This window comes from Aquihabitans sp. McL0605, assembly GCF_049993875.1.
Taxonomy (GTDB): domain Bacteria; phylum Actinomycetota; class Acidimicrobiia; order Acidimicrobiales; family Iamiaceae; genus Aquihabitans.
The window spans coordinates 3,692,192-3,749,036 of sequence record NZ_CP188252.1 but is presented as its reverse complement, the minus strand read 5'-3'; the positions used below and the strand labels follow the sequence as shown (position 1 = coordinate 3,749,036).

Below are 56,845 nucleotides of genomic sequence, written 5' to 3'. Positions count from 1 at the left end.
TGGTCTGCCACTCGGCGTCGTCGCCCTGGATCGACCACTCGTCGTCGATGAAGCGGCCGACCTCGTCGAGCAGGAGCCACCACGGCCCGGGCGGGGTGGTGGAGTCGAGGAACCGGGTGAGCACCCAGGCGAGCAGCGGGTACGCGCCCGGATCGCCGATGGCACCGAGGCGCATCGTCTCCAGGGCATCGATCTCCCGCACCTCGAGCCGGGCACCGAGCCAGCGCACCACCAGGCGGAGCACGCCGTAGGTCTCGGCCGCGTGGAACGAGTCGACGATGCGGTCCATCTCGGCGCGCTGGTCGGCGGTGTAGCTCTTGGTGGACACCAGCCGGGCGTGCTCGTCGACCACGATCTCCCACTCGGCCCGGTACGAGGGCTCGTTCATGGGGCTGTTGGGGAGCAGCTGCGTGGCGTGGATGTTGGCGTTGACCTCGTGCTCCATGATCCCCTGGAGGTCGGAGAGCGTGGTGTCGACGTTGGAGCCGGGCAGCCCGAGCATGACGTCGCTGAGCATGGGCATCTGGTTGGCCCGGAACTTCTTGGCCAGGCGCTCGAACTCGGAGCTCTTCAGGTTCTTCCGCTTGGTGATGGCCAGCACGTTGGTGTCGAACGACTGCACGGACATGATCCCGTTCACGTCGAGCTTGGCGTCGCTCAGGATCTGCACGATGGGCTCGAGGTGCTTCACCGTGTTCTTGGCGTAGTTGGTGAGCATCCGCTCGGGGAACCCGCACGACTCCTTGAGCTCGGCGATGCGCCGGACGATGTCGACGTCTCGTTCGAAGATGCCGAAGTTGGCATCGGCGATCATGACGATCGGGATCTTGGACGTCGCGGCCCACTCGATCTCGGCGAACACGCGGTCGAGGTCGAACTTGCGGATGCGGGAGTTGGTGGCCGAGCCCCAGTCGCAGAACGTGCACCCGTAGGGGCAGCCGCGGTTGGACTCGATGGTGACCATCACCGCGGCCTCCTTCCACGCATCGAACAGGCCGGTGAGGTACGGCGACGGCAGGTCATCGAGGACCTCGACGCGGGCCCGGTCTGCCGTGGTGACCGGCTCGGCGTCGGGGGTGGGCTTGAACGTGATCCCGGCGACGTCGTGGAGGGCCCGCAGGTCGCCGTCGAGCTTGCCGTCGACCGCGGCGAGCACCTCGGCGATGGTCACCTCGCCCTCGCCGTGCACGATGACGTCGACCGAGGGGTTGTCGGCGAAGTACTGCTCGCGATCGCCCGGGAACTTGGGCGTGTCGGGGCCGCCGTGGATGACCAGGCTGTGGGGGCTGAGCTCCTTCACCTTGGCCGAGATGGTGCGGTTGCCCGGGCTCGACCACGTGTAGTTGGAGAACAGGAACACGGCGGGGCCGTCGACGGTGGAGCGACGGATCGACGCGGGCCGCACCTGCCAGTCGGGCACGAAGTCGTAGACCTCGGTGAGGGCACCGCCGTCGTGGGCTTCGCAGGCCGCCATGAGCATGCCGAGCGCGAGGGGCGGGTGGTTCTTGGCGCTGCGCTCCACCGGGAACACCGGCACCCGGCCGTTGCGCGGCGGACGAGCCTCGAGCTGCTCGACCTGCTGGCGCACGAGCGTGCGGGTGCGGGGGTGGACGCGGCGGGTGGACGCCTTCCCCTGGTCCCAGCCGGTGCGGTACGGCACCACCACCTCCTCGTCGATGAGGCCGGCCTCGCACAGGTGGACCAGCGCGGCGTCGCGAGCGGCGGGATCGGCGGCGAGGGGGTTGCCGGGCTGGCGGTCGGGGCCGATCGTCTCGCCGCGCGTGGGCATGGCGAACAGCCCGAGCAGACCGACCTGCTGGGCATCGAGGACGACGCCGTCGGGCCGGCCGACGGGCCAGACCACGAAGCCGGCCGAGGTGGCGAAGACGGGCTGGGGCAGCTGGGCCTGGAGCAGGAGGTCGGGCGCGTAGGTGGCCGCCGGGTGGGGCTCGGCCGGGACCGGGTGGGGCTCGGGCAGCTCCGGGAGCGGGGCGATGGTGCCCAGGTGGCGGACCCGCTCGGCGAGGTCGTGCAGGTCCTGGGGGTCGGACCCGCACCGGGCCGCGATGGCGTCGACGTCGATCGGCGCGCCGGCGAGGAGCCCGGCGATGACCTCGAGGCCACCGATGTCGGTGACCACCTCGGCATCACCGAACTGGACGACCGGTCCCGCCGTGTCCAGGAAGATGAGGATCGCCATCGGGAAGCTCGCAACCTCGGTGGATGGGCGCAGGGCGCTCCGGCCGACTCCCGCCCGGAACGGTCAGGGTACCGCGCCCTGCGGCCCGGCCCGACCCTCCCAGGGGTGTTGATCAGGCAGGAGGACGGCGGTCGGCGAAGCGCTCGACGTCGACCGACGCGAACTGGGCGCTGGCCCGCATGGTGACCTTGCCGTCGGCGAGCAGGGTGCCGCGCAGCTCGAGCAGGCGGCCCTGCGGCGCATCGGCCTCGACCTCGTAGCGGAGGGGAGCCCCCCAGAACGTGGGCTTGAGGTAGCGGACGTGGAGCCGACGGGTGACCGAGTGGCCGAGCAGGCGGTGCGCCATCGTCGACAGGACCATGTCGAACCCTGCGGCGAGGTAGCCGCCGTGGACCATGTCGGGCGGCCCCTCCCAGGCCGGGCCGAAGCGCACGTGGCCGATCAGGCGCCCGTCGTGCTCCTCGAGCTCGAGCGGCGGGTACACGCCGCTGGTGGCCTCGGGGATCGGGTGGTGGGCGGCATCGACGAAGCCGCGGGCGAAGCGGGTGCGCTCGGTGGGCTCGGCCGGGAACGCGTCCTGCGCGGCCTGCAGCGAGCGGCTCACGTGGGCCCACCCCGCCTCGTCGAGATCGTCGGTGGCCAAGCGGTCGGCGAGCGCCCGGAGCTGGGACGCCACCTGCTGGCGCTCGGGCACGGTCACGGTCGGTCACGCTACCCGGGACCCTCTGGCGGCTCCGGTACCATGCCGCCGATGTCGACGGGGCCTGCTGCGATCGCGTTCCCCGGTCAGGGCGGTGATTGGCGTGCCACCACCGCGGTCCTGGGCGCTCAGGCCGGCCACCCGCTCGTCCGCGCCCTCGCCGATCGGCTCGGCACCGACCGCTGGGATGCGCTCGACGGCCTCGACACCGCCAACGCCCAGCCCGCCATCTACGTGGCCGGCCTGGTCGGGCCCGCCGCCACCGCGCCGGTCGACGAGATCAGCCTGGCGATGGGCCACTCGCTCGGCGAGATCACCGCGGCCGCCTGGGCCGGCGCGTTGAGCTTCGATGCCGGCCTCGACCTCATGGTGGCCCGGGGTGCGCTCGGGCGCGCCGCCCAGGACCACCGTCCGGGCGCCATGACCGCGATCAACCGCTGGGAGCGGCCGAAGGTCGCCGAGCTGGCCGCAGCCGTCGCGGGCCGGTCACCCGGCCGGGCGCTCGAGGTCGCCGTCGTCAACTCCCCCACCCAGATCGTGCTCTCGGGTGACGAGGCGCTGGTCGACCAGGCCACGGATCAGGCGAACGAGCAGGGCGCGGTGGCTCGCCGGCTGCCCATCGGCGGGGCCTACCACTCGAGCCTGATGGCGTCGGCGCTCGTGGCGTTCCGGGCGCAGGTGGGCGACGCCGTCACCGCGGCGCCCCGCGTGCCGGTCCTGTCGTCCACCCTCCAGCTACCCCTCCGCACCGTCGACGAGCTCGTCGACGGCCTCGCCCGGAGCCTGGTGCTGGCCGTCGACTGGCCGGCCACCATCGAAGCGGCGGCCGCGCTCGGCGTCGATCGGGCGTTCGAGGCCGGCCCCGGCGACACCCTGCGCCGCCTGGCCCGCTTCGCCCCAGAGCTGGCCATCGTCTCGCTGTGATCTTCACCTCGTTCGAGTACGCCGGGTTCCTGCTGGCGGTCGTCGCCGTCAACTGGCTCCTCCCCACCCGGTTCCGCCCCGCCTGGCTGCTCGCGGCCTCCCTGGCGTTCTACGCGTCGTGGAGCGTCCCGGCCCTGGCGATCCTGGTGGCGATCTGCCTGCTGGTGTACGTGACCGGTCGGGCCCTGCCCGGCCTGAACGACCGGGCGCGGGTGGTGCTCACCGCGGTCACGGTGATCATCGCGGCGGGCTCGCTCGCGGTGTTCAAGATCCTCGAAGCCGTGGGCATCGACAAGGCCGACACCGGTCTGGCGGCCAAGTTCATCGTCCCGGTGGGCCTGTCGTTCTTCTCGTTCCAGGCCATCAGCTACGTGCTCGACGTGCAGCGCGGCGAGATCGAGCCCTCGCGGTCGATCATCGACGTGTCGCTGTACCTGGCGTTCTTCCCCCACCTGCTCGCCGGCCCCATCGTCCGGGCCAAGGTGCTCATCCCGAAGTTCCACGGCACGCCCCGCACGCCCGACGCGGTGCAGTGGGCCGAGGCCGCCGAGCTGGTCCTGGTGGGCGTGTTCAAGAAGGTGGCGCTGGCCGACCCGATCCTGCTGCTGTGCGTCAGCCCGTTCCACGAGCCGGCGGCCATCGGCCCCGCGCACGCCCTGGTGTTCCTCGTCGCCGTCCTGGTCGGGGCCTACTTCGACGTGACCGGCTACATCGACATCGCCCGCGGCTCGGCCAAGTTCCTGGGCATCGACATGCAGCGCAACGCCCTGATGCCGCTCACCAAGAGCACCGGCTACGCCGACTTCTGGCGGCGCTGGCAGCTCACCGTGATGATGTGGTTCCGCGACTACGTGTACAAGCCGCTGCGCGGCCCGGAGCACCGGGCGTGGCGCGAGCACCTGGCCCTGTTCGGGACGTTCTTCGTGCTCGGGATCTGGCACGGGTTCACCCTGGGCTGGACCCTGTGGGGCATCGCCTCGGGCCTGATCATCATCGCCGAGCGCTCGCTCCAGACCCGGCGGTCGGTCAAGCGGCGGGCCCAGACCAAGCGGGCCCGCAAGGAGCGCGACAAGAGCCTCCTCCCCCGTCCCCCCAACCCCTACGTCTCGTTGACCATCGCCCTCGTGCTGGTCATGGCGACGTTCCCGCTCGTGGCCGCCGGCAACTGGGCCGACACCCTGGCGCTCTACCGCTCGATCTGGCGCTTCGGCGGCACGCAGCCGAGCGCCGACCTGCTCTGGATGACGATGCTCGGCATCATCGGCGTGGTGGTGCTCGACCGGCGCGAGGCCCGACGCGAGGCCAAGGCCGGGCACCGCGATCCGGTGACGATCGCCCGTGCCGTGGCGTTCGGCGTCATGGTGACGGGGATCATCGTGTACTCGGGGCCCGCCCCGCAGAGCTTCGTGTACTTCGCCTTCTGAGCCCGCCCACAGGGGTCGGGATCAGGCGCCGAGGCCCATGGTGAGGCCGCCGTCGACCGGCAGGACGAGCCCGGTCACGTAGCCGGCGTCGGCCGAGGCCAAGAACGCGACCGCGGCGGCCACGTCGGCGGGGCTGCCGGCGCGCTTGAGCGGGGTGCCGGCGACGACGGCGGGGTCGACCGCAGCCTCCCCGGTGTCGATCAGGCCGGAGCGCACGACGTTGACGGTGATCCCGGTGGCGGCGAGCTCTCGAGCAGCGGTGCGGGCGAGGCCGACCGTGCCCCACGCCCCGGCGCCCGATCCATCGGCCCAGGTCCCGCCCGGAAGCCCGGTGACGGGCACGACGAACACGATCCGCCCGTACCCCCGCGCCTGCATCGGCGCCACGACGAGCTCCATCGCCTCGGTGGCGGCGGCGAGCGAGGCGGCCGCGGCTCCCGACTTCGAGCCGGCCGGCGGGCCCACGACGACCAGCACGTCGATCTCGGTGCCCTCGCCCAGCAGGCTCGCCAACCCCGATGGTGAGATCACCACGGTGGCGGTGTGGCCGGCCGCGCCCAGCTGGTCGGCGCACGCGACGGCGACGGCCGGGTTGGCGCTGAGGACGGCGGCGGTCACGGGAGCAAGCTACCCGGCTCCTCGGCGGCACCGAGCGACCGCCGGCTCGCTCAGCCGGCGGTGACGGTGCGCGGCCCCGGGCCCCGATCGGACCGGGATGGCGGCGGGGTGCCCCGGCGCCGGAGGATCCCGTTGCGCTTGCGGTACTGCTCGTAGGGCCAGTCGGTGAGCGGCTGGGTGACCCAAGCGACGGCGATGGTGGCGCCGAGGGCCACGGCCACCATCACGAGGCAGGTGAGGAACCGCGGTCCCAGGTCGACCTTGTCGTTGCCGCCCACGATCTTGTTGAGCACGCCGAGCACCAGCTGCTGCCACAGGAAGATGTGCAGCGCGAGGGCCGACAGGACCTTGAAGCGCTGCTGCGACAGCCACGCGTTGGCCTTGGCTCGCGACGGCGCCAGGGCCGCCGCCGTCATCAGCAGCACCACGAGCATCAGGTAGGGGAAGAACCGGAGCCGGTCCTCCATGTTCCCGTCCTTCCACAGGCCCGACCCGTCGCCCCAGTGCTGGCCGATCCCCGCCAGCAGGAGCACGGGGACGAGGACGAGGGCGTAGGTGATCGACGAGTGGTCGCGCAGCCAGCGGATCAGCGAGGGCGGCTCGATCCCCATCCGGCTGCCCACCGCGTAGCCGGCGACCACGATGCCGAAGCCGAAGAACTCGAGGTGGCTGAACGGGAGCGACGACGGCGCCGGCACGTCGGCGGCGTAGAGCAGCGTGCGCAGCAGCGGACCGAAGAAGACCAGACCCCACCCGATGGCGATGTGGGCCCGCAGCCGATCGGCCGGCTTGCGGAGCCGCCGGTTGTTCGACCACCGGGCGGCACCGAGGGCGATGAACGGGATGAACAGGTAGAAGATCACCTCGTTGCAGAGGTACCAGGCGGCCGGGATGCCCTTGAAGGCGCTCAGCTCGTGGCCGAAGATCTGCAGGAAGCCGTAGAGCCGGACGTAGCCCCACAGGTTGTCGGGCCGCACCTCGGGCAGGACGATCAGGTACACGGTGAGCGCGAACGCAAACAGCGGGAAGATGCGCAGCATCCGGCGCGTCCAGAACTTGCGGGCGCCGGGGCGCGGCTGGCGCCTCACGTCGGCCTCGATGAACGGCTGGTAGAGCACGAACGCCGAGATGGCGAAGAACAGGGCCACCGAGGCGCCGATCACGTGGATGACGCCTGCGAACGGGATGATCGAGGTGGCCAGGAAGGTGTGGCCCGCCACGATCAGGCACGCGCAGATGGCCCGGAACCCGTCGATGGGCTCGCACCACTGCGCGGCTGCTCCCGGCACGTCGGTGGTGCCGGCGCGGTGCAGGTTCGCGTGCATCGCGTCGGCGTCGGCGCGCAGCTCCGCCAGCTCGCCCTCGATGCTGTCGTGCTCGGGCTGGGGCTCGTCGTCGAACGGCACCGCCGCATCGAGCTCGGCCTCGGTGGGCTCGGGCCGGGCCCGGCCCTCGCGGGCCTCTTCCGCCTCCTCGACCATCAGGTCGGCGGCGTACCCCGCCTCGCCGAACTCCACGTCGTCGTCGGATCCGGCGCCTGCACCAGCCCGCTGCTCCCGGCCCCGGCTCCACTGGTCGACGCGCTCGCGCAGCTTGGCCGCGGGGAGCTCGACCACCACGAAGGTGGTGATGGCCAGGACGATCGCGAGGAAGAGGGTGGGCAGACCGAACCCGGTGGTGCCGGGGATCGGGAAGCCCAGGAAGCCCGGACCGAACCAGTCGGCGGTGTGGCGGATCAGCGGGACGTGCCACAGGTAGATGCCGTAGGTGAGCGGCGCGAGCATCTGCAGGGGCGCCGCCGCCATGAACCGCACCATCAGCGACCGGCGCATTCCGAACGCCACCGGGATGAACAGCAGCAGCGCCATCGTGATCTGCAGCGGGAAGTAGATCGACCGGATGTGGGCGTAGGGGTCGGTCACCCCCGGCACGTCGTAGGCGTCGAGCGCCAGGCGGGCGGCGATGAACACCAGGCACACGTACCCGACGAGGCACACCCACCAGTTGTCGGCCAGGATCCGGATGAGCTTGTAGCGCCGCCGGATGAGCGCCTGGCGCGTCTCCAGCACGGCGAACAGCATCCCTACGGGGAGGCTCATCACGGGGAAGGCGAGCGCCCCGCCGAAGATCAGGCCGAGCGAGAAGATGATGACGATCAGCGAGCCGATGGTGATGACCTGCGACTCGAACACGCCGAGGTCGGGCGCGAACCGGGCCCGCCCCTTCTTGATCCCGGCGGCGAACAGCGGCACCACCACGTAGAACGGCAGCTCGATGGCGAGGGTCCACATGGCGATGCCGAGCGGGCCGGTCAGCAGCTTCATCGGGTGGGGCAGGGGCAGCAGGAAGATGGCCTGCACCCAGTCGGTGAGCGAGTGGAGGGTGCCGGGGCCGTTCCAGATCACGGCGACGGCCAGCACTGCCCAGTACAGCGGGAAGATCCGCAGCACCCGGCGCAGCAGGTAGATCCAGAAGTTGGTGCTGCGGTCGGCGGCGGTCTTGACCCGGGGGGCCAGCACCGCCCGGGCGAACGGCCGGTAGACCAGGAACCCGGAGATGGTGAAGAACACGATCAGCGCCGGGTAGGCGGCCGCGCCGTAGTACGCCACCAACGTGTGGGTCGGACCGAACTCCGACCCCACGTGCGCGGAGATCACCCCCCACGCCGCCAGCACCCGCAGGCCGTCGATGGCCGGCACGTAGCGACGGCCGTCGGCGTGCACCGGGCGCGCCATCTTGGCGGGGTTCAGCTGCACCGGTGCTCCGCAGGGGTCCGCGGACGAAGAGGGTCTGGAGCCGATGCGGCCAGGGCAGGAAGGACCATCGCCCGACCAGTCTGGCAGCCCCGGAGGGCCGGCGTCACCGGGGGCCGACGGCAGCGGCGATCTCGGCCGCGGCCGCCGCGACGGCCTCGCCGTGACGCGCACCGGGGTGGTCCCCCAGGCGGCCGAGCGGGCCGGAGATGCCCACGGCGGCGACCAGCTCGCCGGCCACCACCACGGGAGCGCTCACCGAGGCCACGCCCGGCGCCCGCTCCCCCACGCTGTCGGTCCAGCGGGCCGCGCCCGCCTCGCCGCTGAGGATCCGCCCCGCCGACCCGAGGCCCAGCGGGAGCCGGGCCCCCTGCGGGACGATGGTGCGCAACTCGTGGGGCGACTCCAGCGAGACGACGCACACCCGGTGCTCCCCGTCGCGCCGGTACAGCTGGACGCTCTCGCCGGTGAGGTCGCGCAGGGCCTCGAGGGCGGGGCGCGCCGCCTCCGCCAGGGGCCAGTCGTCGGCGGCGGCGCGCCCGAGGCCGATGAGCCGGACGCCGAGCAGGAAGCGGCCGTCCTGGTCGCGGCGCAGCAGGCCGTGGACCTCGAGGGCCACCGCCAGCCGGTGGGCGGTGGCCTTGGGCAGGCCGGTGGCGGCGACGAGATCGGCGAGGGTGCAGGGGCCGTCGGCGATGGCGACCGCGTCGAGCACGGCAACCGACTTGTCGAGGACGCCGACACCGCTTATCGTCTGTTCCATCAGTTGACATTCTTGTCTCACATGTTGAGACAAAGCAAGCAGCACCCCGGAACCGCAACGGAGCCCGTCATGTCCGCACCGAAGACACTCAGCCAGAAGGTCTGGGACGCCCACGTGGTGTCGCAGGCACCGGGAGAGCCCGACCTGCTCTTCATCGACCTGCACCTGGTCCACGAGGTCACCAGCCCCCAGGCCTTCGACGGCCTCCGGATGGCCGGGCGCGGCGTCCGCCACCCCGAGCTCACGATCGCCACCGAGGACCACAACGTCCCCACCGAGAACACCAACCTCGAGATCGCCGACCCGATCAGCCGCAAGCAGGTGCAGACGCTGCGCAACAACTGCGCCGAGTTCGGCATCACGCTGCACCCGATGAACACGCCCGGCCAGGGCATCGTGCACATCATCGGCCCGGAGCAGGGCCTCACCCTCCCCGGCATGACCATCGTGTGCGGCGACTCGCACACGTCCACGCACGGTGCGTTCGGGGCCCTGGCGTTCGGCATCGGCACGTCGGAGGTCGAGCACGTGCTCGCCACCCAGACGCTGCCGCAGCCCGCCGCCAAGACGCTGTCCATCACCGTCGACGGCGACCTGCCCGACGGCAGCACGGCCAAGGACGTCATCCTCGCCATCCTCGGGCGCATCGGCACCGGCGGCGGCATCGGCCACATCGCCGAGTACCGCGGCTCGGCCATCCGGGCCCTGTCGATGGAGGGCCGCATGACGGTCTGCAACATGTCCATCGAGGCCGGGGCCAAGGCCGGGCTCATCGCCCCCGACCAGACCACGTTCGACTACCTGCAGGGCCGGGCCCACGCCCCCACGGGCGCCGCCTGGGACGAGGCCGTGGCCTACTGGAGCACGCTGCCCACCGACGAAGGGGCCACCTTCGACAAGGAGGTCGTCCTCGACGCCGCCGAGATCTTCCCGCACGTCTCCTGGGGCACCAACCCCGGCCAGGTCGCTCCCATCACGTCCGCGGTCCCCGACCCGGCATCGATCGCCGACCCGGCCGAGCGCAACGCCGCCGAGCGGGCCCTCGAGTACATGGGCCTCACCGCCGGCACGCCCCTCAAGGAGGTCGCCGTCGACACCGTGTTCATCGGCTCGTGCACCAACGGCCGCATCGAGGACCTCCGGGCCGTCGCCGCCGTCGCCGAGGGCCGCAAGGTCCAGTCCGGCATGCGCACGCTCGTCGTCCCCGGCTCGTGGGCCGTCAAGCAGCAGGCCGAGGCCGAGGGCATCGACAAGGTGCTGACCGAAGCCGGCTTCGACTGGCGCGACCCGGGCTGCTCGATGTGCCTGGCCATGAACCCCGACAAGCTCGCTCCCGGTGAGCGGTCGGCATCCACCAGCAACCGCAACTTCGAAGGCCGGCAGGGCCGGGGCGGGCGCACCCACCTCGTCTCCCCCGCCGTCGCCGCCGCCACGGCCATCGCCGGCCACTTCGCCACCCCGGAGGATCTCTGATCATGGAAGCCGTACGCATCGTCACCGGGACCGCGGTCCCCCTCGATCGGTCCGACGTCGACACCGATCAGATCATCCCGTCCGACTGGCTCAAGCAGGTCGAGCGCACCGGCTTCGAGAAGGGCCTCTTCTCCGAGTGGCGCGACGACCGAGACTTCGTGCTCAACCAGGAGCAGTACGCCGGGGCCAACATCCTCATCGGCGGGCCCAACTTCGGCACCGGCTCGTCGCGCGAGCACGCCGTGTGGGCCATCCAGCAGTACGGGTTCCAGGCCGTGATCTCGCCCCGCTTCGGCGACATCTTCCGCAACAACTCCACCAAGAACGGGCTCGTCCCGGTGGTGGTGTCGGCGGAGGTCGGCGAGCAGCTGCTGCGCGCGGTCGAGGCCGATCCCACGCTCGAGATCACGATCGATGTGATGCTCCGCACGCTCGAGGTGCCCGCCATCGACCTCGTCGTCGACTTCCCCCTCGACGAGTCGACGCAGAACCGCTTCCTGCAGGGGCTCGACGACATCGGGCTCACCATGCGCCAGCTCGACGACATCTCCGCGTTCGAGACCCACCGTCCCGATTGGCTCCCGACCACGCGCTAGACCATCCCGATGGTCGAGCGCGCTCCCCGCACGGGGATGAGGGTCGGCGCGCTGAGCGGACCGACCCGGTGGCTGGTCCTCGGGGTCTTCGCGGCGTTCGCCGTCCTGCCCATCGCGGCCGCGGTCCTCGCCGTGCACCGGGGCTGGGAGGCCACGGGCGACTCCGCGCTGATCGGGCTCCGGTCCCGTGACGCGTGGACCAGCCACGCCCCGCTCGTCGGGCAGCCCACCACCGGCGACGGGCTCACGGGCAAGCCCTCCAACCACCCGGGACCGATCGAGTACTGGTGGCTCGGCATCACCGTGCGCGTCCTCGGCGCCCAGCTGGGCATGGCGGTGGGCGCCGCGCTGGTGAACGGGGCCGCGCTGGTCGGCATCGCCTGGCTCGCGTTCCGGCGCGGCGGCCCCGACCTCCTCGCGCTCACCGCCGCGGCCCTGGCCGGCATGGTGCTCACCCTCGGCGCCGTCTCGCTGTGGACGCCGTTCAACTCCGAGCTCGCCACCTACCCCATGCTCCTGGCCGTGTTCGCGGCCTGGTGCGTGACCATCGGCGACCTCCGGGTCCTGCCCGTCCTCGCCGCGTCCGCCACCGTCGCCGCCCAGGTGCACGTGGCCGGCGCCGTGTTCGTGGCTCCCCTCGTGCTGGTCACCGCCGTCTCCCTCGTGCTCGTCGGGCGCCGCCGGCCGAAGGCCCTCCGCCGCGACGCCGCCTACCTGCTGGGCGCGGCGGCCATCGTGCTGGTCACGTGGCTGCCGGTGCTGGCCAACGAGCTGGGCAGCGGGCCCAGCAACATCGGCGCGCTGTGGGCCACGGCCACGGTCGACCGGCCGCGCATCGGGCTGGTCTTCATGCTCGAGCGCCTCCTTGCCGCCGTCGCCCCCACCCCCGCCTTCCTCCACCGGGCGCCGTTCCTCGCCGATCCTTCGGCGCTCCAGGTGCTCGTCGCCGCCGCCATCATCGGCGGCGCGGGGTCGCTGGCCCTCCACCTGCGCCGGGCGTTCCCGCGCAGCAGCGCTCCCTGGCTCGTCGCCCTGGTCATGCTGCCGATGCTCACCTCAACGTGGATGGGGAGCCGCCAGCCGCCGCTGTCCGCGTTCCGGCCCGACGCCGCTCGCTGGCTGTGGGTGGTCAGCCTCGCGGTCTGGGTGGCCCTGGCCTGGTGCGCGTGGTGGACGGCACCCGACCGGATCTCCGCCCGCACCGGCAAGGCGCCGCTGTACGTGGCCGCGGTGATCGTCGCCCTGGCCGCGATCGGCTCGCTCGCCACGTTCCAGCTGACCGATGTGCGCGACGGTGGCCTGATGCCCTCGGTCGACGAGCTCGCCGATGCCACCACGGCCAAGCTGCCCAAGGGCACGTACCACCTGCAGCTGGAGGGCGACCAGGCCCTGCTGACCATCGGCCCCGCCCTCGCCTACCGGCTCGAGGCCGACGGGTTCCACGTGCGGGTCGACGACAACGCGTTCGGCCGCGGCTTCGGCAGCCAGCGCACCGAGCGGGCGCCCGGCGCCCCCACCATCCGCGTCTCCTCCCGCGACGACGCCACGGCGGCGGCCGACGAGAAGGTGGTCGCCACCGTCCCGCTCGACGCCGACGACGACGGCAGCGGCACGATCACGGTGTTCCTGCGCTCGTGAACCGCCGAAGGGACATCGTCGTCGTGCTCGCCCCGCTCGTCGTCGCGCTCCTCGTCGGCGGCTGGCTGCTGTGGGCCCGGCAGGAGCCGAGCCGCCAGGGCGGCTACTGCTCGAACGCCACCATCGAGATCGCCGGCTCGGTCGCCGACTCCGTCGACATGGGTGCGGGCGCGGCCCCGCCGGTCCAGCGGATCCTCGATCGGGTCGACCAGGTCGACGTCTCCCGCTTCCAGGTGGACACCCCGCGGGAGATCCAGGACCAGGTCGACGAGCTCGCCGCCACCAGGAGCAAGGCCGCGTTCGCCGAGATCATCGTCGACTACCTCAAGCGCTGCGGGAACATCTGACCGGCGCGAGGGCCGGTGCACCACCTCCCCAGATCGCTTGTAGGGTGCGCCCATGCGGGGTGGCAAGGTGCGCAAGCTGGCAGTGGTGGCCCTGGTCGTGGGCGCGGGAGCGGCGCTGTTCAAGTCGCTGCGGGGCCGGCCGGCGCCGCAGTTCTCCAACCACCCCACGGTGACCGGCGGTCCGTCGGCGGCCGGCGCCGGCACCACCGAGATCACCACGCTCGTCGTGACCGAGCCCGTCGAGCCCGAAGCCGAAGCGGTCCAGCCCGAAGCCGAAGCGGTCCAGCCCGAAGCGGCGGCCGAGCCCGAACCGGCTGCCGAGCCCACCGAGCCGGCGCCGGCCGCGGCCGCGTCCTCCGGTGAGGTGGCGTGGGTGCTGCCGATCGACGGCGAGTGCCCCGACAGCCACCCGATCAAGGCCAAGGTCAAGAGCGGGATCTACCACCTGCCGGGCACGCCCACGTACCCCCGCACCAAGCCCGACCGCTGCTACCCCACGGCGGAGGCCGCCGAGGCCGACGGCCTCCGGGCCCCCCGGCGCAAGGCCGACGGCACGGCGTGAAGGTCCCGGCCGTCCTCCAGCCGGACGCCTGAGCGTCAGGCGCCGGCGGCCACCGCCACCTCGGTGACGCCATCGCAGGCCCGCAGGGCGTCGACCACCTCGGCCGGGGCCGGCTGGGTGGTGGCGATCACCATGAGGGCGCTCGCGGCCTGCGACGAGCGGCCCACGTCCATGTCGGCGATGTTCACGCCGGCGTTGCCGAGGATCGTGCCGACCCGGCCGATCACGCCGGGACGATCGTCGTTGCGCACCACCAAGAGGTTGGCCGACGGCGGCACGTCGAGGGAGTGCCCGTCGATCTGCACGACCCGGGCGTCGGCCTTGAGGCCCACGAGCGTGCCGGCGATCTGGTGGCCGCCGCCCGAGATGCTGATGAGGTTGATCCAGTCGACGCTGCTCGAGGTGGACGAGTCCTTGACCTCGATGCCCCTCTCCGCGGCGAGCTGCGGGGCGTTCACGTAGGAGACCGGCTCGTCGGTCATGGTGCCGAACAGGCCCTTGAGGACCGACAGGGTGAGGATGCGGGTGTCGTAGCCGGCCAGCTCGCCCTGGTACTCGATCTCCACCGACGCCGGCGTGCCGGCACCGAGGCCGGCGAAGAGCCGGCCCAGCTGCTCGGCGACCCCGAGGTAGGGGCGGACCGTCTCGCTGGCCTCGGCCGCAGCGACGTTGACGGCGAACGGCACGAACTCGCCGGCGAGGGCCAGGCCGACCTGCTCGGCGATGGTGTCGCCGGCCTTGTCCTGGGCCTCGCGGGTGCTGGCGCCGAGGTGCGGGGCGACGACCACCGACGGGAGGCTGAACAGCGGCGACTCGGTGGTGGGCTCCTTCTCGAACACGTCGAGGGCGGCGCCGGCGATCTGCCCCGTGCTGATGGCGTGGGCGAGCGCGGCCTCGTCGACGATGCCGCCGCGCGACACGTTGATCACCCGCAGCTCGGGCTTGGCCTTGGCCAGGAACTCGGCGCCGATCAGGCCGATGGTCTCGGGCGTCTTGGCGACGTGGAGGGTGAGGAAGTCGGCCTGGAGGGCCACCTCGTCGAGGCTCACCAGCTCGATGTTCATCGCCCGGGCGCGGTCGGGGGCGATGAACGGGTCGTGGGCGATGATGCGCATGCCGAACGCCATGGCCCGCTGGGCCACCAGCTTGCCGATGCGGCCGAGGCCGATGACCGCGAGGGTCTTGTCGGCCAGCTCGACGCCCTCCCACTTGGAGCGCTCCCAGCGGCCCTGCACCAGGGCGTTGTGGGCCTGGGGGATGTTGCGGGCCTGGGCCAGCAGGAGGGCCATGGTCTGCTCGGCGGCGGAGAGGATGTTGCTCTGCGGCGCGTTGACCACCATGACGCCCCGCGTGGTGGCGTGGGCCACGTCGACGTTGTCGAGGCCGATGCCGGCGCGGCCGACCACGATCAGATCGGTGCCCGCGTCGAGCACCTCTGGGGTGACGGTGGTGGCCGAGCGGATGATCAGGGCGTGCGCGCCCTTGATCGCCTCGACCAGCTCCTCGGGGGCCAGCCCGAGCCGCACATCCACCTCGTGGCCCGCCGCACGCAGCGCGTCGAGGCCTCCATCAGCGATCTTCTCGGAAACCAGCACGCGAGCCATAGGTGCCCGAGTCTGCCGGGTGGCCCGCGCGACCCGCCAATGCCCGCGTACCGTGGACATCGTGTACGACGCCGACGAGCCGGAGGAGCCCCGCGGCAAGGTCGACTGGGATGCCTGGGAGAAGAACCGGCTGTCCGGTCGCGGCAAGTGGTGGCTGATCTGGGCCGTGCTCATGCTGGGTGCGCTGACCGCCCAGCAGCTGAGCCACCACGGCGCCTTCTGGCCCCGCTGAGGTCGCCCTGGGGCCGACCGGTCAGAGGCCGACGGCCCCGGCGACCGGCTCGATCGGGTCGGCGGGGTCGAACCCGAACACCCTCCCGTAGAACCACAGCTCGGCCTCGAGGGCGCGCACGATGTTCTCGGCCTTGCGGAAGCCGTGCTGCTCGCCCTCGAACAGCAGGTACGCGTGGGGGATGCCCTTGGCGGCCAGGGCCTCGACGATCATCTCCGACTGCGCCGGGGGGACCACCTCGTCCTCGCTCCCCTGGAACACGATGAGCGGCACCGAGAACCCATCGGTGTGGTGGATCGGCGACCGCTCGTCGTAGACGGGCTTGGCCTCCGGGTACGGGCCCACCAAGCCGTCGAGGTAGCGGCTCTCGAACTTGTGGGTCTCCTGCGCCAGGGCCGAGAGGTCGGCCACGCCGTAGTGGCTGGCGCCGGCCTTGAAGACGCGGTGGAAGCAGAGCGCGGCCAGGGTGGTGTAGCCGCCGGCCGAGCCGCCGCGGATGGCGAGCTGGTCGGGGTCGACGAACCCCTCGGTGGCCAGGTGGTGGGCCGCCGCCACCGCGTCCTCCACGTCGACGATGCCCCACTGCCCCTGCAGCAGGTCGCGGTACGGGCGGCCGTACCCGGTGGAGCCGCCGTAGTTCACGTCGACCACCGCGAACCCCCGGCTGGTCCAGAACTGCTTCGACAGCTCGAGGCGGTTGCGGGCCGCGGAGGTGGGCCCGCCGTGGATCATCAAGACGAGCGGCGGCTTCTGCTGGTCGTAGGGCGCCACGCCGGGGTTGACCGGCGGGTAGTGCAGCGCGTGGGCGTGGCGGCCGCCCGCCGACCGGAACGTGATGTGATCGGGTGCCGAGAACCACTCGGGCCCGAAGCCGAGGTCGCGGTGGGGCCGGAGGCGCTCGAGCCCGGCGGTGGGCCAGTCGCCGCTCGGCTCCATCACATCGACCAGGTACGGCGCGACCTCGGATGCAGGCGTGCCGGCCACCACCAGGGCGTCGTGGGTGTCACCGATGGTGACGACCTGTCCGACCTCGGAGAACGGGGTGTCGAGGACGCGCAGCAGGCCGTCGTCCTCGATGATCGCGAGCTGGTCGGCACCGTCGCTCGTGAGCGTGACCGCCAGCCGGCCCGGTGCGATCTCGGCCCACCACCGCAGGCCGCCGACCCACAGGGCGCCGCCGATCTCGCCCTCGACCCCGCCGCCGGCGATGACCGGCTCGATGGCGCCCCCGCCGAGCGGCAGGCGCCAGGGGTTCCACCAGCCCGTGCGATCGGTGCAGAACAGGAGCGTGCCATCAGCGAGGAACCCGGGCTGGATCACCGACTCGGCGAGGCCGCCGGCCACCACCGATTCGCCGGTGAGCCCGACCGGGGCGCCGGCGGCGTCGCGCTGGATGGTGGCGAGCAGCAGCTCGGTGCCGTCCCACGGCATGCGCGGGTGGTCCCATCGGATCCACGCGACCCGGTCGCCCTGCACCGCCGGCGAGTGGACGAAGTCGGCTCCTCCGGCCAGCACGCGCACGAGCGACGGGTCGGCGACGGCGCGGCCGTCGAGCGGGAGGGCGACCAGCTCGTTCACGGCCTCACCGTGGGCGGCCACCGCATCGGGCTCGTGGCTCTCGCGCACGACCACCAGCCAGTCGTCATCGAGCCACACCGGCTCGCTCCACCGGAAGCCCCGGGCGACCGTCGGTGCCGGCGAGATGGCGACGGGGTCGCACCGATCGCCGGGATCGACGCGGTACAGCACCTGATCGGCCCAGTTGGCGAACACCACGACACCGTCGCGGACGCCCCACGCCCCGCCGCCGTACTCCATCACCGCGGTGCGGGCGTTCCACTGCGCGCCCTCACCGGCCGGGTCCCACTGCGGGAACAGATCGTGGCGCTGGTTCCCGCTGGACCAGCGCACGAGCTGGTAGCGGCCGCCTTCGGCCGGCCGCTGCTCGTTCCACCACACATCGGCCCCATCGGCCCGGATCTCACCGACCCCCGCCGCCCCTTCGACGAGGCGGGCCGCGGTGATGGGCGACGGCCACGAACCGTACGGAAGGGTGGGCTTCGGGTGCGTCATGGCCGCCATGGTGCCACGACCACGACCCGATCCGGCGTGGTCAGCCGTCGCTGGAGCGGAGACCCACGGCGTCGTGTCGCCACCACACGTCGGGGTACACCAGCGCGCCGGTCACCCGGCCGGGACGCCCCGGCAGCGGGCGCACCTGGAACGCACGCGACGGGATGCGGACCGACGGCGACCGGAACCCCAGCGGCTCGGCCGGCACGAAGCCGAGCCGCGAGTAGAAGCCGGGGTCGCCCTCGAGGAAGAGGAGCGGCTCGTCGCGCCCGCCGAGCTGCTCGAGCGACTCCACCACGAGCGCGGTGCCGATGCCCCGGCTCTTGTGGTCGGGTCGGATCGACAGCGGGCTGAGCACCAGCACGTCGACCAGCTCGGTGGGATCGTCGACCCAGGCCCGGGAGTAGGCGACGTGGCCGATGACCTCGTCGTCGAGCACGGCCACGAACGAGAGGCCGAGCCAGGCGGCTGACCCACGGAGGTCGTCGAGGAGCGCAGGAAGGGCGTCGTCGCCGAAGGCAGCGGCCACGACGGACCGCACGGCGGGCTGGTCATCGGGCTCCTCGAGCCGGATGACCAGGCCGGAGCTCACTTGGCCAGCAGGTCGGCGATGCGCTGGATCCCCTCGCCGAGGTCGTCGTCGCCGAGGGCGAACGACAGCCGGGCGTAGCCGGGGGCGCTGAACGCCTCGCCGGGGACGATGGCCACCTTGGCCTCCTCGAGGATGAGGTCGGCGAGCTCGAGGGTGGTGCGGACCTCGCGGCCGAGCACCGGGCGCTGGAGGATCGCCTTGAAGCTCGGGAACGCGTAGAACGCGCCCTCGGGCTCGAGGACGGTGACGCCCGGGATGGCGCGCAGGGCCTTGTACATGTGGATGCGGCGGCGGTCGAACGACTCGCGGAAGCGGGCGACGTCGTCGAGGCCGCCCGTGAGGGCGGCGAGGGCGGCGCGCTGCGACACGTTGGCGACGTTGGACGTCTCGTGGCTCTGCAGGTTGGTGGCGGCCTTGACGATGTCGGTGGGACCGACCATCCAGCCGACGCGCCAGCCGGTCATGGCGTAGGTCTTGGCCACGCCGTTGAGCACGAGGCAGGTGTCGGCCAGCTCGGGCACCAGCACCGGCATGGAGTGGTGCTCGGCGTCGCCGTAGGTGAGGTGCTCGTAGATCTCGTCGGTGATGACCCAGATGCCGTGCTCGACGGCCCAGCGGCCGATGGCCTCGATCTCGTCGCGGGGGTACACGGCGCCCGTGGGGTTGCTGGGCGACACGAACACGAGCGCCTTGGTCTTGGCCGTGCGGGCCTGCTCGAGCTGGTCGACGGTGACCCGGAACCCGGTGCCCTCATCGGTGGCCAGCTCCACCACCTTGCCGCCGGCGCGCTGGATGGGCTCGGGGTAGGTGGTCCAGTACGGCGCCGGGAGGAGGACCTCGTCGCCCGGATCGATGAGCGTGGCGAAGGCGTTGGCCACCGCGTGCTTGCCGCCGTTGGTGATCAGCACCTGGCCGGCGTCGATGTCGTAGCCGCTGTCGCGGGCCGTCTTGGCGACGACGGCCTCCTTCAGCTCGGGTAGGCCGCCGGCCGGCGTGTAGCGGTGGTTCTTGGGGTCGCGGCAGGCCGCGATGGCCGCCTCGACGATGTGGTCGGGCGTGGGGAAGTCGGGCTCGCCGGCCCCGAACCCGATCACGGGCTCCCCCGCGGCCTTCAGCGCCTTGGCCTTGGCGTCGACGGCCAGGGTGGCCGAAGGAGCGATGGCGGCGATGCGGTCAGAGACTCGTGAACCCATGCCTGCCATGGTGCCACGCCCCCTCCTCCACCAAGAACCCGGTTCACCCCCTCCCGAACCCGGCACCGATCACAGGCACCGGTGTCCGTGATCGGTGCCGGGTTTCGGGGGTGGATTCGGCTTTCGACCAGGGTGAGCTGGGCTGCGACACTGGCGCCCATGGCTGCGACCCCCTCGATCACCATTCCCGCCGACCTCCTCCCCGCCGATGGGCGCTTCGGCTGCGGTCCCTCCAAGGTGCGGCCGGAGGCCCTCGCCGCCCTCATGGAGGACGCCCCCACCTACCTGGGCACCTCCCACCGCCAGGCCCCCGTGAAGTTCATGGTCAGCCGGCTGCGCAACGCTGTCGCCGAGCTGTTCGCACTGCCCGACGGCTACGAGGTGATCCTGGGCAACGGCGGCACCACCGTGTTCTGGGACGCCGCCATCTTCGGGCTGATCGAGCAGCGCAGCCAGCACCTCACCTTCGGCGAGTTCTCCAGCAAGTTCGCCGAGTGCGCCAGCCGGGCCCCGTTCCTGGGTGAGCCCACCGTCATCAGCGCCCCGCCCGGCGAGGCACCGCAGGCCGAGGGCGAGACGGGCATCGACCTCTACGCGCTCACCCACAACGAGACCTCCACCGGCGTGGCCATGCCCATCGTGCGTCCCGCGGGGACCGACGCCGGTGCCCTCGTCGCCGTCGACGCCACCTCGGCCGCCGGCGGCCTGAAGTTCGATGCGGCCGAGACCGACGTCTACTACTTCGCGCCCCAGAAGTGCCTCGCCTCCGACGGTGGCCTCTGGATCGCAGCGGTGTCGCCGGCCGCCCAGGAGCGCATCGACCGGATCGCCCAGAGCGACCGCTGGATCCCAGCGTCGATCGACCTGAAGATCGCCAAGGACAACTCCCTCAAGGACCAGACGTACAACACGCCGGCGCTGGCCACCATCCACCTCGCCGTCAGCCAGATGGAGTGGATCAACACCAACGGCGGGCTCGGCATGTCGTCGGCCCGCAGCGCCAAGAGCGCCGAGATCATGTACTCGTGGGCGGAAGCGTCCGACTACGCCACGCCGTTCGTGTCCGACCCGGCCCTGCGCTCCAACGTGGTCGCCACCATCGACATCGACGACGCCATCGACGCCACCACCATCTCGGCGGTCCTGCGGGCCAACGGCATCGTCGACACCGACAGCTACCGCAAGCTCGGCCGCAACCAGGTGCGCATCGCCATGTTCCCGGCGATCGACAGCGAAGACATCGCCCAGCTCACCAGGAGCATCGACCACGTCGTGAACGAGCTGCGCTCCGCCTGACGTCCTCCCCCGCCCGACCTCAGTGGTCGTGGTGGTGGTGGGCCGGGTGCACCCCGTCATCGCGTCCCCGCGACGGGTCGGCGGTGCACGCGGCGCACCGGCCGGGAAGCGTGATCGCCTCGGTCCGCAGCACGAACCCGTGCTCGGCCAGCACCTTGCGCGCCACCGACGACAGCAGCCTGGGGTCGGCTCCCGTCACCTCGCCGCACTGGTCGCAGACCAGGTGGTGGTGGGCTGCCTCCGGCAGGTGGTGGACCACCGCGCCACCTGCGCCCTCGATGCGGGTGACGACGCCCAGGTCGGCCAGCGTGTCCAGCGTGCGGTACACGGTGGACTCGTGGAAGTCGGGGTCGACGGCGCGCACCCGCTCGACGACCTCCGGGGCCGTCGGGTGGTGGCCCGGAACGCTGACGAGGGCGTCGACGACCGCCTTGCGGGCCAGCGTCACCCGTCCGCCTCGGGCGCGCAGCTGCTCCAGGATCTCGGCGGCACGGTCTCGGTCGGACACGGTCGGCACGCTACCGATCTCGTCGTGCGTGGTCGCGCCCCTGCTCTGGCGAGCTTGTCGCAGGTGCAAGTGACTTGCACCTAGGGTCGGTCGGTGCGCCTCACTCCGGCCCTGCCGCTCGTCATCGCCCTCGCGGCCCTGGCGGCGACGGTGGCGAGCTGCTCGAGCGACTCCAACGATGACGGGCAGCTGCGGGTCGTCACCACCGTGGCGCCGATCACCTCGATCGTCGCCAACATCGCCGGCCCCGCCGTCCACGTGACCGGCATCGTCCCCGAGGGCACCAACTCGCACACGTTCGAGCCCAAGCCGTCGGCCGCGAAGACGCTGGCCACCGCCGACGTCGTCTTCCTCAACGGCCTCGACCTCGAGGACCCCACCGAAGACCTGGCGAAGGCCAACGTGGGCGACGGCGTGCCCATCGTGAAGCTCGGCAACGACATCCTCCCGGAGAAGGACTGGATCTACGACTTCTCGTTCCCCAGGAGCGGCGGCAAGCCCAACCCCCACCTCTGGACCGACCCGCCGATGGCCAAGGCGTACGCCGAGGTCGTGCGGGACACCCTGGCGGAGGCCGACCCGCACCACGCCCGCACCTACCAGGACAACTACACGGCGTTCGCGGCCAGGATCGATGCGCTGGACCAGGCCATGGAGACCGCGACGGCAACGGTCCCCAGCAACGACCGCAGGCTGCTCACCTACCACGACGCCTACGCCTACTTCGCCCAGCACTACGGCTGGACGGTCGTGGGAGCCATCCAGCCGTCCGACTTCGCCGACCCCACGGCCAAGGAGGTGGCCAAGCTGATCGAGCAGATCCGCCAGCAGGAGGTCCCGGCGATCTTCGGATCCGAGGTGTTCCCCTCTCCGGTGCTCGCCCAGATCGCCGATGAGACGGGAGCGAAGTACGTCGACGACCTGCGCGACGACGACCTCCCCGGCGAGCCGGGCGATGCCGAGCACTCGTGGGCCGGGCTGATGCGGTTCGACTACGTGACGATGGTCGAGGCCCTCGGCGGCGACGCACGCGCGCTGAAGGCCGTCGACACCAGCGACGTGACCACCGACCACGCCGACTACCCGCAGTAGGCCCGGCGCGACATGGACACACCGCTCGTCGACCTCCGCTCGATCACCCACCGCTACGACGACGCCCCCGTCCTCGAGGGCGTCGACCTCACCATCGAGGCCGGCACGTTCACCGGCATCGTCGGCCCGTCGGGAGCGGGCAAGACCACCCTCCTCCGCATCCTCCTCGGGTCGATCACGCCGACCGAGGGGGCGGTCCACCGTCGAGCGGACCTGACCACGGGCTACGTGCCGCAGATCGAAGGGGTCGACTGGTCCTTCCCGGTCACCGTCCGCGAGGTCGCCCTGATGGGGCGCCCGCCCGACCACCGGTGGCCGTGGGCGAGCAGGACGGAGCGAGCCGCGGTGGCGCGGGTGCTGGAGCAGCTCGGCCTCGAGGGGCTCGACGACCGCCACATCAGCGAGCTGTCGGGCGGCCAGCAGCAGCGGGTGTTCGTGGCCCGGGCGCTGCTGCAGGGGGCCGATCTGCTGGTGCTCGACGAACCGACGGCAGGCGTCGACGTCCGCACCCGCCACGAGCTGCTCCACCTGCTCGCCGACCTCCACGACCACGGCGAGGTCGCCATCCTCCTCACCACCCACGACCTCAACGGGCTGGCCGCCCACCTGCCCCACCTGATCTGCCTCAACCGCGAGGTCCAGGCCAGCGGGGCCCCGCTCGACGTGCTGACGCCGGCCACCTTGGAGCACACCTTCGGCGCGTCGATGGACGTGCTCGTGCACGCCGGGCTCCCGGTGGTGCTCGACGCCCACCATCGAGACCACCACTCGACCAGGGTCGGCACCGACCACCACCACGGCACCGATCACCACGAGGACATTCGATGAGCGGGTTCTGGGAGCCGTTCGAGTTCGCCTTCTTCCGCAACGGGCTCGCGGTGGCGGTGATCGCCGGCGCGCTGTGCGGCCTGGTGGGCGCGTTCGTGGTCGTGCGCGGCATGAGCTACCTGGGGCACGGGCTGTCGCACGCCGTCTTCGGCGGCGCCGCCCTGGGTGCCACCGCGGGGATCGGCTACTACCCCGCCGCCGGCGCCTGGGGCATCGGCGCCGCGCTGCTGATCGGCCGGATCAGCGGACGGCGGGTGATCCACAGCGACGCGGCGATCGGCGTGGTCAGCACCGCCTCGTTCGCGATCGGGGTGGTGGCGCTGGCGCTGTGGGGCCAGGCCAGCCGCGGCATCGAGGCCGTCCTGTTCGGGTCGATCCTCGGCGTGGGCCGGGCCGACCTCGCCATCGTGGCCGCGATCGCCATCGGCATCGCGGTGGCCATCGCGCTGCGGTACCGGGCGCTCGTCTTCACCAGCTTCGACCCCGAGGTGGCCGGCGCGGCCGGGGTGCCGGTGGCCCGCATCGACGCGCTGCTGATGGTCCTGCTGGCGCTCGCGGTGCTCGGCACGATGCAGGTGATCGGAGCCGTGCTCGTGTCGGCTGCGATCGTCATCCCGGCGGCGACCGCCCGGCTCCTGACCGACAGCTTCGGCCGGATGCTCGTGATCTCCACCGCGCTCGGCGCGGCGGCGGGGCTCGTCGGGATGGTGGCGAGCTATCACCTCGACGTGCCGAGCGGCGCCACGATCACGCTCGTGGCGGCCCTCGGCTTCGCCGTCGCCGGCGCGGCTCGCGCCCTGCGCGGCTGATTCCTCACCCACGGTGACCTGGTCTTCCGCCGGTTCTGGCACGTGACCAGCCAAAACGACGGATCCGCCGCACACATCACCCGGGGGGAGGGTTGGGCGATGCTGCGACGGATCCGAAGTCCGGCGTACCGGACGAGCCATCCATCTTATCGGGCCGGAGGGGCCCTTGTTCACCACCGGCCGCGGGGACCGGTCACTTGGCGGCGGCGAACCCCTGATCGAGGTCGGCGATGATGTCGTCGATCGACTCGAGGCCGACCGACAGCCGCACCAGGCCGGGGTCGACGCCGGCGGTCACCTGCTCGGCCGGCGAGAGCTGGCTGTGGGTGGTGGAGGCGGGGTGGATGGCGAGGCTGCGGACGTCGCCGATGTTGGCGACGTGGCTGTGGAGCGAGAGGCCCTCGACGAACTTGGCGCCGGCGTCCTTGCCGCCGGCGATCACGAACGCGGGCACCGAGCCGTAGCCCCGGCCGGCGGTGATGGCCTTGGCCCGCTCGTGCCACGGCGAGTCGGGCAGCCCGGCGTACTGGACGCGCTCGACCTGCGGGTGCTCGGCCAGGTACTCGGCCACCACCTGGGCGTTGGCGTTGTGGCGCTCCATGCGGAGGCTGAGGGTCTCGAGGCCCTGGAGGAGCAGGAACGAGTTGAACGGGCTGATCGCCGCGCCGATGTCGCGGAGCAGCTGGACGCGCGCCTTGATGATGTACGAGCCGGCGCCGAGCGCGGGCCAGAACGAGAGGCCGTGGTAGCTCGGGTCGGGCTCGGTGAAGCCGGGGAACTTGTCGTTGGCCGAGAAGTCGAACGAGCCGCCGTCCACGATGACCCCGCCGATGGACGTGCCGTGGCCGCCGATGAACTTGGTGGCGGAGTGCACGACGATGTCGGCGCCGTGCTCGAACGGGCGGATGAGCCAGGGCGACGCGACGGTGTTGTCGACGATCAGCGGGACCCCCACCTCGAGGGCGATGGCGGAGATGGCGGCGATGTCGAGGAAGTCGTTCTTGGGGTTGCCGATGGTCTCGCCGTAGAAGGCCTTGGTGTTGGGCTTCACCGCGGCGCGCCAGGCGTCGAGATCGTCGGGGTCGTCGATGAACGTGACCTCGATCCCGATCTTCGGGAACGTGTAGTGGAAGAGGTTGTAGGTGCCGCCGTACAGCGACGCCGACGCCACGATGTGGCTTCCAGCCTCGGCGAGGTTGAGGATGGCGAGCGTCTCGGCCGCCTGGCCCGAGGCGACGGCCAGCGCGCCGGGCAGCCCGACCGCGGTGGTGGTGGCCCCTTCGAGCGCGGCCACACGGGCCTCGACCACACCTTGGGTGGGGTTCATGATCCGGGTGTAGATGTTGCCGATCTCGGCCAGCGCGAACAGGTTCGAGGCGTGCTGCGAGTCTCGGAACTGGTACGAGGTGGTCTGGTAGATCGGCACCGCTCGAGCCCCTGTGGTGGGGTCGGGCTCCTGGCCGGCATGGATCTGTTGGGTCTCGAAACCCCAGGCGTCGTTGCTCATGGCGGGCATCGTATCGGCAATTTCCTACCAATCAAGTAGGGAATCGGCGTCGAAGGGTCTCACGTGCCGCCACCGGGATCGGCGTACCAGACCTCGAGGCGACCGACGTGGTGCACCACCAGCCCCTCGGACCGCGCCATCGCCCGCACCTCGTCGGCAGTCCCGGCGGGCAGCAGCGGCACGTCGCGGGCATCGAGCACGAGCAGGTCGAACGGGGCCGACGCGTCCGTGAACCCGATCTGGCCGCTGACCGCATGGGGGAAGTAGCGGTCCACCGCCTCGCCCTGGTAGCGCACCGCCGCAGGGTGCACTCCGGCCGCGTCGAGGTCGTCGGTCAGGCGGGCGTAGTCGCCGGGCTGGAGGTTGGCGGTGGCCACCGTCGCGGCCAGACCGCTCCCCGCCAGCAGCACGGTGGCGATCACCACCGCAGTCGTCGCGCCGGGAGCCCGGCGCCCCCTCCCGACCAGGTCGGCACCCACCGGGGACGGTGCCGCGGCGGCATCCCCCGGCGGGCGGCTCGGTGCGCCGCGGCGGGCCAGCTCGACCAGCCCCATCGACGCCAGGAGCACGGAGAACGGCGCCCAGAGGATGTAGTAGTGCGGCAGGGCGACCGTGGACAGCAGGTGGAACCCGAGGAGCGAGACCAAGATGGCCGTCACGTAGTCGATGCTGCGGCGGCGTCGCCCCACCCAGGCCCCGACGATCCCGATCAGCAGGCCGGTGCACGCCGCCCACCCCATCCCCCGCCACTGGTACAGCAGGTGCGAGTACCGGGCCTCGTGGTCGATGAGCTTCCCGTCCACCACCAGGAAGTGGCCGGTGCGGGCGTGGTCGAGCTGGTAGTCGATCAACGTGCGCAGGTGCCCAGGACCGGTCGTCCCGAGCGGCAGGTAGGTGAGCGGCAGGACCACCACGGCCAGCGCGGCGATCACCGCGGCGCCGCCCAGCACCGGCCCGACCGACCGCCGGCGCCAGATCGCCATGGCCACCACCGGCACCACCACCACGATCGCCGTCGGCTTGAACGCGGTGGCCGTCCCGATCAGCAGGCCCGTGGCCACCGCGTCGCGCATCCGGGTGTGCTGGATCCAGTTCCAGCCCGTCAGCGTGGCTCCCAGCAGGGCCACCACCATGAACGGCTCGAGGTAGCCGAAGCGATCGGCGCGCAGCGGGCCCACAGTTTCGTGGCCGAGCACGAGGGCCCGCGGCAGCGCCGCCCACATCGCCGCCGCGGCCAGCCCCGCGGTGCGGCTGTGGAGGCGCTTGCCCACGAGGTACAGCAGCCACACCGCGGCGACCGACGCCAGCGCACCGCTCACCCGGATCCCCCACCGGCCCTGGCCGAAGGCCAGCTGACCGAGGCCCATGAACCAGCGGATGGCGACCGGGTGGCCGTCCTCGAGCCCCCAGGTGCCGTGGCGCACCGCCTCCCAGGCATAGGCGCCGTCGAGGGACTCGTCGATCTTCCAGTCGGCCGTCCCCAGCCGCCAGAACGAGTTGAACACGGCGAGCACGGCGATGCCCGCCATGGCCACCACGGTGCCGCTGCCGAGGGGAGCGGCCGCGGGTGGGCCCGCGGAGCCGGGCGGGTCGGGCGCGTCGACGAGCGGGGCCCCGGTGTCCGTCACGACGGTGACGCTACGGCACCGCCGATCGCCGGGTGCGTCTGGGTCAGCCCGCCTTGGCGCCCTTGACCGAGCGGAGCCGGCCTGCGTCGCGATCGAGCTTGGGCAGGGCGATGCGCCCGGTGCGCTGGATGTCGGCGATGCCGAACGGGCGCAGCATCTCCTCGAAGTCATCGACCTTCGACGGGTGGCCCTCGAGCGACACCGTGAGGGCACCGTGGTTCACCGCCAGGATCTTCCCCTCGAAGATGCGGACCAGCTCGGCCACCTGGTGGCGCTGGTCGCCCGGGCAGCGGACCGTGGCGATCATGAGCTCGCGCTCGACGGAGTGCGACGGGTCGAGCTCGACGATCTTCACGACGTTGATGAGCTTGTGGAGCTGCTTCACGATCTGCTCGAGCGGCGCCGAGTCGACGTTGACCACGACCGTGAGGCGGCTGAAGCGCTCGTCCTCGGTGGGCGCGACGGCCAGGGAGTAGATGTTGTACGCCCGCCGCGAGAACAGGTTGACGATGCGGGCGAGCACGCCCGCCTTGTTCTCGACGAGGACGGACAGGGTGTGGTGGGCCAGGTCTTCGGACATCAGTCGCTCCCCTGCTCGGTGCCACGTGCCTGCTGGAACGGCGGGACCTGGACGTCGGAGTTGGAGTGCCCCGCGGCGACCATCGGGAAGACCTTCTCCGACGCATCGGTGCGGAACTCGATGACGACGGGCCGGTCATCGATGGCGTTGGCCTTGTCGATGGTGGGCTGGATGTCGTCGGGGTGCTCGACGCGGAAGGCGACGCAGCCCATGGCCTCGGCCCACTTCACGTAGTCGGGCAGGTCGGGCGACAGGTACACCTCGGAGTAGCGCTCCTCGTAGAACATCTCCTGCCACTGGCGGACCATGCCGAGGTAGGCGTTGTTCAAGATGGCGATCTTGACCGGGATGCGCTCGGCCGCGGCGGTGACCAGCTCCTGGGCGGTCATCTGGAAGCAGCCGTCGCCGTCGATGGCCCAGACCATGCGGTCAGGCCGGCCGACCTTGGCACCGATGGCCGCCGGGACCGAGAAGCCCATGGTGCCGAGGCCGCCGGAGTTGACCCACGTGTACGGGTGCCGGAACTTCCAGTACTGGCTCGTCCACATCTGGTGCTGGCCGACGCCGCTGGCGACGATGCAGTCCTCGGGGGCGGAGTCGCGCAGCGCCTCGAGGACCATCTGCGGCTTGAGCAGATCACCCTCGGCGGGCTCCTCGTAGGCCAGCGGGTAGGTCTCCTGCCAGCCCGACAGCGTGGAGCGCCACGCCGTGATGTCGGGCTTGTCGGTGCCCTTCTCCAGCAGGGCCTTGATCTCCTTGACCAGCTCTTCGATGATCAGCCGGGCGTCGCCGACGATCGGCACGTCGGGGCGGCGGACCTTGCCGAGCTCGGCCGGGTCGATGTCGGCGTGGATGATCTTGGCGTGTGGAGCGAAGCTCGGGACCTTGCCGGTGACCCGGTCGTCGAACCGGGAGCCGAGCGCGATCAGCAGGTCGCTCTCCTGCATCGACATGATGGCCGTGTAGTTGCCGTGCATCCCGGGCATGCCGAGGCACAGCGGGTGGTCGTCGGGGAAGGCGCCCCGGGCCATGAGCGTGGTGACGACCGGGAAGTCAAGCAGCTCGGCGAGCTCCCTGAGCGCCTCGGCGGCCCGCGCCTTCAGGATGCCGCCGCCGGCGTAGATGACCGGCCGCTCGGCGGCGAGCATCATCGCCGCCGCCTCCTTGATCTTCTTGGGGTGGCCGACGGTGGTGGGCTTGTACCCGGGCAGGGCGGCGACGACCTCCTCGTCGGTCGGCCACTCCCATTCCATGGCGCTGTTCGGGTTGGTGGGGTCGACGATGTCCTTGGGGATGTCGACCAGGACCGGACCGGGACGACCGGTGGTGGCGATGTGGAACGCCTGGCGCACGGCCATCGGGATGTCCTGCGCCTTGGTCACCAGGAAGTTGTGCTTGGTGACCGACTGCGTGATGCCGGTGATGTCGGCCTCTTGGAACGCATCAGTGCCGATGGCGGCCGTGGGCACCTGGCCCGTGATGCAGACCATGGGCACCGAGTCCATGTAGGCGTCGGCGAGCGGGGTGACGATGTTGGTGGCACCGGGGCCACTGGTCACCATGGCCACGCCGGGCTTGCCGGTGGCGTGGGCGTACCCCTCGGCCATGTGGCCGGCGCCCTGCTCGTGGCGCACGAGGATGTGGCGGATGGGCGAGTCGATGATCGGGTCGTACACCGGGAGGATGGCCCCGCCGGGCAGGCCGAAGATGACCTCGACCCCTTCCATCTCCAGGGACTTGATGAGTGCCTGGCCTCCGTTGAGCTTCATGGTGTTCCCTTTGGGATTCGGTGCGGTGTGCATGCAGGTGGGCGGTGGTTCCTGCGGCGCTCCTTGCAGTCTGCCCGGTGCCGCATCCGGCGCCGAAAACTGCAACGACCTCCCGTTGGGGAGGTCGAGAAGCGCACGCGGATGGTGAAGACGGCGTGCGCTACGTGAGTACTACGAGGATGGTCGGCGTCTTCATCACCTGCGAAGTATGACGGACCCCCACCGATCTGACAACCCGGTTTCGCTCACCCACCTCGGGTCTTCTGGTCGATGTTCCACCGCAGGGGTGGATGTTCGACCAGAAGACGGGATCGGTCCGCTCGTCAGCGAGGGTTGGTGATGGCGCCGGTCTCGGCGCCTTGCACGAGGCGGGCGTACTTGCCGAGCACGCCCTGGGTGTAGCGCGGCGGGTTTGGGGTCCAGCCCTCCTTGCGCTTGGCCAGCTCGGCGTCGTCGACCAGCAGGTCGAGCTTGAACTGGTGGACGTCGATCACGATGCGGTCGCCGTCGCGGACGAACGCGATGGGCCCGCCGTCGACGGCCTCCGGTGCGACGTGGCCGATGCAGAAGCCCCACGTGCCACCCGAGAACCGACCATCGGTGATGAGCGCGCAGTCGGAACCGCGGCCGGCACCCTTGAGCGCGCCGGTGATGGCGAGCATCTCGCGCATGCCCGGACCGCCCTTGGGACCTTCGTAGCGGATGACGATCACGGTGCCGGGCTGGATCTCGCCGGCGAGGATCGCGTCCATGGCGCCGTCCTCGCCGTCGAACACCCGGGCCGGGCCGTCGAACAGGAGCTGGTCGGCAGAGAGGCCGGCCACCTTCACGACCGAGCCCTTGGGGGCGAGCGAGCCGGTGAGGATGTTGAGGCTGCCCTCGGCGTGGATGGGCGCATCGAGCGGATGGACGACGACCCCGTCGGGCGCCGGCGGGTCGATGGCCGCCAGGTTCTCGGCGATGGTCTTGCCGGTCACCGTGAGGCAGTCGCCGTGGAGGAGCCCCGCGTCGAGCAGCTCCTTCATGACCACCGGGACGCCGCCGATGCGGTCGAGGTCGGTCATGTGGAACTTGCCGCCCGGCTTCATGTCGGCGATGTGGGCGACCTGGCCGGCGATGCGGTTGAAGTCGTCGAGGTCGAGATCGACGCCGGCCTCGTTGGCGATGGCCAGGAGGTGGAGCACGGCGTTGGTGGAGCCGCCGAGGGCGTTGGTGACGGCGATCGCGTTCTCGAACGCCTTCTTCGTGAGGATGTCGTGGGTGGTGATTCCCAGGCGCAGCAGGTTCATGACCGCCTCGCCGGCGCGGACGGCATCGTCGTCGCGGCGACGGTCGACCGCCGGCGGGCTGGCCGAGCCGGGCAGCGACAGGCCGATGGCCTCGCCGATCGACGACATGGTGTTGGCGGTGAACATGCCGCCGCACGCACCCTCGCCGGGGCAGGCGGTGCGCTCGATCTCGCCGAGCTCCTCCTGCGACATGTTCCCGGCGGCGACGGCGCCGACGGCCTCGAAGACCGACGTGATGTCGGTGGCGGTGCCGTTGTGGTTGCCGGGCAGCGTGGAGCCGGCGTAGACGAACACCATCGGCAGGTCGAGGCGGGCGGCCGCCATCATCATCCCGGGCAGCGACTTGTCGCAGCCGGCCAGGCCGATGAACCCGTCGAGGCGCTCGGCGAACACCACGGTCTCGACCGAGTCGCAGATGACCTCACGCGACACGAGTGAGCCGCGCATGCCCTCGTGGCCCATGGAGATGCCGTCGGACACCGAGATGGTGCCGAACTGGATCGGGAAGCCGCCGCCCTTGCGCACGCCGTCCTTGGCCCGCTTGGCGAGGCGCTCGAGCGACAGGTTGCACGGGGTGACCTCGTTCCACGACGAGGCGATGGCGATCTGAGGCTTGTCCCAGTCGTCGTCGGTCATGCCGACAGCGCGCAGCATCGCCCGGCTGGGCGCGCGGCGGTAGCCGTCGGTGACGTCGCGGCTCCGGGGCTTGATGTCCACCGACGACTCCGAGGGATCGGAGGGTGCCGCAGGGGTGGAATCGGTCGGTTCAGCCATAGATCGAGACGGTACTTCCGGCAGCTGAGAGGAGCCGAACCGTTTGGGTCCGTCGCGCCTGCTCCCTCTCTGGCGCATCAAACGACAGCAAGACTGGCGCCCCGTCATGTCAGCACATCTCTGGTGTTTCCATGTTCGAACCCTGAGATGAGGAGGCGGACATGCCGCACAAGGATCACCCCACCACCCACCCCCACGGCTTGCTGCGACCGTCGCTGGTTGCCGGGCTGCTCGTGCTCACCCTGTTCGGCACTGGCTGCTTCCGGATGGTCAACACCAAGACGTACGCCGTCGGCTTGGAGACCAACCGGGCGAACCTTGTCATCCACACGGCATCTACCAATGGGCTCTACAGGATCGGCAAGGCCGGCGGGCCCACGGTGAGCAGGTCGGTCGTCTTGTCGCAGACCCCGTCCAAGATCCCGATCACCGTGAAGCAGCGAGCCGCGATCTGTGTCGTGAACCTGGCGCTGTGCGCCAGCGCCGATCAGATCGGCCGAACCTTGGTGAGCTGGTTCAAGAGCGACATCCGCAACCGCGGCGATTTCTGGGAGGCCCTCAGCTACGCCGGCCAGCACGGTCGGTGCTTCGCCTGGACGTTCGCGCCCTCGAGGAACCTGACCCACAAGGGTGTCGGTACCTCCGGCTGCAAGCGGGGCGACGCATGAGCCGGCGCTCGTCGTCAGGCACGACCCTCGCGATCATCGCCGCCGTCCTGCTGGCAAGCTCGCTCAGCGGGCTGGTCTACGCCCTCGCGACATCCTCCGCCAACGACCCCGACGACCCCTCGAACTGGGACGACTCGGCCGCCACCATCCGCGACTGGTGCGACAACGTCCAGGCCTACGTGGGCCCGACCCACGCGGCCCGATCGTTCACCATGCTCACCCGGTCCGCCATCGCCGGTGATCTCAAGCGCCCCGCCGACGAGCCCCCGACGTCTCCAGCGAAGGATCTCGATGCCTGGCAGGCCCGCCACGAGTTGTTCGTCACCTCGCAGTACCTGCAGGCCCTCGAGGGCTACCCGCACGAGACCGCCCTGGACGAGGGGCTGCTCAAGCTCGGACTCGGGCAGGCCAAGCGGGGAGCGAGGATCGATTCGTCGCTGCTGGCAGGCGCTGGCCGCTCCCTGGACGCATACGAGCGGCACCGGTGCTGACGGGCGGGCCATCGCCCAAGATCGCCATGGGACCGTCATGAGGACATCGCCCCGGTGCTTGGCCCGTTGACGGCGGAGACGAAGGGCATCGCAGTGTTCGACCAACTGGCGAGGGAGTTGTGGCGGAGGGCGCGCCGCGAGCCGGCATCGCTAGCTCCTAGGTTGCACGTCGTGGGCGAGGTGATCGAGGTGCGCGGGGTGGTGAAGCGCTGGGGGCAGACCCTGGCGCTCGGAGGAGCCACGTGCAGCGTCGGACCGGGCGTCACCGGGCTCCTGGGCGCCAACGGGGCGGGCAAGACCAGCCTCCTCGGCCTGATCCTCGGCCTCGACAAGCCCGATGAGGGCCAGATCAAGGTGTTCGACATCGACCCGGCCACCGCCGGGCCCGACGTGCGAGCGCTCCTCGGCTACTCGCCCGAGCACCACCTGCTGCCGCCCGACGTGAAGGCGGTCGACTTCGTCCGCCACGTCGCCGAGATCCACGGCCTCCCGCGCCGAGAGGCCACCAACCGGGCGTCCGACGTCCTCTGGCAGGTGGGGCTGGGCGAGGAGCGCGGTCGGCCGCTGGGCACCATGTCCACCGGCCAGCGCCAGCGGGTGAAGCTGGCCCAGGCTCTGGCGCACGACCCGCAGCTCGTGCTGCTCGACGAGCCCACCGACGGCCTCGATCCGATGCAGCGCGACGCCATGCTCGAGCTGATCCACCGCATCGGCCACGAGTTCGGCATCACGGTCCTGCTGTCGTCGCACCTGCTCGAAGAGGTCGAGCGCATCTGCGACGCCGCCATCATCTTGAGCGGCGGCGTGGTGGCCGCGGCGGGATCGCTCGACTCGCTGCGCGGCTCGGGCGAGGGGGTGGCCATCGAGTTCGACGGCGACCAGCAGCTCATCGACGCCACGCTCACCACCATCCACGGCACCGGGGCCCAGATCCGCCACGACACCCGTGGCTACGTGATCAGCGGCGACGAGGGCCTGTTCACCACCGTGCGCGATGCGGTGGCGGCGAGCGGCGTGGGCGTCCGGCGCCTCGGCCGGCGCACGGTGTCGCTCGAAGAGGTCTTCCTCGGCGTCGGCGCCGGAGCGGACCCGGCGCAGGACCCGCGCCTCGCCGGGCTGCCGCCTCCACCGGCAGCCCTGCCCGCTCCCCCGGCTCCGCCCGGTCGGCCTCCGGTGGGGCAGCCGTGAGCGCGCCCGACACCTTCTCCGGCGCCGACGCCCAGATCCTCGACCGCGGGTACCGCAAGTACGACGGGCCCCGCACCGGGGTGACCGGCGCGGTGCAGGCCGTGGTCCTCCACAGCATCCAGCGGGCGCTGGGCATGCGCCGCAGCGTGTGGGCCAAGATCCTGCCCACCATCACCATCGCCTTCGCCTACGTGCCGGCCATCGTGTTCGTGGGCATCGTTGCCCTGTTCCCCAAGAACCGCGCCACCGACTTCCTGCTGCCCGGCTACGGCGACTACTACGGCTACGTCATCTCGGCGATCATGATCTTCGTGGCGCTCGTCGCCCCCGAGGTGCTCTGCACCGACCGCCGCACCGGCATGCTCGGCGTGTACCTGGCGTCTCCGCTCGACCGCGACAGCTACCTCTTCGCGAAGGCCACGAGCATCGCCGCCGTCTTGTCGCTGGTGTGCCTGGGCCCGCCGCTGCTCATGTTCGTGGCCAACGTCCTGCAGAGCACCGGCCCCGATGGCGTCGGCGACATCATCGCCACCGGGTGGCGGGTGCTCCTCAGCGGCGCGGTCATCACGTCGCTGTTCACCGGCATCACCATGGGGCTCACGAGCCTGACCGACCGGAAGGCGGTGGCCTCCGCCACCATCATCTTGCTGTTCCTGGTCTCGATCTCGATGACCGCCACCATCCACGCGGCGGGCGCACCCCGCGGCGTCTACACGCTGGCCCCCACGCTGCTCGGCCTGGAGCTGGCCCAGCGCATCCACGGCGACTACAGCCCGATCATGCGCGGCGTCCCCGACATCACCATCTGGATCGCCTGGGCCGGCTGGACCGTCGGCGGGTTCGCTCTGGCCCGCAACCGCCTCCACCACCTGCCGGTGACGCGATGACCGCCCCCGTTCCGGCCAGCCCCGCCCCGCCTGTCGGCGACGGGCCCATGATCCAGGTCGACAACGCGTCCAAGTGGTTCGGCGACGTCGTCGCGGTGTCCGACGTCTCGTTCAGCATCGGGCCTGGTGTCACGGCCCTGCTCGGGCCCAACGGCGCCGGCAAGTCGACGCTCCTGCGGATGCTCTGCGGCCTCACGCCACCCGACCGCGGTTCGGTGCGCATCTTGGGCCAGGACCCTCGCACCGACCTCGCCGTACGAGGCCGGATCGGCATCGTCCCCCAGCAGGAGGCGATGTTCGAGGCCTTCACCGCCTTCCAGTTCGTCCGCCTCGCCGGGCTGCTCCACGGCGTCCCCGACCCCGACGCGGCAGCCCGCTGGGCCCTCGGCCTCGTGGAGCTCGACCCCGACGACCACCGGAGCACCACCACCTACTCGAAGGGCATGAAGCAGCGGGTGAAGGTGGCCCAGGGCCTGGTCAACGATCCCTCGGTCATGGTGCTCGACGAACCGCTCACCGGGCTCGACCCGCGCCAGCGAGCCCACCTGATCGAGCTCTTCGGCCGTCTGGGCGAGCAGGGCCGGTGCGTGATCGTGTCCAGCCACGTGCTCGACGAGGTCGAGCGGTTCGGATCTCGGGTGCTCGTCGTGGCGCAGGGACGGCTGGCGGCCACCGGAGACTTCCGCGCCATCCGGGACCTGATGGACGACCGGCCGCACCGCATCCGCGTCCGCACCGACAAGCCCCGGGAGCTGGCCACCGAGCTGATCGCCCGCGCGGGCGTGCTGGCGGTGCGGCTCGAGCCGCCGTCAGCCGGACGGCCGGGCGCGGTGATCGTCGAGACCACCGACGCTCCCCTGTTCCGGCGCTCCGTCGCCCTCGCTGCCCAAGCCGTCGATGGCGCCATGCTCGAGGTGGCCCCGCTCGACGACGACCTCGACAGCGTCTTCCGCTACCTGGTGCAGCGCTGATGGCCACGCCGCAGACCCACGTGCCCGGAGCCACCGCTCCGCAGGCCCCGCAGCTCGGACGGGTCCTCCGCGCCGAGTACTGGCTGCTGCTGCGCAGCGTCTGCACCCGGGGCCGCCTCATCGCCATCGGCGCGCTCGCGATGTTGAGCGTGTTGACGGCGCTGATCGTGCGGCTCGGCAACGAGCACGACGGCGTGCGCGCCGGGGTCGATTACGTCAACACCAACGTGGCCACGCTCATCCCGGTCGCCGTCTTGGTGTTCGGCGCCGCCACCATCGGCGACCTCATCGACGACGGGTCGCTCGTCTACCTGTGGCTCCGCCCGATCCCGACCTGGGTCCACGTGGTCGCAGCCTGGGCCGCCACGGTCACCGTCGTGGTGCCCTTGGTGCTGGTGCCCGTGGTGGCGTCCACCGCCATGATCGACACCTCGGCGTCGCTGCTCGGCGCTGCCGTGCTCGGGGGCCTCGTCGCCACCGCCGCGTACTCGGGCATCTTCGTGATGCTCGGCGTGCGCTTCCGACGAGCGCTGCCGTGGGGGCTCGTCTACATCTTGATCTGGGAGGGCTTCATCGCCTCGGCCGGCAAGACGGCCACGAAGCTGGCCGTGCGCTCCTACGTCCGGTCCATCCTCACGTCGATGACCGGCGTCGAGCTCAAGCTCGGCAACTACGCGCTCTGGGTCGGCATCACCGTGCCGCTGCTCGCCGGCGCCGTGGCCCTGCTGTACGCCAGCCGGCGCCTCGCCAAGACCGACGTCGCCTGATCGGGCCTTCCCCCCGGCCCGCGTAGGGTCCTCGCGTGACCGTCACCGACCTCGCCGTAGCTGCTGCGGCCACCTACTTCGCCGTCTTCGGGACGGGCTTCGTGTTCAAGCCGGAGCTGGTGGAGCGGTTCGCGCTCCGGTGGACCGACCCGGCCGGCAAGACCGAGGTCCGCTGCTACTACGGGGCGGTGTCGTGGGCCCTGGCCGGGTTCCTGGTGTACCTGCTCACCCAGGACCTTGCCGTCGAGGCGCTGACCGGAGTGCTGTTCCTCGCCACCGCGGTGTTCGCGGTGCGGGTGATCGGCACGATCGTCGATGGCGGACGGACCCACCCGTACACGCGGATGGCGATCCCGGTGGAGGCCGCGTTCGTGGTGGCCGTCGCCGCGGTGCGGTTCCTGGCCTAGGAGCCGACGGCATCGGGGCTGATGCCCCGCAGCACCCGGTCGACCAGGGCGGCGATCACCTTGGGGTTGACGGGGGCCCCGCTGAAGTAGAGGCGGTACATGATCGGGCCGGTGAGCTGGTCGACGGTGAGGTCGATGTCGATCCCCTCGGCGATCTCACCGCGGTCGCGGCCGCGGGCGAGGATCGCCGCCACCGGACCACGCCGGTCGGCCACGAACGAGCGCAGCTGCCCGGCCAGCTCCTCGTTGAGCGCGGCCTCGGCGGCCAGCGCCGGCATGAGGCGCACCGCAGCCTGCTGGGCTTCGGCCTCGGCGAGCGGCTCGTAGTAGGCGATCAGGTCGTCGCGCAGGGTGCCCGTGTCGGGCTCGAAGACCGGCAGGTGGCCGGCGGCGAGCGCGTCGAGGACGAGCTGCTCCTTGCCCGACCACCGGCGGTAGATGGTGGCCTTGCCCACGCCGGCCCGATGGGCGACGGCGTCGATCGTGAGACCGCCGAACCCCGACTCGGCGAGCTGCTCGATCACCGCGGCGAGGATCGCTTCGTCGGCCCGGGCATCGCGAGGACGACCGGGCCGCCGACGTTCGGTCTCCTCCGTCACGTGGCCAGTCTCCCCCACCGAGGCGCCACGGGAGCGCACTGCGGTGGAGGAGGAGGTCCGGCTCATCGCTCAGTCCTCTGGGGGACGGTCCCCGGCGGTCGCCGAGGCGAGCTCGTGCTCGTGCTCCTCGAGGTGCGACTCGTCGATGGCCTCCTGGCGGGCGAGGGCCGCCTCGGTGCCGCCGATGCCGAGCGTGGAGCGCACCTCGACGGCGTCGTCCTCATCCATGTCGACCGCGCCGGCGACCGGCGCGGCGTGCGCCGGCAGGAAGACCAGGGCGACCAGCGCGCCCACCAGGGCGATGGCGGCGGAGACCAGCAGGCCTCGACCCATCGAGTGCGAGAAGGCCTCACGGGCGGCGTCGGCGATCTGGTGGCCGATCGGCGTGTCGATCGTGTTGGGGTTGCCACCGGCCTGGGCGGCGACGGAGAACGCTCCGCCGATGGAGTCCTTGGCGGCGCCGAGCCCCGCGGCCGGCAGGCCGAGGCCACCGAGGCTCGAGGCCATGGCAGGGGCGTACTGCGACGAGAAGACGCTGCCGATGATGGCCACGCCGAGGGCGCCACCAACCTGGCGGGTGGTGTCGTTCATGGCTGAGCCGACGCCGGCCTTCTCCCGGGGCAGGGAGCCCATGATCGATTCGGTGGCCGGGGCCATCGCCAGGGCGATGCCGAGGCCGAGGAGCAGCTGGGCCGGCAGGACCCGGGCGTACCCGAGCTCCGGGGTGGCGGTGGCGGCGACGGCCAGGCCGATGGCGACCGTGCCGAGGCCGCCGGCGACGACCAGCTTGGTGCCGACCCGGCGGACCAGCCGTGTGGACTGCGGCGCCACGACCAGCATCACCAGGGCCAGCGGCACCGAGCGGACGCCGGCCTCGAGCGGCGTGAAGCCCAGCACGTACTGCATGAACTGCGTGAGCATGAACATGGAACCGAACATGGCGAAGAACGTGAGGGTCACGGCCACGTTGGCGGCGCTGAACCGTGGGTTCTTGAAGAACTTGATGTCGAGCATCGGGTGGTCGGTGGTGTTCTGCCACCAGATGAACACGGCCATGGTGGCCGCGCCCACGCCGAGAGCGGCGAGCACCCCAGGTGAGGTCCAGCCCTTGGCCGGCGCTTCGATGATGGCCCAGACGAGCGACACGAGGGCGACGATCGACAAGACCGCGCCGAACGGGTCGAGCTTGGGGCTGTTCTCGGCCTTGGAGTTGGGCAGGAGGAAGTAGCCGGCGGGGAGGGCGATGGCCACGACGGGCACGTTGACCAGGAACACCGAGCCCCACGAGAAGTGCTCGAGCAGCCAGCCGCCCAGCATCGGGCCGATGGCGACGCCGACGCCCGAGAGCCCGGCCCAGATGCCGATGGCCTTCGCCCGTTCGGTCGGGTCGGTGAAGATGTTGGTGAGCAGCGACAAGGTGGCGGGCATGATCAGCGCGCCGCCCACACCCATGAACGAGCGGGTCAGGATCAGGAACTCCGCTGACGGGGCGAAGGCCGAGGCGATCGAGCCGATCACGAAGATGAGCAGGCCGAGCGACAGGGCGGAGCGCCGGCCGAACTTGTCGCCGAGGCTGCCGGTGGTGAGCAGGAGGCCGGCGAACACCAGGGTGTAGCCGTCGATGATCCACTGCAGCTGGCTGGTGGTGGCGTGCAGGTCGGCGGACAGCCGAGGCAGGGCCACGTTCAGGATCGTGTTGTCGAGGCTGACCACCAGGAGGCTCATGCAGAGCACCCCCAGGGCGATCCAGCGCCGGTCGTATGCGGTCTTCGTATCCATCGGCCTTGCCTTCTGCTCGGTTGCACGGCGCCGACCGGTCGGCCGCTGGGGGTGTGGGAGGACCAGCGGCCGCTGCCGGTCGGCACCGTGCGATTGTGGCTATTACAGCACCGATCAGTTCCGAAACCATCCATTCTCGGAAGTGATATCCGTCACGTCCCGCCCTGGGCCCCACCAGCACCCGAGCGCGACCCATCCCCTGGGACCAGGCGCGGCGAAGCGAGCTCGGTGGGTCGTCGGCTCCGGCGACGGCGCCGGTGACTCCGGGAAGGAGGCGCTACTGGGACTTCTGGGCGAGGAGCTGGGCGACGAGCTTGCCGTCGGCCTGGCCCTTCGAGGCCTTCATGATCTGGCCGGTGAAGAACCCGGCCAGCTTCTTGCGCGCCTTGTCGTCGCCCTCGCGGAACTGGGCCCACTCCGTGGGGTTGGCGTCGATGACGCCGTCGACGATGGCCTCGAGCGCACCGGTGTCCATGGCCTCGAAGCCCTTGGCCTTGGCCACGTCGGCGGCCGAGGCCGACGGGTCGGCCACCAGCTCGGCGAGGACCTGCTTGGCCTGGGTGGCGGTGAGGTCGCCGGCGACCTCCAGGGCCACCAGCTCGGCCAGGCGCACGGGGGCGACGGCCGGACCGCCTTCGACGGCGAGGTTCTGGACCACGTGGACCAGGACGCGCGCCTTGGCCGCGTCGGATGCCGCCAGCGCGGCGTCGACCCCCGCGTCGGTCAGCTGCCACGGGGACGGGCGGCCGGGAGCGTCGGGCTGGTGGCCATCGAGGCTGCCGGCCCCGGTGACCGGGGTGTCGATCTCGGTCATGAAGCGCCCGGCGATGTCGGCGCCGGACTCGGTGGCACCGGACCGGTCGCCGTCGGCATCGGGCGACAGCTGCGAGGTCCACGCCAGCGCGGCCAGGGCCTGGTCGTCCTGGCCCCGTTCGACGGTGACGACCACGGCTTCGGCCGTGACCGGCTCCCCGGTGACCGCCGCCAGGCGGTGCCGTCGGGCCGCGGGCAGCAGGGGCAGGCCCGCAGCGATCTCGGCCACGCGCTCGGCGCCGAGGTCGACGGGGACGAGGTCGGGCTCGGGGAAGTACCGGTAGTCGTCGGCCTCCTCCTTGGAGCGCATCGTGTGCGTGCGGCCGTCGGTCTCGTCCCAGTGGCGCGTCTCCTGGGTGACCTTCTCGCCGGAGGCGTGGAGGTCGGCCTGGCGGCGCGCCTCGTACTCGATGGCCCGCACGAGCGAGCGCAGCGAGTTGACGTTCTTGATCTCGCACCGGGTGCGCAGCTCGGCGGAGCCCTCGCGGCGGACGGAGATGTTGGCGTCGACGCGCATCGACCCCTCCTCCATCTTCCCGTCGGAGATGCCGCAGGCGACGAGGATGGACCGGAGCTCGGCCACGTACTGCCGGGCCTGGTCGGCGGAGCGCACGTGCGGGCGCGACACGATCTCGAGGAGCGGGACGCCGGCGCGGTTGTAGTCGACGAGCGAGTGGTCGGCGCCCTTGATGCGCCCTGCGCCCCCGACGTGCGTGGACTTGCCGGTGTCCTCTTCGAGGTGGGCCCGCTCGATGCCGACGACGTGGCCCGAGGGCAGCTCGAGCGTGCCATCGACCACGATGGGCTGGTCGTACTGCGAGATCTGGAAGTTCTTCGGCATGTCCGGGTAGAAGTAGTTCTTCCGGCTGAAGATCGAGCGCTGGACCGTGGCGCCGACGGCGCACCCGAAGCGGGCGGCCAGCTCGACGGCCTGCTGGTTCACCACCGGCAGCGTGCCCGGCAGACCGAGCGTGACCGGGTCGATGTTGGTGTTGGGCTCGTCGCCGAAGTGGTTGGGCGCGCCCGAGAACATCTTGGTGGCGGTGGCCAGCTCCGCATGGACCTCGAGGCCGCACACCAGCTCCCAGCGGGAGCCGTCGGAGGCCTCGACCACGAGGATGTCGTCGGACTCGGCCACCGTGATGGTGTTGCCGAGCGAATCGGTGGGCATGGCGGGGGCGTCGGTCATCAGGCGTCCTTCCCGGTGGTGGGGGCGGCGGCTTCGATGGCGGCCGCGGCCCGGAACATGGGCACCTCGCCGAGCGACGGCGCCAGCACCTGCACGCCCACGGGCAGGCCGCCGGCATCGGTCCCGAACGGGATCGACATGGCCGCGTCGCCCGCCAGGTTGCTGGGGATGGTGCAGATGTCGTTGAGGTACATGGTGAGCGGGTCGGCGATGGCGCCGAGCTCGAAGGCGGTGGTGGGCGTGGCCGGCGACAGCAGCACGTCGAAGCGCTCGTAGGCGGCGGCGAAGTCTCGGCAGATCAGGGTGCGGACCTTCTGGGCCTTGCCGTAGAAGGCGTCGTAGTAGCCGGCGGACAGGGCGTAGGTGCCGAGCATGATCCGCCGCTTGACCTCGGGCCCGAACCCTGCGGTGCGGGTGGCCACCATCATCTCGTTGGTGGTGGCGGCCTCGACCCGCAGGCCGTAGCGGACCCCGTCGAAGCGGGCCAGGTTGCTCGACGCCTCGGCGGGGGCGATGAGGTAGTAGGCGGACAGCCCGAACGTGACCGCCGGGACCGACACCTCCTCCACGATGGCGCCGGCCGCAGCCAGGGCCTCGGCCGACTCGCGCACGCGGGCGGCGACCTCGGGGTGGATCCCTTCGCCCATGAGCTCGGTGATCAGCCCGACGCGCAGGCCCTGCACGCCGTCGTCGAGGTGCTCGACGATGGACGGGGCCGGTTGCGGGATCGAGGTGGCATCGGCCGGGTCGTGGCCGGCGATGACCTCGAGCAGCGCGGCCGCGTCGGCGACCGTGTTGGCGAACGGGCCCACCTGGTCGAGCGACGAGGCGAAGGCGATGAGCCCGTAGCGCGACACCGTGCCGTACGTGGGCTTGACGCCGACCACGCCGCAGAAGGCGGCGGGCTGGCGGATGGACCCGCCGGTGTCGGAGCCGAGCGAGATCGGCGCGAACCCGGCGGCCACCGCCGCCGCGGAACCACCGGACGAACCGCCCGGAACGCGGTCGGTGTCGACCGGGTTGCGGGTGGGACCGAACGCCGAGTTCTCGGTGCTCGAGCCCATGGCGAACTCGTCGAGGTTGGTCTTGCCGACGGTGATGGCTCCGGCCGCGGCGAGGCGCGTGACGACGGTGGCGTCGTAGGGCGGGACCCAGCCCTCGAGGATCTTCGACGAGCAGGTGGTGGCCACGCCGTCGGTGCAGAGGTTGTCCTTGACCGCCACGGGGACACCGGCGAGGGGTCCGACCGGCTGACCCGAAGCGAGGGCCCGGTCGACGGCCGCCGCCGCGGCACGGGCTTCGTCGGCCGTCACCGTGTTGAAGGCGTGGATGGTGGGCTCGGCTGCCTCGATGGCGGCCAGGTGGGCGTCGATCACGTCGACGGCGCTCCGCTCACCCGAGCGGATGGCGGCGGCGATGCCGAGCGCAGTGGTCTCGCCGGTCACGGTGCCTCACCCAGGATCGTGGGCACGCGGAACCGGCCGTCCTCGGCCTGCGGGGCTCCCGCCAGCGCCGCCTCTGGGGTGAGGGTGGCACCCGGCTGGTCGGGCCGGAGCACGTTGACCAGGGGGTAGGGGTGCGACGTGGGAGGCACCTCGGCCAGGTCGAGCGCCTCCACGTCGGAGGCGTGCTCGAGGATGGCGCCCAGCTGGGCCGTGAACGTGTCGAGCTCGTCATCGCCAAGCGAGAGCCGGGCCAGCTTGGCGACGTGAGCGACGTCGTCCCGAGAGATCTGCGAAGACATGGAGGTCGATCGTACGGGATGCGCCCGATCGGCCCGTCGCCCGTTCCCGGCCGGTCCCGGGTCGAGCGCGGGCGCAGCCCGCTGATGTCAGCGGGCTGCGCCGGTCGCGCCTACCTCAGCGACTGCTACGAGATGTCGAAACCGACACCGCCGGTGCTGTACGAGAGGACACCGGCCTTGATCGACCTCGTGCGGGGGTCACCGAACGGGTAGTTGGTCTGATAGGCCCAGACCACCCGCGCTGCCCCGGCGTGCGTCCGGAAGATCGACATGGCCGCCGCACCTGGATCGTCGTTCGCGCCCGCAGGGAACGACTTCACGCTGGGCACGCTGGCCGGGCCGGAGGCGAAGTACGCCGTGGAGTTGGTGAGCGCGCAGGATCCGGACAACAGGGACGTCCCGCAGTTGGCGATGCCCGTGACGTAGTTCCCGCTCGTCCAGGCATACGCCGAGAAGAACAGGTAGATCGTGTTGTTCGTCGTCACCCGGATCAGGGTGGGGTTCTCGATGATGTACTTGTTCTCGCCGGGCGTCGGTCCGCTGTACGAGACCGACGACGCCTTCAGGAGCGTCTGGCGGGTGGACAGCATCGGGTAGCCGGTCGACGACATCTCCATGGCCGAGATGGCGGCATGGTCGTTGTCTTCGCCTGGGTTGTCGTCGCGCCACGTCAGGTACAGGTGGCCGTTGTCGACGAACGCTTCCGGATCGATGCTCCACCGACCGTTCGACGAGCAGTTGATCGACGTGTCGCTGGCCGTGAACGGGCCGCGGGCGTTGGGGCTGAACGCGATGCCGAGGCAGCGCTCGTTGGACGAACCGGCGACTCGTGCCGTGTAGTACATGATGTAGTGGTTGTTCCAGAACACCACCGACGGCGCCCACACCTGTCCAGCGATCTTGCTGGGGTTCGCCCAGTCGCCCGGGCCGTTCGGCATCGCATCGCCGTCGACGCACTGACCGTCGAGCGCCAGCGTCTCACCGTTTCCGTGCCAGATGTACGGCACCCACAGCGTGGCCGCGGAGGCGGAGCACCTGGCGATCGGCTGCGCAGGCGTCGAGGCATAGGTGACGTAGGTGACGCCGTCCTGGGCCGCCAAGGTCATCGGATCGTGGAGGTCTCCTGCCACCGGCGGACCGGTGAACGCCTCCGCCCGCCCTGTGGGCAGCATCGACAGGAGGGCGACGGTGATGAACGCCGCCAGGAGCGCAGATCTCGTGCGCCGGGAGGCTCCGGTGCGACCCGACGAGCGCGACGAAGAAGGACCAGCCATGGGGAACCGCCTGTGCGACCAGCAACGCCGGATTGCGCTGCGAGGTCCGACGATGACAGGTGCCCTCCCGGCTGTCAAGGATCCGGGGATCACGCATCGGCGCAGGTCACGGTGGGCGCGCACGGTGACGCTGCGTACTCGATCGAAACCCCTGCGATCCCGCCGGGCCGTGGGCTCGGCCGACGCGTGGGGACGGTCTGCATCAGGCGATCAGGCGCCGGCGGTGACCTTCTGGGCGAAGGACACGGTGGCGTCGAAGACGATCTCGCGATCGAAGTCCTGGGTGACGACGTGGTAGCTGCGCTCGCACCAGATCCGCTCCACCGGCCCCGACACCGACGCGGCCAGCAGGTCGGAGTTCTCGGGTGGGACCACGTGGTCCTGGCGGCTGGTGATGACGAGCAGCGGCGAGGTGATGCGGGTCATGCGATCGCCGAGGTTGTCGGCCGCGTCGAACAGGGTGAGCAGCGGCGCGAGCGGCGTCTCGGCGTAGGCGCTCTCCTCGACACCAGGCTCGGCGATGTCGGAGGCGATCCCGGCGAAGCGGTCGGCGCCCGTGGCGAGCACCTCCTGCACGGCCTCCCGCATGCCCGGCGGCACCGAGACGACGGCGTTGATGCACACGAGGCCGGCGATCTCCGGATGCTCGGACCCGAGCCACGCCGTGAGGGCGCCACCCATCGACAGGCCGACCACCACGACCTGCTCGCAGCGCTCGGCGAGGGCGGCGTAGCGCTCCTCGGCGTGGGCCAGCCAATCGGTCCAGCCCGTGGGGATCATGGCCTCGAGCGTGGTGCCGTGACCGGGGAGCAGCGGCATGTCGACCGTGAAGCCGGCGGCCGCCAGCCGCTCCGACAGGGCCCGCATCGATCCGGGGTTCCCGGTGAACCCGTGCAGCACGAGCACGCCGACGGGGCCGCCCTCGTAGAAGGTGGGTTCGGCTCCGGGGATGATCGGGGCGTTCTGGTCTGCGGTCATGCGAGCTCCTCCGAGGCGCGGGGCAGCGCTGGTGTGCGCGTTCGGTCCCCGACGGCCAACCCTACGGTCCCCGCGTCGCGTGCCGGCGTCCGCCCCTCCTTGACCCGGCGGTCAATGCAGTGCTCCACTTGCCGCCACCATGACCGAAGACCGCCGGCTCACCACCCAGGGCCAGGAGCGCAAGCAGCAGCTCCTCGACCAAGCCGCCATCCTGTTCGCCGAGCGGGGCTACGCCGAGACCAGGGTGCTCGACATCGTCCAGGCGGCCGGCGTGGCCAAGGGCCTCTTCTACTGGTACTTCGAGAACAAGGAGGCGCTCTTCCGCGAGCTGGTCGAGCTCAACCGCCTCAACCTGCGCCGCGCCCAGGCCGAAGCCATCGATCCCGAGGCCGAGCCCCTGCTCCAGATCCGCCAGGGCGCCGAGGCGTCGGTGCGGTACATGGCCCAGTACGCCCACTTCTTCTCGCTGCTCGAGGTGGAGAACCTGGAGAAGCAGTTCGCCGACGAGCTCCGCAAGGGCACCGAGATCCACACCGCCGACGTGGCGTCGATCATCCGCCGGGGCGTGGCCGACGGGAGCATCCGCGACGAAGACCCCGAGGTGGCCGCCTACGGCGTGGTCGGGACGGTCGGCTACTACGGGCACTTCCACCGCACCGGCCGGCTCCCGCTCCCGGTCGACGAGCTGGCGGCCTTCGTCGGCCGGTTCGTCGTGTGCGCGCTCGCATCGGACGAGACGATCGCTCGCCGCGTGCTCGCGCCTGCCCACGTCTGACCGCCGCCGGTCAGGCCGCTGCGAGCATCAGCACGGCGCAACCCCCTCTGGCCCACGCCCGAGGTGACCACCCGGTAGGGTCCGCTGCGCATTTCGCACCCCCAATGCAGAACGTTCGAGGAGACCACCTGTGGCGAAGTTCCTGAGTGAAGAGTGGGTGGCCGGCGCCCGTGCCCTCCAGGCCGAGTACAAGGACCGCGCCGCTGCTCCCGCTGCGCAGGCGCGCATCAACCTCACCATCACCGAGGTGCCCGCCGACGTCCACGAGGGCCCCATCTCCGCCAAGATCGACACCACCGACGGCGCACCCGACCTCGACCTCGGCGCGTTCGACTCGCCCGACGCCAGCATCACCCTGGAGTACGACACCGCCAAGGCGTTCCTCGTCGAGGGCAACCCCCAGGTCGTCATGCAGGCCGTGATGAGCGGCAAGGTGAAGATCTCGGGCGACATGACGAAGGTGCTCGCCCTGGGCCAGGGTGCACCCGACGCGGTGGCGCTGGAGATGGGCGGCAAGCTCCGCGACATGACCGACTGAGGTCGGTCGCTCCGGCCGGGCTCCGTCGCCGTCAGAGGGCGGGGAGCGGCTCGGTCTCGGGGTGCAGCGCCGCCTCGGAGCGGTGGGTCGACGCGATGCGCGTGGCCGTCAGCACGGAGGCCGCGGCCAGGACCACGCCCGCGGCGTAGCCCCAGTGGTAGCTGGCCTCGAGGCCGACGGCGGGCAGGCGCGTCTGCTGCACCGACTGCATGACGGTGATCCCGAACACGACGCCGACCTGGATCATCATCTGCTGGGCGGCGCCGGCGATGCCGTAGTCGGCCTCCTCCACCGAGACCGTGACGCTCGCCGCCAACGGGGGCATGGCCGTGCCCATCCCGATGCCCGCCAGGGCGAGGCACGCCATCACCATCAGCACCGTCGAGCTGGCACCCAGCGTGGCCATCGCCACCAGCGCCACCACCACCGCCACGGATCCACCCGATGCCGCCTTGCGCGCGCCGACGCGGTGGACCACCCGGGCCGCCATCGGCCCAGCGAGGGCGAACGCCAGGGGCCGGGCGATGCTCACCAGCCCAGTCTTGGTCTCGGAGTAGCCCAGGACGTTCTGGAGGAGCAGCGGGGTGAGGATGAACGAGCCCATGTAGGCCCCGTTCAGGACCGCCTGGGTGACGATGGCATAGGTGAACCCCGGCACGCGGAGGTAGCGCAGGGGCAGGAGCGGCTGCTCGGCGACGCGCTCGACCCGCACGAACCCGTACAGCGCGGCGGGGCCGAGGACGAGCGAGGCCAGCACGATCGGCGCCGTCCACCCGATCCGGGGTCCCTCGTTCAGGGCGAACAGCAGCGGCGTGACCCCGACCGCGATCAGGGCGGCGCCGGCGACGTCGAACTTCCCGGTCAGGTGCTTGGGGGTCTCGGGGAACAGGCGGAACGCGAAGGCGAACGCGGTCAGGATGAGCGGCACCTGGCCCCAGAACAGGGCCCGCCAGCCGAACGCCTCGACCAGGGGGCCGCCGATCACCACGCCCACGACCGGGGCGCCCGCGGCCACCATCGACCAGTACCCGAGCGCTCGGACGCGCTCCTCCTTGGGGAAGATCCGCGAGATCACCGCGAACGAGGCCGGCCCGGTGGCCGCCCCCTCGATCGCCCCCAGCGTGCGGAACGCGATCAGCGCGCCCGCCGACCAGGCCAGGGCCGACGCCGCCGACATGACCGCCGCACCGGCGAGCCCCCACAGGTAGATCCGGCGCATGCCGATGCGGTCGCCCAGCTTGCCCACGAGCGGCCCGACCACGCCGAACGCCAGCATCGGGCCGGTGACCACCCAGGTCATGGTGGATTCCGCCGTGCCGAACTCGCCGGCGATGCGGTGGATCGACACCGCCAAGATGGTGACCGTGACGTTGACGGCGAACAGGCCGAAGAGCACCGCGACCAGGATCCGCCAGCGGTTGGGCGGCGCGGCCAAGGGGTCGGGGGTCGCCGCGGGCTGGTCGGACACGACCCCGAACGGTACTTGACCCGCGGGTCAAGATCGCAGGCGAACCACCATGACGATGGTCACCCCGAGGATCAGCCCAAGACGATGTCGACGGTGCTGCCGGGCGGGACGAGGGTCCCGGCCTTCGGCGACGTGCGCTTGGGCGTGCCGTCGGCGGGACCGCTCACGTTGCCCGGCTTGAGGCCCTGGGCCCGGAGGATGGCGCTGGCCTCCTTGATCGAGCTGGCGCCCTTGATCGACGGGACGGCCACCGGCTGCGGGCCCTTGGAGACCTCGATCGTGACGGTGGAGTCTCGGGGGACGGTGGAGCCCGACTTGGGCAGGACCGAGATGACCTGGCCCTTGGGCGCTTGGTCGCTGTAGGAGCTGACCACGCCGACCTTGAGCTCGAGGGCCTGCAGAGCTTCGGTGGCGGCGGCCTGGGTGCTGCCCACCAGCCCGCTGGGCACCGTGCGGGGCTCGGGGCCGTTCGAGACGATCAGCGGGACCGTGCTGCCCTTCTCGAGCTTCGCCGGGGTCCCGTCGGCGACCTTGATCACGTCGCCCTTGGCGACGTCTTCGCTGTAGGGCGTGTCGGCGGTGGAGGCCTTGAGCCCGACGGCTTCGACGGCCGTGGTGGCGTCGTCGAGCGAACGGCCGGCGAGGTCGGTGGGCACGGCGACCATGGTCTGGCCGGCCGAGACGGTGAGGGCGATGGTGCGGCCGGACGGGAGCCGGGTGCCGGCCACCGGCGCGGTCTTGAGCACCTCTCCCCGGGTGGTGCCGTCCTGGCGGATGTGGACCGATGAGGTGGTCCAGCCCGCAGCGCGGGCCACCGCCTGGGCCTGGGCCTCGGTGCGACCGACCAGGTTGGGCACCGGCAGCACCACGGGCGGTTGCGCGGGGGTGTCGTCCTGGTTGGCGACCACGGCGGCGGCGGCACCACCGATGCCGAGCAGGGCGATGATCACCAGCACCACCCACGGCCAGCGCCGACGGCGGCGCGGGGCGCCATCTCCCTCGTCGACCCCATCGGCGTCGGTCCCGTCGACGCCGTCGGCCCCCACGAGCGCACCGACGAGGGCCACCTCGCCGGTGGGGTGGTCGGTGGCGACGGGGGCCTCGGTGATGACCGTGGCGTCGCGGTCGGCTTCGGCCTGCGCCTCGTGGGCGGTCAGATCGACGATCTGATCGTCGGCATCGTCGGCGTCGTCGCCCTCGTGCGGATCCTCGCGGTCGCCGCCGCGGCCCTCGGGCTCCGCCGTGGTCGGCGCGTCGCCGGAGGCCCAGCTCGCCCCGCCCAGCGCGCCGACGCCGGCCAGCGCCACGACCGGGTCGGCCTGGTTGACCCACGAGGGCGGGTCGAGGCCGAGGTCGTCGGCGGTGAGGTCGCTGGCGGGGGCCGCCTCGGTGTCGAGCGGGCTCGGGGCGTGGACCGTGGGATCGAGATCGGTGCCGGCCAGGACGCCGGCGGCGAGGGCGCCGGCCAGCGGGAGCATCGCCGGGCGGGGCAGCTCGCTGGCGGCCCGCAGGAGCCCTTTGGCCAGGGTGCGGGCATCGATGCGGCGCTCGGGGTCGGCGGCGCCGGCGTCGGCGAGGATGGGCTGGAGGGCGCCGAGCTCGTCGGGCACGATCAGCGGTCGGTCGACGCGGGCCATCAGGGTGCCGAGCGTGGTGTCGGCCACGAACGGGACCTCGCCGGTGACCGACTCGATCATGGCGAGGGCCAGGGAGTACACGTCGGCCTTGCCGGACAGGGTCTCGCCCTTGGCCTGCTCGGGCGAGGCGTACCGCGCCGTGCCCAGCACCGCGCCCTGCGGCTCGGTCCAGGCGGCCTCGGCCAGAGCCCGGGCCAGCCCGAAGTCGGCGATCCGCAGGCGCTGGTCCTCGCCGAACAGCAGGTTGGCGGGCTTGATGTCCCGGTGGACGAAGCCGCGCCGGTGGGCGTAGTCGAGCGCCCGGGCGGCCTCGAGGCCGACCCCCAGGGCCTGTGACGGCGTGAGCAGCGCTCCGGAGTCGAGCAGGGCGCGCAGGCTCCCGCCGGGCAGGTACTCGGTGACGATGAACGCCACCTCGCCCTCGGCCGCACCGTCGCTCCAGTCGTAGACGGCCATCACGTTGGGGTGGCTGAGCGCAGCGGCGGCCCGGGCCTCGGCGCGGAAGCGCCGCAGGAACTCGGCGTCGCCGGCGAGGGCGTCGTGGAGCATCTTGACCGCCACGCGGCGGCGGAGCTTCACGTCGTCGGCCAGGTAGACCTGCGCGGACGCGCCCATGCCGATGGGTGCAACGAGCCGGTAGCGCCCCCCCAGCACCCGGCCGATCTCTGCCGTCATGCGGGGATTGGCCACGGATGGAGGGTACCGCCCAGCCCGACCCGAATCGGGGACGCCAGGGGAACTCGGTGGTCGCGATGGGTGCACGGGGGTACGACCCGGCAAGATGGACGAGATGACTGGCACCGGCACGGAAACTGGCTCGGCCGAAGAGGCCCCGGCCCAGGAGGAGCTGCCCGCGCCACCCCCGGTCGACATCGGCGGGTGGCCCACCTGGGTGCGCCGCACGGTGATCGCCGTCGTGCTGCTGGGCGCCCTCGGGTTCGCCGTGTGGGCCTCCAACTCGGCCGGATCGGGGACCAGCAACCAGGAGGTCAGCGGGGCGATCGTCAGCCTCACGCCTCCCGATGGAGCCCAGGCGCTGCGCCAGACCGAGGTGGGTGCCGAGCTGGCCGTCGGGTACGACGGGCGGCTCACGGTGAACGGGATCGCCATCCCCGAGGACCAGATGGTCGGCGCCCGTGACCCGAAGACGGTCGATCCCGCCGACCTGGCCAAGAACGGCGTGCGGCCCAACAACCGCAACAGCGTCTACTTCAAGCCCGGTCCCGGCAAGGTGATCGAGGAGTTCGAGCACGGCACCGTGACCATCCAGATGAAGTACTTCAAGGACGGCCGCCAGGCCACCACCGCGAACACCGTCACCTGGACCATCCGGGTCGACTGATCCGGCCGGTCTCCGCCGCTCCCGGGCTCAGGCGGGAACCTCGCCCGTCTCGAGCAGGTGCTCGAAGCCGGCCAGGTCGAGCACCGGGATGCCCAGGTCTTCGGCCTTGGTGACCTTGGACGCTCCGGGCGACTCGCCCACCACCAGGGCGGTGGTCTTCTTCGACACCGACCCGGGCGACTTGCCACCCCGGTCGGTGATGGCCGCCTCGGCGCTGTCGCGGGTGTAGCCGGGCAGGGTGCCCGACACGACGACGGTCTTGCCCAGCAGGACCTGCGGCAGGGTGGAGACCTCGGGGCCCTCGACGTTGACCTCGGTGCGCAGGCGGGCGATGAGGTCGCGGTGGGCATCGACGGCGAGCCACGCCTGGACCGATTCGGCGATGACCGTGCCGACCCCATCCACCGCAGCCATGGCCTCGACCGGCGCCTCGACGATCTTGTCGAGGTGGCCGAACGCCCGGGCCAGCGCCAACGATCCCGAGGGCCCGAGGTGCCGGATGTTGAGCCCGACGAGCAGGTTGGCCAGCGGGCGGTCCCTCGCGGCTTCGATGGCGGCCTTGAGGTTGGCCACGCCCTCGTCGCCGAGCCCCCCGAGCGTGCCGGCGACCGACTTGAGCTGCTGCGGGTCTTCGACGCAGGCGGCCACCAGGGCCTCGGGCAGGTCGTGGGACAGCTCGGCGGGCTGGGCGGCGACCACGTCGTCGGGGAGCACGATCTCGTCCCAGGTGGCCTTGGGCCGCTGGGTCCGGGTGCGGGCGGCGGCCAGGGCATCGCCCGACCAGCTCGTGACCTCGGCGCGCAGGGCGGCGAGGCGGTCCCAGTCGAGCGTGAACACGTCGGCGACGTCGCGGATGAGGCCCAGGTCGAGGAACAGCTGGATGCGCTGGACGCCGAACCCCTCGATGTCCATCGATCCGCGGCCCGCGAAGTGCTCGATCATCCCCGCCACCTTGAACGGGCACTCCGGGTCGGGGCAGCGGGTGTCGGCCTCGCCCTCGGGGCGCACCAGCTCGACGGGACGCGATGACGGGCAGAACCGCGGGAACTCCCATGGCGGCCGCGCCTCGTGGGCCTTCTTGGCCCTGGCGTCGGGCAGGTAGGGGCCGACGACCTCGGGGATGACGTCGCCGGCGCGGCGGACGATCACCGTGTCGCCCTCGCGCACGTCCTTGACGGCCACCTGGTCCTGGTTGTGGAGCGTGGCCCGGGCGACGGTGACGCCGCCCACGAAAACCGGATCGAGCACGGCGAACGGGGTGACCCGGCCGGTGCGGCCGACCGACACGTCGATGCGCTCGAGGACGGTGGTGCGCTCCTCGGGCGGGAACTTGTAGGCGATGGCCCAGCGGGGGGCGCGCGAGGTGACGCCCAGCGCCTCTCGGCGAGCCAGGTCGTCGACCTTCACGACGGCGCCGTCGATCTCGTAGGCGAGGTCGTGGCGGTGGTGCTGCCAGTGGTCGCAGAACGCCGCCACCTCCTCGGCGGTCTCGAGGACCCGGTGCTCGGGGTTCACCGCGAAGCCCCACGCCGCCAGCTGGTCGAGCGTCTCCTTGTGGGTGGTGAACGCCGGGCCGCCGACCACCTCGCCGAGCTGGTACGACCACATCGACAGCTTGCGCCGCCTCGTCACCTGCGCGTTCTTCTGGCGCAGCGATCCGGCCGCCGCGTTGCGAGGGTTGGACGCGACCGGGGTGGGCTTGCGGCCGGCCTCGGCCCGGACGCGGTTCTCGTCCTCCTGGAACGCCACCAGGTCCCGGAACGCGTCGAGGGACATGTAGACCTCGCCGCGCACCTCGAGGACCGGCGGGATGCCGGCCGGGGTGGCGGCCAGGCGCTCGGGGATGTCGTCGATGGTGCGGACGTTGGCGGTGACGTCTTCGCCGACCTTGCCGTCGCCCCGGGTGGCCGCCTGGACCAAGGCGCCGTCCTCGTAGCGCAGGGAGATGGCCACCCCGTCGATCTTGAGCTCGCAGCAGTAGCCGACCGCCGCCTCCACCTCGGGAGCGACGTCGGCCAGGTCCGGATCGACGTCGTCGACCACGACCGGCTCCGGATCGGGATCGTCGAACAACGACGCGGCCTCGGCCTTGCCGGCAGCCACCTCGGCGGCCTTGGCCGTGCGAGCCAGGCGCCGGGCCAAGCGCTCGCCCCACGCCACCAGCTCGGCGGCCGAGAAGGCGTTGTCGAGCGACATCATCGGGACCCGGTGCACCACCGGAGCGAACGTGGCCGATGGCGCCGCCCCCACCAGCGAGGTGGGCGAGCCGTCGACGAGCAGCTCCGGGTGCTGCTCCTCGATCGCCCGCAGCTCGCGGACCAGATCGTCGTAGTCGGCGTCGGAGACGGTGGGGGCATCCTCGGCGTGGTAGCGCCGGTTGTGCTCGGCGATCTCGGTGCGCAGGGCCTGCGCGCGGGCCGCGACGTGGTCTTCGGTCATCGGCGAGCACCCTACCTGTGACCTATGGCAGCGTACGCGGGTCGGAACACCCGGCGATCGGCGCTTCCCGTAGGCCGAAAGCCTCAAGTCGGTGCAGATCACGCCGACTGGTCGGTATCGGTACCACACCATTGTTCGAGGGACGCGGATCCGAAATGACGCTCAACGGCACACTCGAGGACTTCTCCCCCGCAGGCATCCTCAAGGTGCTCTCTGCCGACGGGCGAACGGGCGCGGCACGCTTCGGCGGCCCTGCCGGCTGCACCGTCTACCTGCACCGGGGTCAGCTGTACTTCGCTCGCAACGAATCCACCGATGAGGCCCTCGCCACGGCGCTGGTCCGGCCCGGTCGGCTCACCGCCGACGACTGGGGCCGAGCCATCGATGCCTCGGGCGAACGACCCATGGTCGGCGAGCTCCTGGTGCGCGACGGGGCGATCGTCCCCGACCTCCTCGCCTCGGTCGTGCTCTCGGTCGTCTACGACCCGCTGATCGAGCTGTTCCGCGACGGCACCGGCGACTTCGACTTCGAGACCGACACCGTCCACTGGCTCGGCCCGTTCCGCGCCTTCCCCGTCGACGCCATCGTGGGCGAGGTCCGCAAGCGGGTCCGCGAGGTCGACGAGTGGAGCGCCACGATCCCGTCGCTCGACGTGTGGGTCGAGGCCCGCCGCACGCTCCCCGGCTCCGCGGCCCAGGTCACCCTGCTGCGCGAGGACTGGGAGCTGGTCACCGCCCTCACCGGGCCCCGGAGCATCAGCGAGCTGGCCACCGAGCTGGGCCGAGGCGCCTACTCCACGGCACGCGTGGTGCACCGCCTCCAGCAGGCCGGCCTCGTCGAGCTCGTGTCGAACGACCTCGAGGCCACGATCGTGCCGATCCGCCGGCCCGACCCCGAGCCGATGACGACCGCCGACGACCTCGAGCGCGATCCGCTGCTCGACATGGGCCTTCCCCACCGGTCGCGCATCGTCGAGGCCAGCGACCCGCTGACCACCCACATCGGCGACACCATCGCCGACGCGCTGGCCGCCGACACCGACCGGCGCGCCGCCGAGCCGACCCCGCTCGACCCCTTCCGGAACGCGCTCGCCGACCTGTCCGAGGTCGACCACGAGGCCCCGGACGACGATGCCGGCAGCTGGGACGAGTCGCGCCGCCTCGCCGACGGCAACGCGCTGCACCACGACTCGATCGAGCCGACCTCGCTCGACGACCCCCGGCCGGCCGATCCCAACGCCGCCTGGCTCGCCGACCTCTACGCCCAGTTCATCGACGAGCCCGAGCTCGCCGGCGCCAACGGCGGCAGTGGCAAGAAGAAGAAGAAGGGCGACACCCAGGCCCTCGACGTGGCGTTCAAGGCCGCCGAGGTCGAAGGCGAAGCGAGGGTCTCCACCCTCAAGCGCCTCATGGGCGCCCTCAAGAAGATCTGACCGACGCCCGAGCGGTCGCCCGGTCGGCGGCCAAGCGCTCCAGCGTGGGCACGAGGTCCGGTCCAGCTGACCAAGCCGAGGCTCCGGCCAGGTCGGCGACGGTTCGGTTCCGCACAGCCTGACCACCGACCAGGACGGGCAGGTCGGGGTGGACGGCCCGCAGCTCGCGGATGATGCCGACGGTGGCTTCGAAGCGATCGGCCACCGTGACGCTCAGCCCCACTGCGACCAGATCATCGACCCGGCCCACGGCGGCGAGCAGGTGGGCGGCCGACGCGTCGGTGCCGAGCTCGAGGGCCTGGAAGCCGGCGTGGCGCACCAGGTTGGCCACGATCGCCAACGAGAGGCCGTGGTGCTCGCCCGGCGGCGTCGCCAGCACGACCGTGCCCCGCTTGCGGCCTCGGTGGGTGAACTGTCCGCCGAGGCGGGCGACCAGCCGCGAGGCGGTGGTCAGGGCGATGCGCTCGTCGACCGCGACCTCGACCGCGGTGGTCTCGGCGCCGGCGACGTGGGCGATGGCCCCCGCGATCACGTCGAGGTGGACGCGCTCGGCGTCGTGCCCCGCCGAGAGGGCGTCGCGCACGACGGACCACGCGCCCACCTCGTCACCGACCCGGAGCCGGCCCGCAAGGCGCTCGGCCCAGTCGACGGTGCTTCCAGGCGCGGCCACGGCCGCGCCCGCCCGGAAGGCCAGCGCATCGGCCCGATCGACCAGCCAGCCGGTGCCCTCCCGATGGGCCGGCAGCCGCCCGTGGCGCACGTAGCGGTACACGGTCATGTAGTGGACGTCGAGCAGGCGGGCCACCTGCTTGAGGTTCAGCGCAGCCGGCAGGTCGCCGGCCTTGGCGGCGGCCGCCGCGGGGGCGGCCAAGGTGGGCTGATCGGTGGGTTGGTCCATGAGGACGACGTGCTCCCGCGTCTGGTCGGCGATCACGACGAGCGGGTGTCGGGCTCCCGTCGCGAGCGACGGTGACCGTTGCGGGTACAGCCCCGGATTCCCACCGGTGTTCCCCCCTGCCGAGACCGCCATCGTACCGGCGGGCCGGGAGCGCGTCGAAGCCGCTCAGGTGGGGAGCCGCTCAGAAGTCCTCGTCGAAGCCGACGTCGCCGGTGATGCCGACCTGGTAGGCGCTCACGCGTCGCTCGAAGAAGTTGGAGAGCTCCTGGACGTCCTGGAGCATCATGAAGTCGAACGGGTTCTTGGTGCCGAACCGGGCGGGCATGCCGAGGTTGTCGAGGCGCTGGTCGGCCACGTACTCCAGGTACTGGCGGGTGTCGGCCACGGACAGCCCGGCCACCCCACCCGACAGGAGGTCCTCGGCGAACGCCGATTCGGCCTCCACCGCCTCCTCCAGCATCTGGGTGACCTGGGCGGTGAGCTCGGCATCGAACAGGTCGGGCTCCTCGGCCCGCACGGTCTCCACCACGGTGAGGGCGAACCTCATGTGCATGGACTCGTCGCGGAACACCCAGTTCGTGCCCGAGGCGAGGCCGTTCAGCAGGCCCTTGGAGCGGAAGAAGTACACGTACGCGAACGCCGCGAAGAAGAACAGGCCCTCGACGCAGGTGGCGAAGCAGATGAGGTTCATCAGGAACGCGCGCCGCTCCTCACGGGTCTCGAGCCGTTGGACACCGTTCAGGGACCCCATCCACCTGTGGCAGAAGTCGGCCTTCGCCCGGATCGAG

At 71.6% G+C, this 56,845-nt stretch carries 49 protein-coding genes, 1 pseudogene and 1 riboswitch (2 of these 51 cut by a window edge); of the genes and pseudogenes, 23 read left to right on the top strand and 27 right to left on the bottom strand.

The window, feature by feature from the left end; all coding sequences use genetic code 11:
• Together ACPPVX_RS17280 and ACPPVX_RS17275 are read right to left on the bottom strand one after the other, a co-directional pair.
• Positions 1-2,200, bottom strand: partial view of a B12-binding domain-containing radical SAM protein gene (locus ACPPVX_RS17280; RefSeq protein WP_426571818.1) — the 5' portion only. Its footprint begins 287 nt before the window's first position; only the first 2,200 of its 2,487 coding nucleotides appear in the window; it begins with the start codon at positions 2,198-2,200; the stop codon falls past the left edge of the window.
• Positions 2,201-2,312: 112 nt separating this feature from the next.
• A complete protein-coding gene (locus tag ACPPVX_RS17275) occupies positions 2,313-2,900 on the bottom strand; it encodes a PaaI family thioesterase (protein ID WP_426571817.1) in 588 nt (195 codons plus the stop codon).
• Positions 2,901-2,951: 51 nt separating this feature from the next.
• Here ACPPVX_RS17275 and ACPPVX_RS17270 point away from each other — a divergent pair, with 51 nt between their 5' ends.
• Together ACPPVX_RS17270 and ACPPVX_RS17265 are read left to right on the top strand one after the other, a co-directional pair.
• Positions 2,952-3,824, top strand: coding sequence for an ACP S-malonyltransferase (locus ACPPVX_RS17270; protein WP_426571816.1), 873 nt, complete (start codon positions 2,952-2,954; stop codon positions 3,822-3,824).
• On the top strand, positions 3,821-5,248 hold the full coding sequence (locus ACPPVX_RS17265; RefSeq protein WP_426571815.1) for an MBOAT family O-acyltransferase: 1,428 nt from the start codon (positions 3,821-3,823) through the stop codon (positions 5,246-5,248). The genes ACPPVX_RS17270 and ACPPVX_RS17265 overlap by 4 nt, the downstream gene beginning before the upstream one ends.
• A 21-nt stretch (positions 5,249-5,269) precedes the next feature.
• Here ACPPVX_RS17265 and ACPPVX_RS17260 read toward each other — a convergent pair whose 3' ends face one another.
• From ACPPVX_RS17260 to ACPPVX_RS17250, 3 genes are all read right to left on the bottom strand, one after another.
• Positions 5,270-5,866, bottom strand: a complete 597-nt coding sequence (locus ACPPVX_RS17260) for an SDR family oxidoreductase (RefSeq protein ID WP_426571814.1) — start codon at positions 5,864-5,866, stop codon at positions 5,270-5,272.
• A gap of 50 nt (positions 5,867-5,916) precedes the next feature.
• Positions 5,917-8,622 carry an acyltransferase family protein gene (locus tag ACPPVX_RS17255; RefSeq protein WP_426571813.1) on the bottom strand — a complete coding sequence of 902 codons (2,706 nt, stop codon included), beginning with the start codon at positions 8,620-8,622 and terminating at the stop codon, positions 5,917-5,919.
• Positions 8,623-8,725: 103 nt separating this feature from the next.
• Positions 8,726-9,382, bottom strand: coding sequence for an IclR family transcriptional regulator (locus ACPPVX_RS17250; protein ID WP_426571812.1), 657 nt, complete (start codon positions 9,380-9,382; stop codon positions 8,726-8,728).
• 69 nt (positions 9,383-9,451) lie between these two features.
• Here ACPPVX_RS17250 and leuC point away from each other — a divergent pair, with 69 nt between their 5' ends.
• Genes leuC through ACPPVX_RS17225 form a run of 5 tightly spaced genes read left to right on the top strand, consistent with a single transcriptional unit; the run spans position 9,452 to position 13,998 of the window.
• Positions 9,452-10,855, top strand: a complete 1,404-nt coding sequence (gene leuC / locus ACPPVX_RS17245) for a 3-isopropylmalate dehydratase large subunit (protein WP_426571811.1) — start codon at positions 9,452-9,454, stop codon at positions 10,853-10,855.
• A 2-nt stretch (positions 10,856-10,857) separates the two neighbouring features.
• Positions 10,858-11,451: a 3-isopropylmalate dehydratase small subunit gene (leuD, locus tag ACPPVX_RS17240; protein WP_426571810.1), complete on the top strand. Its 594-nt coding sequence runs from the start codon at positions 10,858-10,860 to the stop codon at positions 11,449-11,451.
• Positions 11,452-11,460: 9 nt separating this feature from the next.
• Positions 11,461-13,089 (top strand): hypothetical protein, encoded by a 1,629-nt coding sequence (locus ACPPVX_RS17235; RefSeq protein WP_426571809.1) that lies wholly within the window; start codon positions 11,461-11,463, stop codon positions 13,087-13,089.
• The gene (locus ACPPVX_RS17230) at positions 13,086-13,436 is read left to right on the top strand and encodes a hypothetical protein (protein WP_426571808.1); all 351 of its coding nucleotides are present in this window, start codon (positions 13,086-13,088) and stop codon (positions 13,434-13,436) included. The genes ACPPVX_RS17235 and ACPPVX_RS17230 overlap by 4 nt, the downstream gene beginning before the upstream one ends.
• 52 nt (positions 13,437-13,488) lie before the next feature.
• Positions 13,489-13,998: a hypothetical protein gene (locus tag ACPPVX_RS17225; protein WP_426571807.1), complete on the top strand. Its 510-nt coding sequence runs from the start codon at positions 13,489-13,491 to the stop codon at positions 13,996-13,998.
• Positions 13,999-14,033: 35 nt separating this feature from the next.
• Here ACPPVX_RS17225 and serA read toward each other — a convergent pair whose 3' ends face one another.
• Complete coding sequence (serA, locus tag ACPPVX_RS17220) at positions 14,034-15,602, bottom strand: phosphoglycerate dehydrogenase (protein ID WP_426571806.1); 1,569 nt, start codon at positions 15,600-15,602, stop codon at positions 14,034-14,036.
• Positions 15,603-15,663: 61 nt separating this feature from the next.
• Between serA and ACPPVX_RS17215 the strand changes: the two genes are divergently transcribed.
• Positions 15,664-15,834, top strand: a complete 171-nt coding sequence (locus ACPPVX_RS17215) for a hypothetical protein (protein WP_426571805.1) — start codon at positions 15,664-15,666, stop codon at positions 15,832-15,834.
• A 21-nt stretch (positions 15,835-15,855) separates the two neighbouring features.
• Here ACPPVX_RS17215 and ACPPVX_RS17210 read toward each other — a convergent pair whose 3' ends face one another.
• Genes ACPPVX_RS17210 through ACPPVX_RS17200 form a run of 3 tightly spaced genes read right to left on the bottom strand, consistent with a single transcriptional unit; the run spans position 15,856 to position 19,692 of the window.
• Positions 15,856-17,907: an alpha/beta hydrolase family protein gene (locus ACPPVX_RS17210; protein ID WP_426571804.1), complete on the bottom strand. Its 2,052-nt coding sequence runs from the start codon at positions 17,905-17,907 to the stop codon at positions 15,856-15,858.
• A gap of 40 nt (positions 17,908-17,947) precedes the next feature.
• Positions 17,948-18,499, bottom strand: a complete 552-nt coding sequence (locus ACPPVX_RS17205; RefSeq protein WP_426571803.1) for a GNAT family N-acetyltransferase — start codon at positions 18,497-18,499, stop codon at positions 17,948-17,950.
• Positions 18,496-19,692 carry a pyridoxal phosphate-dependent aminotransferase gene (locus tag ACPPVX_RS17200; RefSeq protein WP_426571802.1) on the bottom strand — a complete coding sequence of 399 codons (1,197 nt, stop codon included), beginning with the start codon at positions 19,690-19,692 and terminating at the stop codon, positions 18,496-18,498. The genes ACPPVX_RS17205 and ACPPVX_RS17200 overlap by 4 nt, the downstream gene beginning before the upstream one ends.
• A 159-nt stretch (positions 19,693-19,851) precedes the next feature.
• On the opposite strand from ACPPVX_RS17200, the gene serC reads away from it, so the two are divergent.
• Positions 19,852-20,988 (top strand): phosphoserine transaminase, encoded by a 1,137-nt coding sequence (serC, locus tag ACPPVX_RS17195; protein WP_426571801.1) that lies wholly within the window; start codon positions 19,852-19,854, stop codon positions 20,986-20,988.
• Between the two features lie 19 nt (positions 20,989-21,007).
• Here serC and ACPPVX_RS17190 read toward each other — a convergent pair whose 3' ends face one another.
• The gene (locus tag ACPPVX_RS17190; RefSeq protein WP_426571800.1) at positions 21,008-21,496 is read right to left on the bottom strand and encodes a Fur family transcriptional regulator; all 489 of its coding nucleotides are present in this window, start codon (positions 21,494-21,496) and stop codon (positions 21,008-21,010) included.
• Between the two features lie 93 nt (positions 21,497-21,589).
• Between ACPPVX_RS17190 and ACPPVX_RS17185 the strand changes: the two genes are divergently transcribed.
• From ACPPVX_RS17185 to ACPPVX_RS17175, 3 genes are read left to right on the top strand one after another with little or no spacing between them, the layout of a single operon-like run.
• Positions 21,590-22,588, top strand: coding sequence for a metal ABC transporter substrate-binding protein (locus tag ACPPVX_RS17185; protein WP_426571799.1), 999 nt, complete (start codon positions 21,590-21,592; stop codon positions 22,586-22,588).
• A 12-nt stretch (positions 22,589-22,600) separates the two neighbouring features.
• Positions 22,601-23,416 (top strand): metal ABC transporter ATP-binding protein, encoded by an 816-nt coding sequence (locus ACPPVX_RS17180; protein ID WP_426571798.1) that lies wholly within the window; start codon positions 22,601-22,603, stop codon positions 23,414-23,416.
• Complete coding sequence (locus ACPPVX_RS17175; RefSeq protein ID WP_426571797.1) at positions 23,413-24,225, top strand: metal ABC transporter permease; 813 nt, start codon at positions 23,413-23,415, stop codon at positions 24,223-24,225. Before ACPPVX_RS17180 ends, ACPPVX_RS17175 begins: the two co-directional genes overlap by 4 nt.
• Before the next feature lie 193 nt (positions 24,226-24,418).
• Here ACPPVX_RS17175 and ACPPVX_RS17170 read toward each other — a convergent pair whose 3' ends face one another.
• The 5 genes from ACPPVX_RS17170 to ilvD form a co-directional block, all read right to left on the bottom strand.
• Positions 24,419-25,732, bottom strand: a complete 1,314-nt coding sequence (locus ACPPVX_RS17170; protein ID WP_426571796.1) for a bifunctional o-acetylhomoserine/o-acetylserine sulfhydrylase — start codon at positions 25,730-25,732, stop codon at positions 24,419-24,421.
• 59 nt (positions 25,733-25,791) lie between these two features.
• Positions 25,792-27,360 (bottom strand): ArnT family glycosyltransferase, encoded by a 1,569-nt coding sequence (locus tag ACPPVX_RS17165; protein ID WP_426571795.1) that lies wholly within the window; start codon positions 27,358-27,360, stop codon positions 25,792-25,794.
• 43 nt (positions 27,361-27,403) lie between these two features.
• Positions 27,404-27,940, bottom strand: coding sequence for an acetolactate synthase small subunit (gene ilvN, locus ACPPVX_RS17160; protein WP_426571794.1), 537 nt, complete (start codon positions 27,938-27,940; stop codon positions 27,404-27,406).
• Positions 27,940-29,742 (bottom strand): acetolactate synthase large subunit, encoded by a 1,803-nt coding sequence (locus tag ACPPVX_RS17155; RefSeq protein ID WP_426571793.1) that lies wholly within the window; start codon positions 29,740-29,742, stop codon positions 27,940-27,942. Before ACPPVX_RS17155 ends, ilvN begins: the two co-directional genes overlap by 1 nt.
• Positions 29,743-30,032: 290 nt before the next feature.
• On the bottom strand, positions 30,033-31,772 hold the full coding sequence (gene ilvD / locus ACPPVX_RS17150; RefSeq protein WP_426571792.1) for a dihydroxy-acid dehydratase: 1,740 nt from the start codon (positions 31,770-31,772) through the stop codon (positions 30,033-30,035).
• Positions 31,773-31,933: 161 nt separating this feature from the next.
• Between ilvD and ACPPVX_RS17145 the strand changes: the two genes are divergently transcribed.
• From ACPPVX_RS17145 to ACPPVX_RS17115, 7 genes and pseudogenes are all read left to right on the top strand, one after another.
• On the top strand, positions 31,934-32,440 hold the full coding sequence (locus ACPPVX_RS17145) for a hypothetical protein (protein ID WP_426571791.1): 507 nt from the start codon (positions 31,934-31,936) through the stop codon (positions 32,438-32,440).
• The gene (locus ACPPVX_RS17140; protein WP_426571790.1) at positions 32,437-32,931 is read left to right on the top strand and encodes a hypothetical protein; all 495 of its coding nucleotides are present in this window, start codon (positions 32,437-32,439) and stop codon (positions 32,929-32,931) included. Before ACPPVX_RS17145 ends, ACPPVX_RS17140 begins: the two co-directional genes overlap by 4 nt.
• A 171-nt stretch (positions 32,932-33,102) precedes the next feature.
• Positions 33,103-34,119, top strand: coding sequence for an ABC transporter ATP-binding protein (locus tag ACPPVX_RS17135; protein WP_426571789.1), 1,017 nt, complete (start codon positions 33,103-33,105; stop codon positions 34,117-34,119).
• Positions 34,116-35,006: an ABC transporter permease subunit gene (locus tag ACPPVX_RS17130; protein ID WP_426571788.1), complete on the top strand. Its 891-nt coding sequence runs from the start codon at positions 34,116-34,118 to the stop codon at positions 35,004-35,006. The genes ACPPVX_RS17135 and ACPPVX_RS17130 overlap by 4 nt, the downstream gene beginning before the upstream one ends.
• Positions 35,007-35,113: 107 nt before the next feature.
• Positions 35,114-35,977 (top strand): annotated as a pseudogene (locus ACPPVX_RS17125) (ABC transporter ATP-binding protein); the annotation flags it as partial.
• Complete coding sequence (locus tag ACPPVX_RS17120; RefSeq protein ID WP_426571787.1) at positions 35,977-36,744, top strand: hypothetical protein; 768 nt, start codon at positions 35,977-35,979, stop codon at positions 36,742-36,744. The pseudogene ACPPVX_RS17125 and the gene ACPPVX_RS17120, both read left to right, overlap by 1 nt.
• 35 nt (positions 36,745-36,779) lie before the next feature.
• Positions 36,780-37,151 (top strand): hypothetical protein, encoded by a 372-nt coding sequence (locus ACPPVX_RS17115; protein WP_426571786.1) that lies wholly within the window; start codon positions 36,780-36,782, stop codon positions 37,149-37,151.
• On the opposite strand, the gene ACPPVX_RS17110 is transcribed toward ACPPVX_RS17115, so the two are convergent.
• The 7 genes from ACPPVX_RS17110 to ACPPVX_RS17080 form a co-directional block, all read right to left on the bottom strand.
• A complete protein-coding gene (locus tag ACPPVX_RS17110; protein WP_426571785.1) occupies positions 37,148-37,750 on the bottom strand; it encodes a TetR/AcrR family transcriptional regulator in 603 nt (200 codons plus the stop codon). The genes ACPPVX_RS17115 and ACPPVX_RS17110 overlap by 4 nt on opposite strands.
• Positions 37,751-37,819: 69 nt before the next feature.
• The gene (locus tag ACPPVX_RS17105) at positions 37,820-39,529 is read right to left on the bottom strand and encodes a DHA2 family efflux MFS transporter permease subunit (protein ID WP_426571784.1); all 1,710 of its coding nucleotides are present in this window, start codon (positions 39,527-39,529) and stop codon (positions 37,820-37,822) included.
• A 277-nt stretch (positions 39,530-39,806) separates the two neighbouring features.
• On the bottom strand, positions 39,807-41,531 hold the full coding sequence (gene gatB, locus ACPPVX_RS17100) for an Asp-tRNA(Asn)/Glu-tRNA(Gln) amidotransferase subunit GatB (protein WP_426571783.1): 1,725 nt from the start codon (positions 41,529-41,531) through the stop codon (positions 39,807-39,809).
• Positions 41,531-42,976: an Asp-tRNA(Asn)/Glu-tRNA(Gln) amidotransferase subunit GatA gene (gene gatA / locus ACPPVX_RS17095; RefSeq protein WP_426571782.1), complete on the bottom strand. Its 1,446-nt coding sequence runs from the start codon at positions 42,974-42,976 to the stop codon at positions 41,531-41,533. Before gatA ends, gatB begins: the two co-directional genes overlap by 1 nt.
• Positions 42,973-43,275 (bottom strand): Asp-tRNA(Asn)/Glu-tRNA(Gln) amidotransferase subunit GatC, encoded by a 303-nt coding sequence (gatC, locus tag ACPPVX_RS17090; RefSeq protein WP_426571781.1) that lies wholly within the window; start codon positions 43,273-43,275, stop codon positions 42,973-42,975. Before gatC ends, gatA begins: the two co-directional genes overlap by 4 nt.
• 125 nt (positions 43,276-43,400) lie before the next feature.
• Positions 43,401-44,549, bottom strand: coding sequence for a family 43 glycosylhydrolase (locus ACPPVX_RS17085; protein WP_426571780.1), 1,149 nt, complete (start codon positions 44,547-44,549; stop codon positions 43,401-43,403).
• A 210-nt stretch (positions 44,550-44,759) separates the two neighbouring features.
• Complete coding sequence (locus tag ACPPVX_RS17080) at positions 44,760-45,527, bottom strand: alpha/beta hydrolase (protein WP_426571779.1); 768 nt, start codon at positions 45,525-45,527, stop codon at positions 44,760-44,762.
• Between the two features lie 139 nt (positions 45,528-45,666).
• Between ACPPVX_RS17080 and ACPPVX_RS17075 the strand changes: the two genes are divergently transcribed.
• Together ACPPVX_RS17075 and ACPPVX_RS17070 are read left to right on the top strand one after the other, a co-directional pair.
• The gene (locus ACPPVX_RS17075; protein ID WP_426571778.1) at positions 45,667-46,302 is read left to right on the top strand and encodes a TetR family transcriptional regulator; all 636 of its coding nucleotides are present in this window, start codon (positions 45,667-45,669) and stop codon (positions 46,300-46,302) included.
• A gap of 130 nt (positions 46,303-46,432) precedes the next feature.
• Positions 46,433-46,840 carry an SCP2 sterol-binding domain-containing protein gene (locus ACPPVX_RS17070; RefSeq protein ID WP_426571777.1) on the top strand — a complete coding sequence of 136 codons (408 nt, stop codon included), beginning with the start codon at positions 46,433-46,435 and terminating at the stop codon, positions 46,838-46,840.
• Between the two features lie 31 nt (positions 46,841-46,871).
• On the opposite strand, the gene ACPPVX_RS17065 is transcribed toward ACPPVX_RS17070, so the two are convergent.
• Both ACPPVX_RS17065 and ACPPVX_RS17060 read right to left on the bottom strand, forming a co-directional pair.
• On the bottom strand, positions 46,872-48,308 hold the full coding sequence (locus ACPPVX_RS17065; RefSeq protein ID WP_426571776.1) for an MFS transporter: 1,437 nt from the start codon (positions 48,306-48,308) through the stop codon (positions 46,872-46,874).
• A 71-nt stretch (positions 48,309-48,379) separates the two neighbouring features.
• Complete coding sequence (locus ACPPVX_RS17060; RefSeq protein WP_426571775.1) at positions 48,380-50,635, bottom strand: PASTA domain-containing protein; 2,256 nt, start codon at positions 50,633-50,635, stop codon at positions 48,380-48,382.
• A gap of 91 nt (positions 50,636-50,726) precedes the next feature.
• Between ACPPVX_RS17060 and ACPPVX_RS17055 the strand changes: the two genes are divergently transcribed.
• Positions 50,727-51,287 carry a hypothetical protein gene (locus tag ACPPVX_RS17055; protein WP_426571774.1) on the top strand — a complete coding sequence of 187 codons (561 nt, stop codon included), beginning with the start codon at positions 50,727-50,729 and terminating at the stop codon, positions 51,285-51,287.
• A gap of 27 nt (positions 51,288-51,314) precedes the next feature.
• Here the strand turns inward: ACPPVX_RS17055 and ligA are convergent, their stop codons facing one another.
• Complete coding sequence (gene ligA, locus ACPPVX_RS17050) at positions 51,315-53,726, bottom strand: NAD-dependent DNA ligase LigA (protein WP_426571773.1); 2,412 nt, start codon at positions 53,724-53,726, stop codon at positions 51,315-51,317.
• Between the two features lie 155 nt (positions 53,727-53,881).
• Here ligA and ACPPVX_RS17045 point away from each other — a divergent pair, with 155 nt between their 5' ends.
• Positions 53,882-55,159: a DUF4388 domain-containing protein gene (locus ACPPVX_RS17045; RefSeq protein WP_426571772.1), complete on the top strand. Its 1,278-nt coding sequence runs from the start codon at positions 53,882-53,884 to the stop codon at positions 55,157-55,159.
• On the opposite strand, the gene ACPPVX_RS17040 is transcribed toward ACPPVX_RS17045, so the two are convergent.
• Together ACPPVX_RS17040 and ACPPVX_RS17035 are read right to left on the bottom strand one after the other, a co-directional pair.
• Positions 55,146-56,093, bottom strand: a complete 948-nt coding sequence (locus ACPPVX_RS17040; protein ID WP_426571771.1) for a cobalamin-dependent protein — start codon at positions 56,091-56,093, stop codon at positions 55,146-55,148. The genes ACPPVX_RS17045 and ACPPVX_RS17040 overlap by 14 nt on opposite strands.
• A riboswitch (cobalamin riboswitch) is annotated at positions 56,081-56,217 on the bottom strand. Its footprint overlaps the gene before it by 13 nt.
• 21 nt (positions 56,218-56,238) lie before the next feature.
• On the bottom strand, positions 56,239-56,845 hold the 3' portion of the coding sequence (locus tag ACPPVX_RS17035; RefSeq protein WP_426575049.1) for a ribonucleotide-diphosphate reductase subunit beta. The gene runs 353 nt beyond the window's last position; only the last 607 of its 960 coding nucleotides appear in the window; its start codon lies off the right edge, out of view; it ends in the stop codon at positions 56,239-56,241.

What these genes read in the sequence shown, in the direction of transcription:
- ACPPVX_RS17270 (WP_426571816.1), top strand. Translation starts at nt 2,952, where the DNA reads ATGTCGACGGGGCCTGCTGCGATCGCGTTCCCCGGTCAGGGCGGTGAT.
- ACPPVX_RS17250 (WP_426571812.1), bottom strand. Translation starts at nt 9,382, where the DNA reads ATGGAACAGACGATAAGCGGTGTCGGCGTCCTCGACAAGTCGGTTGCC.
- leuC (WP_426571811.1), top strand. Translation starts at nt 9,452, where the DNA reads ATGTCCGCACCGAAGACACTCAGCCAGAAGGTCTGGGACGCCCACGTG.
- leuD (WP_426571810.1), top strand. Translation starts at nt 10,858, where the DNA reads ATGGAAGCCGTACGCATCGTCACCGGGACCGCGGTCCCCCTCGATCGG.
- ACPPVX_RS17235 (WP_426571809.1), top strand. Translation starts at nt 11,461, where the DNA reads ATGGTCGAGCGCGCTCCCCGCACGGGGATGAGGGTCGGCGCGCTGAGC.
- ACPPVX_RS17225 (WP_426571807.1), top strand. Translation starts at nt 13,489, where the DNA reads ATGCGGGGTGGCAAGGTGCGCAAGCTGGCAGTGGTGGCCCTGGTCGTG.
- serA (WP_426571806.1), bottom strand. Translation starts at nt 15,602, where the DNA reads ATGGCTCGCGTGCTGGTTTCCGAGAAGATCGCTGATGGAGGCCTCGAC.
- ACPPVX_RS17210 (WP_426571804.1), bottom strand. Translation starts at nt 17,907, where the DNA reads ATGACGCACCCGAAGCCCACCCTTCCGTACGGTTCGTGGCCGTCGCCC.
- ACPPVX_RS17200 (WP_426571802.1), bottom strand. Translation starts at nt 19,692, where the DNA reads ATGGGTTCACGAGTCTCTGACCGCATCGCCGCCATCGCTCCTTCGGCC.
- serC (WP_426571801.1), top strand. Translation starts at nt 19,852, where the DNA reads ATGGCTGCGACCCCCTCGATCACCATTCCCGCCGACCTCCTCCCCGCC.
- ACPPVX_RS17180 (WP_426571798.1), top strand. Translation starts at nt 22,601, where the DNA reads ATGGACACACCGCTCGTCGACCTCCGCTCGATCACCCACCGCTACGAC.
- ACPPVX_RS17175 (WP_426571797.1), top strand. Translation starts at nt 23,413, where the DNA reads ATGAGCGGGTTCTGGGAGCCGTTCGAGTTCGCCTTCTTCCGCAACGGG.
- ACPPVX_RS17170 (WP_426571796.1), bottom strand. Translation starts at nt 25,732, where the DNA reads ATGAGCAACGACGCCTGGGGTTTCGAGACCCAACAGATCCATGCCGGC.
- ilvN (WP_426571794.1), bottom strand. Translation starts at nt 27,940, where the DNA reads ATGTCCGAAGACCTGGCCCACCACACCCTGTCCGTCCTCGTCGAGAAC.
- ACPPVX_RS17155 (WP_426571793.1), bottom strand. Translation starts at nt 29,742, where the DNA reads ATGCACACCGCACCGAATCCCAAAGGGAACACCATGAAGCTCAACGGA.
- ilvD (WP_426571792.1), bottom strand. Translation starts at nt 31,772, where the DNA reads ATGGCTGAACCGACCGATTCCACCCCTGCGGCACCCTCCGATCCCTCG.
- ACPPVX_RS17145 (WP_426571791.1), top strand. Translation starts at nt 31,934, where the DNA reads ATGCCGCACAAGGATCACCCCACCACCCACCCCCACGGCTTGCTGCGA.
- ACPPVX_RS17140 (WP_426571790.1), top strand. Translation starts at nt 32,437, where the DNA reads ATGAGCCGGCGCTCGTCGTCAGGCACGACCCTCGCGATCATCGCCGCC.
- ACPPVX_RS17120 (WP_426571787.1), top strand. Translation starts at nt 35,977, where the DNA reads ATGGCCACGCCGCAGACCCACGTGCCCGGAGCCACCGCTCCGCAGGCC.
- ACPPVX_RS17105 (WP_426571784.1), bottom strand. Translation starts at nt 39,529, where the DNA reads ATGGATACGAAGACCGCATACGACCGGCGCTGGATCGCCCTGGGGGTG.
- gatB (WP_426571783.1), bottom strand. Translation starts at nt 41,531, where the DNA reads ATGACCGACGCCCCCGCCATGCCCACCGATTCGCTCGGCAACACCATC.
- gatC (WP_426571781.1), bottom strand. Translation starts at nt 43,275, where the DNA reads ATGTCTTCGCAGATCTCTCGGGACGACGTCGCTCACGTCGCCAAGCTG.
- ACPPVX_RS17085 (WP_426571780.1), bottom strand. Translation starts at nt 44,549, where the DNA reads ATGGCTGGTCCTTCTTCGTCGCGCTCGTCGGGTCGCACCGGAGCCTCC.
- ACPPVX_RS17080 (WP_426571779.1), bottom strand. Translation starts at nt 45,527, where the DNA reads ATGACCGCAGACCAGAACGCCCCGATCATCCCCGGAGCCGAACCCACC.
- ACPPVX_RS17075 (WP_426571778.1), top strand. Translation starts at nt 45,667, where the DNA reads ATGACCGAAGACCGCCGGCTCACCACCCAGGGCCAGGAGCGCAAGCAG.
- ACPPVX_RS17055 (WP_426571774.1), top strand. Translation starts at nt 50,727, where the DNA reads ATGGACGAGATGACTGGCACCGGCACGGAAACTGGCTCGGCCGAAGAG.
- ligA (WP_426571773.1), bottom strand. Translation starts at nt 53,726, where the DNA reads ATGACCGAAGACCACGTCGCGGCCCGCGCGCAGGCCCTGCGCACCGAG.
- ACPPVX_RS17045 (WP_426571772.1), top strand. Translation starts at nt 53,882, where the DNA reads ATGACGCTCAACGGCACACTCGAGGACTTCTCCCCCGCAGGCATCCTC.